The organism is Streptomyces sp. NPDC047453 (assembly GCF_040643155.1).
Classification (GTDB): Bacteria; Actinomycetota; Actinomycetes; order Streptomycetales; family Streptomycetaceae; genus Streptomyces.
Map to the genome: position 1 here is coordinate 288,358 of NZ_JBEYTS010000001.1, position 56,070 is coordinate 344,427.

The 56,070-nt window shown below is 71.4% G+C and carries 52 protein-coding genes, 1 tRNA gene, 3 pseudogenes and 2 riboswitches (2 of these 58 cut by a window edge); of the genes and pseudogenes, 30 read left to right on the forward strand and 26 right to left on the reverse strand.

From position 1 onward, the window contains the following. On the reverse strand, positions 1-2,213 hold the 5' portion of the coding sequence (gene aceE / locus ABZ818_RS01245) for a pyruvate dehydrogenase (acetyl-transferring), homodimeric type (protein WP_361408888.1). The gene continues 535 nt to the left of window position 1, outside the view; only the first 2,213 of its 2,748 coding nucleotides appear in the window; the start codon lies at positions 2,211-2,213; its stop codon lies off the left edge, out of view. Between the two features lie 414 nt (positions 2,214-2,627). Here aceE and ABZ818_RS01250 point away from each other — a divergent pair, with 414 nt between their 5' ends. The 6 genes from ABZ818_RS01250 (at position 2,628) to ABZ818_RS01275 (ending at position 7,109) form a co-directional block, all read left to right on the forward strand. Then, positions 2,628-3,065, forward strand: coding sequence for a DUF3052 domain-containing protein (locus tag ABZ818_RS01250; protein ID WP_361408890.1), 438 nt, complete (start codon positions 2,628-2,630; stop codon positions 3,063-3,065). Between the two features lie 118 nt (positions 3,066-3,183). Beyond that, on the forward strand, positions 3,184-3,642 hold the full coding sequence (locus ABZ818_RS01255; RefSeq protein WP_141361258.1) for a peroxiredoxin: 459 nt from the start codon (positions 3,184-3,186) through the stop codon (positions 3,640-3,642). A 136-nt stretch (positions 3,643-3,778) separates the two neighbouring features. Next, on the forward strand, positions 3,779-4,354 hold the full coding sequence (locus ABZ818_RS01260) for a TerD family protein (protein WP_361408894.1): 576 nt from the start codon (positions 3,779-3,781) through the stop codon (positions 4,352-4,354). 115 nt (positions 4,355-4,469) lie between these two features. Next, the gene (locus tag ABZ818_RS01265; protein WP_361408897.1) at positions 4,470-5,048 is read left to right on the forward strand and encodes a TerD family protein; all 579 of its coding nucleotides are present in this window, start codon (positions 4,470-4,472) and stop codon (positions 5,046-5,048) included. A gap of 51 nt (positions 5,049-5,099) precedes the next feature. Further along, positions 5,100-6,248, forward strand: a complete 1,149-nt coding sequence (locus ABZ818_RS01270; protein ID WP_361408900.1) for a DUF475 domain-containing protein — start codon at positions 5,100-5,102, stop codon at positions 6,246-6,248. 123 nt (positions 6,249-6,371) lie between these two features. Next, positions 6,372-7,109 (forward strand): Tellurium resistance, encoded by a 738-nt coding sequence (locus ABZ818_RS01275; protein ID WP_361408903.1) that lies wholly within the window; start codon positions 6,372-6,374, stop codon positions 7,107-7,109. Positions 7,110-7,139: 30 nt separating this feature from the next. Here the strand turns inward: ABZ818_RS01275 and ABZ818_RS01280 are convergent, their stop codons facing one another. After that, positions 7,140-7,931, reverse strand: coding sequence for a TerD family protein (locus tag ABZ818_RS01280; RefSeq protein WP_361408906.1), 792 nt, complete (start codon positions 7,929-7,931; stop codon positions 7,140-7,142). 171 nt (positions 7,932-8,102) lie between these two features. On the opposite strand from ABZ818_RS01280, the gene ABZ818_RS01285 reads away from it, so the two are divergent. From ABZ818_RS01285 to ABZ818_RS01295, 3 genes are read left to right on the forward strand one after another with little or no spacing between them, the layout of a single operon-like run. Then, positions 8,103-9,281 (forward strand): HpcH/HpaI aldolase/citrate lyase family protein, encoded by a 1,179-nt coding sequence (locus ABZ818_RS01285; RefSeq protein WP_361408909.1) that lies wholly within the window; start codon positions 8,103-8,105, stop codon positions 9,279-9,281. A 37-nt stretch (positions 9,282-9,318) separates the two neighbouring features. Then, on the forward strand, positions 9,319-11,880 hold the full coding sequence (locus ABZ818_RS01290) for a phosphoribosyltransferase (protein ID WP_361408912.1): 2,562 nt from the start codon (positions 9,319-9,321) through the stop codon (positions 11,878-11,880). Continuing rightward, on the forward strand, positions 11,880-12,692 hold the full coding sequence (locus tag ABZ818_RS01295; protein WP_361408915.1) for an HAD family hydrolase: 813 nt from the start codon (positions 11,880-11,882) through the stop codon (positions 12,690-12,692). Before ABZ818_RS01290 ends, ABZ818_RS01295 begins: the two co-directional genes overlap by 1 nt. A gap of 30 nt (positions 12,693-12,722) precedes the next feature. Here the strand turns inward: ABZ818_RS01295 and ABZ818_RS01300 are convergent, their stop codons facing one another. Beyond that, the gene (locus ABZ818_RS01300; RefSeq protein ID WP_361408918.1) at positions 12,723-12,944 is read right to left on the reverse strand and encodes a zinc ribbon domain-containing protein; all 222 of its coding nucleotides are present in this window, start codon (positions 12,942-12,944) and stop codon (positions 12,723-12,725) included. A 445-nt stretch (positions 12,945-13,389) separates the two neighbouring features. Between ABZ818_RS01300 and ABZ818_RS01305 the strand changes: the two genes are divergently transcribed. The 3 genes from ABZ818_RS01305 to ABZ818_RS01315 all read left to right on the forward strand — a co-directional run bounded on the left by ABZ818_RS01305 (position 13,390) and on the right by ABZ818_RS01315 (position 18,327). Then, positions 13,390-15,495 carry a transglycosylase domain-containing protein gene (locus ABZ818_RS01305; RefSeq protein ID WP_361409590.1) on the forward strand — a complete coding sequence of 702 codons (2,106 nt, stop codon included), beginning with the start codon at positions 13,390-13,392 and terminating at the stop codon, positions 15,493-15,495. Between the two features lie 57 nt (positions 15,496-15,552). Beyond that, positions 15,553-16,869 carry a hypothetical protein gene (locus ABZ818_RS01310; RefSeq protein ID WP_361408921.1) on the forward strand — a complete coding sequence of 439 codons (1,317 nt, stop codon included), beginning with the start codon at positions 15,553-15,555 and terminating at the stop codon, positions 16,867-16,869. Positions 16,870-17,055: 186 nt separating this feature from the next. Continuing rightward, a complete protein-coding gene (locus tag ABZ818_RS01315; protein WP_361408923.1) occupies positions 17,056-18,327 on the forward strand; it encodes an amidase domain-containing protein in 1,272 nt (423 codons plus the stop codon). Between the two features lie 31 nt (positions 18,328-18,358). On the opposite strand, the gene ABZ818_RS01320 is transcribed toward ABZ818_RS01315, so the two are convergent. The 4 genes from ABZ818_RS01320 to ABZ818_RS01335 all read right to left on the reverse strand — a co-directional run bounded on the left by ABZ818_RS01320 (position 18,359) and on the right by ABZ818_RS01335 (position 21,353). Beyond that, positions 18,359-19,777 carry a hypothetical protein gene (locus tag ABZ818_RS01320; RefSeq protein WP_361408926.1) on the reverse strand — a complete coding sequence of 473 codons (1,419 nt, stop codon included), beginning with the start codon at positions 19,775-19,777 and terminating at the stop codon, positions 18,359-18,361. Between the two features lie 69 nt (positions 19,778-19,846). Next, complete coding sequence (locus ABZ818_RS01325) at positions 19,847-20,617, reverse strand: DUF4097 family beta strand repeat-containing protein (RefSeq protein ID WP_361408929.1); 771 nt, start codon at positions 20,615-20,617, stop codon at positions 19,847-19,849. Between the two features lie 205 nt (positions 20,618-20,822). Next, a tRNA-Val gene (locus ABZ818_RS01330) sits at positions 20,823-20,894 on the reverse strand. 96 nt (positions 20,895-20,990) lie between these two features. Further along, a complete protein-coding gene (locus ABZ818_RS01335) occupies positions 20,991-21,353 on the reverse strand; it encodes a hypothetical protein (RefSeq protein ID WP_361408932.1) in 363 nt (120 codons plus the stop codon). A 158-nt stretch (positions 21,354-21,511) separates the two neighbouring features. Here ABZ818_RS01335 and ABZ818_RS01340 point away from each other — a divergent pair, with 158 nt between their 5' ends. Beyond that, positions 21,512-21,709: a hypothetical protein gene (locus ABZ818_RS01340; RefSeq protein ID WP_361408935.1), complete on the forward strand. Its 198-nt coding sequence runs from the start codon at positions 21,512-21,514 to the stop codon at positions 21,707-21,709. A 56-nt stretch (positions 21,710-21,765) separates the two neighbouring features. Continuing rightward, positions 21,766-21,996 (forward strand): DUF2277 domain-containing protein, encoded by a 231-nt coding sequence (locus tag ABZ818_RS01345; protein ID WP_361408938.1) that lies wholly within the window; start codon positions 21,766-21,768, stop codon positions 21,994-21,996. 69 nt (positions 21,997-22,065) lie between these two features. Here the strand turns inward: ABZ818_RS01345 and ABZ818_RS01350 are convergent, their stop codons facing one another. Then, the gene (locus ABZ818_RS01350) at positions 22,066-22,704 is read right to left on the reverse strand and encodes a VTT domain-containing protein (RefSeq protein ID WP_361408941.1); all 639 of its coding nucleotides are present in this window, start codon (positions 22,702-22,704) and stop codon (positions 22,066-22,068) included. Positions 22,705-22,935: 231 nt separating this feature from the next. Further along, positions 22,936-23,589, reverse strand: coding sequence for an HNH endonuclease family protein (locus ABZ818_RS01355; protein WP_361408944.1), 654 nt, complete (start codon positions 23,587-23,589; stop codon positions 22,936-22,938). Positions 23,590-24,021: 432 nt separating this feature from the next. Here ABZ818_RS01355 and ABZ818_RS01360 point away from each other — a divergent pair, with 432 nt between their 5' ends. Together ABZ818_RS01360 and ABZ818_RS01365 are read left to right on the forward strand one after the other, a co-directional pair. After that, positions 24,022-24,600 (forward strand): TMEM165/GDT1 family protein, encoded by a 579-nt coding sequence (locus tag ABZ818_RS01360; protein WP_141361291.1) that lies wholly within the window; start codon positions 24,022-24,024, stop codon positions 24,598-24,600. A 419-nt stretch (positions 24,601-25,019) separates the two neighbouring features. Continuing rightward, positions 25,020-25,679, forward strand: a complete 660-nt coding sequence (locus tag ABZ818_RS01365) for an HAD-IA family hydrolase (RefSeq protein WP_361408948.1) — start codon at positions 25,020-25,022, stop codon at positions 25,677-25,679. Between the two features lie 325 nt (positions 25,680-26,004). Here ABZ818_RS01365 and ABZ818_RS01370 read toward each other — a convergent pair whose 3' ends face one another. Further along, positions 26,005-27,000, reverse strand: coding sequence for a peptidoglycan-binding protein (locus ABZ818_RS01370; protein ID WP_361408951.1), 996 nt, complete (start codon positions 26,998-27,000; stop codon positions 26,005-26,007). 870 nt (positions 27,001-27,870) lie between these two features. Between ABZ818_RS01370 and ABZ818_RS01375 the strand changes: the two genes are divergently transcribed. Next, on the forward strand, positions 27,871-30,021 hold the full coding sequence (locus tag ABZ818_RS01375; protein ID WP_361408954.1) for an MDR family MFS transporter: 2,151 nt from the start codon (positions 27,871-27,873) through the stop codon (positions 30,019-30,021). A gap of 238 nt (positions 30,022-30,259) precedes the next feature. Here the strand turns inward: ABZ818_RS01375 and ABZ818_RS01380 are convergent, their stop codons facing one another. Both ABZ818_RS01380 and ABZ818_RS01385 read right to left on the reverse strand, forming a co-directional pair. After that, positions 30,260-30,760 (reverse strand): GNAT family N-acetyltransferase, encoded by a 501-nt coding sequence (locus tag ABZ818_RS01380; protein WP_361408957.1) that lies wholly within the window; start codon positions 30,758-30,760, stop codon positions 30,260-30,262. A 104-nt stretch (positions 30,761-30,864) separates the two neighbouring features. Beyond that, a complete protein-coding gene (locus ABZ818_RS01385) occupies positions 30,865-31,269 on the reverse strand; it encodes a DUF1992 domain-containing protein (protein WP_361408960.1) in 405 nt (134 codons plus the stop codon). A 100-nt stretch (positions 31,270-31,369) separates the two neighbouring features. On the opposite strand from ABZ818_RS01385, the gene ABZ818_RS01390 reads away from it, so the two are divergent. Beyond that, positions 31,370-31,762: a hypothetical protein gene (locus ABZ818_RS01390; protein WP_361408962.1), complete on the forward strand. Its 393-nt coding sequence runs from the start codon at positions 31,370-31,372 to the stop codon at positions 31,760-31,762. Positions 31,763-31,818: 56 nt separating this feature from the next. Here the strand turns inward: ABZ818_RS01390 and ABZ818_RS01395 are convergent, their stop codons facing one another. Beyond that, on the reverse strand, positions 31,819-32,490 hold the full coding sequence (locus ABZ818_RS01395; protein WP_361408965.1) for an O-methyltransferase: 672 nt from the start codon (positions 32,488-32,490) through the stop codon (positions 31,819-31,821). A gap of 257 nt (positions 32,491-32,747) precedes the next feature. Beyond that, entirely contained in the window at positions 32,748-34,112 is a 1,365-nt protein-coding gene (locus ABZ818_RS01400; RefSeq protein ID WP_361408968.1) for an MFS transporter, read from the reverse strand. A 408-nt stretch (positions 34,113-34,520) separates the two neighbouring features. Here ABZ818_RS01400 and ABZ818_RS01405 point away from each other — a divergent pair, with 408 nt between their 5' ends. Both ABZ818_RS01405 and ABZ818_RS01410 read left to right on the forward strand, forming a co-directional pair. Beyond that, on the forward strand, positions 34,521-36,554 hold the full coding sequence (locus tag ABZ818_RS01405) for a bifunctional glycosyltransferase 87/phosphatase PAP2 family protein (RefSeq protein WP_361408971.1): 2,034 nt from the start codon (positions 34,521-34,523) through the stop codon (positions 36,552-36,554). A gap of 442 nt (positions 36,555-36,996) precedes the next feature. Beyond that, a complete protein-coding gene (locus tag ABZ818_RS01410; RefSeq protein ID WP_361408974.1) occupies positions 36,997-37,350 on the forward strand; it encodes a helix-turn-helix transcriptional regulator in 354 nt (117 codons plus the stop codon). Positions 37,351-37,451: 101 nt separating this feature from the next. Here ABZ818_RS01410 and ABZ818_RS01415 read toward each other — a convergent pair whose 3' ends face one another. Continuing rightward, complete coding sequence (locus ABZ818_RS01415; protein WP_361408977.1) at positions 37,452-37,940, reverse strand: DUF3515 family protein; 489 nt, start codon at positions 37,938-37,940, stop codon at positions 37,452-37,454. A 200-nt stretch (positions 37,941-38,140) separates the two neighbouring features. Between ABZ818_RS01415 and ABZ818_RS01420 the strand changes: the two genes are divergently transcribed. The 4 genes from ABZ818_RS01420 (at position 38,141) to ABZ818_RS01435 (ending at position 41,131) form a co-directional block, all read left to right on the forward strand. Beyond that, positions 38,141-38,653 (forward strand): RICIN domain-containing protein, encoded by a 513-nt coding sequence (locus ABZ818_RS01420; RefSeq protein WP_361408980.1) that lies wholly within the window; start codon positions 38,141-38,143, stop codon positions 38,651-38,653. Between the two features lie 17 nt (positions 38,654-38,670). Continuing rightward, on the forward strand, positions 38,671-39,909 hold the full coding sequence (locus tag ABZ818_RS01425) for a hypothetical protein (protein ID WP_361408982.1): 1,239 nt from the start codon (positions 38,671-38,673) through the stop codon (positions 39,907-39,909). Between the two features lie 137 nt (positions 39,910-40,046). After that, positions 40,047-40,553, forward strand: a complete 507-nt coding sequence (locus ABZ818_RS01430) for a hypothetical protein (protein ID WP_361408985.1) — start codon at positions 40,047-40,049, stop codon at positions 40,551-40,553. Then, positions 40,550-41,131 (forward strand): TlpA disulfide reductase family protein, encoded by a 582-nt coding sequence (locus tag ABZ818_RS01435; RefSeq protein WP_361408988.1) that lies wholly within the window; start codon positions 40,550-40,552, stop codon positions 41,129-41,131. The genes ABZ818_RS01430 and ABZ818_RS01435 overlap by 4 nt, the downstream gene beginning before the upstream one ends. A 55-nt stretch (positions 41,132-41,186) precedes the next feature. Here ABZ818_RS01435 and ABZ818_RS01440 read toward each other — a convergent pair. Further along, positions 41,187-41,543, reverse strand: a pseudogene (locus tag ABZ818_RS01440) (ATP-binding protein); the annotation flags it as partial. Between the two features lie 116 nt (positions 41,544-41,659). Between ABZ818_RS01440 and ABZ818_RS01445 the strand changes: the two are divergent. Together ABZ818_RS01445 and ABZ818_RS01450 are read left to right on the forward strand one after the other, a co-directional pair. Beyond that, entirely contained in the window at positions 41,660-42,487 is an 828-nt protein-coding gene (locus ABZ818_RS01445) for a helix-turn-helix transcriptional regulator (RefSeq protein WP_361408991.1), read from the forward strand. After that, positions 42,468-42,653: a DUF397 domain-containing protein gene (locus ABZ818_RS01450; RefSeq protein WP_361408994.1), complete on the forward strand. Its 186-nt coding sequence runs from the start codon at positions 42,468-42,470 to the stop codon at positions 42,651-42,653. Before ABZ818_RS01445 ends, ABZ818_RS01450 begins: the two co-directional genes overlap by 20 nt. A gap of 3 nt (positions 42,654-42,656) precedes the next feature. On the opposite strand, the gene ABZ818_RS01455 is transcribed toward ABZ818_RS01450, so the two are convergent. The 8 genes from ABZ818_RS01455 to ABZ818_RS01490 form a co-directional block, all read right to left on the reverse strand. After that, the gene (locus ABZ818_RS01455; RefSeq protein WP_361408997.1) at positions 42,657-43,190 is read right to left on the reverse strand and encodes a PH domain-containing protein; all 534 of its coding nucleotides are present in this window, start codon (positions 43,188-43,190) and stop codon (positions 42,657-42,659) included. Positions 43,191-43,252: 62 nt separating this feature from the next. Next, positions 43,253-43,936 carry a YoaK family protein gene (locus tag ABZ818_RS01460; RefSeq protein WP_361408999.1) on the reverse strand — a complete coding sequence of 228 codons (684 nt, stop codon included), beginning with the start codon at positions 43,934-43,936 and terminating at the stop codon, positions 43,253-43,255. 113 nt (positions 43,937-44,049) lie between these two features. Next, on the reverse strand, positions 44,050-44,946 hold the full coding sequence (locus tag ABZ818_RS01465; RefSeq protein WP_361409002.1) for an ECF transporter S component: 897 nt from the start codon (positions 44,944-44,946) through the stop codon (positions 44,050-44,052). Then, positions 44,943-46,640: an ATP-binding cassette domain-containing protein gene (locus ABZ818_RS01470; protein WP_361409005.1), complete on the reverse strand. Its 1,698-nt coding sequence runs from the start codon at positions 46,638-46,640 to the stop codon at positions 44,943-44,945. Before ABZ818_RS01470 ends, ABZ818_RS01465 begins: the two co-directional genes overlap by 4 nt. After that, positions 46,637-47,773 carry a CbiQ family ECF transporter T component gene (locus ABZ818_RS01475; protein ID WP_361409008.1) on the reverse strand — a complete coding sequence of 379 codons (1,137 nt, stop codon included), beginning with the start codon at positions 47,771-47,773 and terminating at the stop codon, positions 46,637-46,639. The genes ABZ818_RS01470 and ABZ818_RS01475 overlap by 4 nt, the downstream gene beginning before the upstream one ends. Then, a complete protein-coding gene (locus tag ABZ818_RS01480; protein WP_361409011.1) occupies positions 47,766-48,410 on the reverse strand; it encodes an SCO2322 family protein in 645 nt (214 codons plus the stop codon). Before ABZ818_RS01480 ends, ABZ818_RS01475 begins: the two co-directional genes overlap by 8 nt. Beyond that, a complete protein-coding gene (locus ABZ818_RS01485) occupies positions 48,407-49,627 on the reverse strand; it encodes a prenyltransferase/squalene oxidase repeat-containing protein (RefSeq protein WP_361409014.1) in 1,221 nt (406 codons plus the stop codon). Before ABZ818_RS01485 ends, ABZ818_RS01480 begins: the two co-directional genes overlap by 4 nt. Positions 49,628-49,758: 131 nt before the next feature. Beyond that, positions 49,759-49,832, reverse strand: a riboswitch (cobalamin riboswitch). A gap of 159 nt (positions 49,833-49,991) precedes the next feature. Next, a riboswitch (TPP riboswitch) is annotated at positions 49,992-50,167 on the forward strand. Then, positions 50,167-50,802, reverse strand: a complete 636-nt coding sequence (locus tag ABZ818_RS01490; RefSeq protein WP_361409017.1) for a TetR family transcriptional regulator — start codon at positions 50,800-50,802, stop codon at positions 50,167-50,169. (Overlaps the previous riboswitch by 1 nt.) Before the next feature lie 218 nt (positions 50,803-51,020). On the opposite strand from ABZ818_RS01490, the gene ABZ818_RS01495 reads away from it, so the two are divergent. From ABZ818_RS01495 to ABZ818_RS01505, 3 genes and pseudogenes are all read left to right on the forward strand, one after another. Further along, positions 51,021-52,463 carry a glycosyltransferase family 4 protein gene (locus ABZ818_RS01495; RefSeq protein WP_361409020.1) on the forward strand — a complete coding sequence of 481 codons (1,443 nt, stop codon included), beginning with the start codon at positions 51,021-51,023 and terminating at the stop codon, positions 52,461-52,463. After that, positions 52,457-53,173, forward strand: a pseudogene (locus ABZ818_RS01500) (class I SAM-dependent methyltransferase); the annotation flags it as partial. The gene ABZ818_RS01495 and the pseudogene ABZ818_RS01500, both read left to right, overlap by 7 nt. 23 nt (positions 53,174-53,196) lie before the next feature. Beyond that, positions 53,197-54,270, forward strand: a pseudogene (locus ABZ818_RS01505) (prenyltransferase); the annotation flags it as partial. Between the two features lie 43 nt (positions 54,271-54,313). Here the strand turns inward: ABZ818_RS01505 and ABZ818_RS01510 are convergent. Beyond that, positions 54,314-54,607 (reverse strand): hypothetical protein, encoded by a 294-nt coding sequence (locus ABZ818_RS01510; protein ID WP_361409023.1) that lies wholly within the window; start codon positions 54,605-54,607, stop codon positions 54,314-54,316. 153 nt (positions 54,608-54,760) lie between these two features. Between ABZ818_RS01510 and ABZ818_RS01515 the strand changes: the two genes are divergently transcribed. After that, a complete protein-coding gene (locus ABZ818_RS01515; protein ID WP_361409026.1) occupies positions 54,761-55,327 on the forward strand; it encodes a hypothetical protein in 567 nt (188 codons plus the stop codon). A gap of 116 nt (positions 55,328-55,443) precedes the next feature. Here the strand turns inward: ABZ818_RS01515 and ABZ818_RS01520 are convergent, their stop codons facing one another. Continuing rightward, positions 55,444-56,070: the 3' portion of a hypothetical protein gene (locus tag ABZ818_RS01520; RefSeq protein WP_361409029.1), read on the reverse strand. 138 nt of this gene lie beyond the right edge of the window; 627 of the gene's 765 nt are visible here — the last part of the coding sequence; its start codon lies beyond the right edge, outside the window; it ends in the stop codon at positions 55,444-55,446.

Consider the following 56,070-nt stretch of genomic DNA (forward strand, 5'->3'; position numbering starts at 1 on the left):
CGGTGCAGGCCCTTGAGGATGCCCTCCACGTCCACGTCCGCCGGCTCGGCCGGCTGCTGGATCGGCTCGTTGTAGACGGTGAGGTAGTAGAAGACGTCCTCGCCGTGCGGATGCCGCTCGTCGCCGCCGTACATGCGGCGCAGGCCGTCCTGCACGATGTGCGCGATCTCGTACCCGTACGCCGGGTCGTAGGCCACGCACGCCGGGTTGGTGGAGGCCAGCAACTGGGAGTGGCCGTCGGCGTGCTGGAGACCCTCACCGGTCAGGGTCGTGCGGCCGGCGGTCGCGCCCAGGACGAAACCGCGCGCCAGCTGGTCGGCCATCTGCCAGAACTGGTCGCCGGTGCGCTGGAAACCGAACATCGAGTAGAACACATACACCGGGATCAGCGGTTCGCCGTGGGTGGCGTAGGCCGAGCCCGCCGCGATCAGCGAGGCCGTGCAGCCCGCCTCGGAGATGCCGTCGTGCAGCATCTGCCCGGTCGGCGACTCCTTGTAGGCGAGCAGCAGATCGCGGTCGACGGACTCGTACTGCTGGCCGAGCGGGTTGTAGATCTTCGCACTCGGGAAGAAGGAGTCCATGCCGAACGTGCGGTACTCGTCCGGCGCGATCAGCACGAACCGCCTGCCGATCTCCTTGTCCCGCATGAGGTCCTTCAGCAGCCGCACGAAGGCCATGGTGGTCGCGATGGACTGCTGGCCCGACCCCTTCTTCACGGACGCGTACGTCCGGTCGCCCGGCAGCCGAAGCGGCTCGGAGCGCACGATCCGGGTCGGCACATAGCCGCCGCAGCCCTTGCGGCGGTCGTGCATGTACTGGATCTCCTCGGTGTCCCGGCCCGGGTGGTAGTACGGCGGCGGGCCGGACTCCAGCTCCCTGTCGGAGATCGGCAGGTGCAACCGGTCGCGGAAGCGCTTGAGGTCGTCGACCGTCAGCTTCTTCATCTGGTGCGTGGCGTTGCGGCCCTCGAAGTTCGGGCCGAGGGTCCAGCCCTTGACCGTCTTGGCCAGGATGACCGTCGGCTGGCCCTTGTGCTCCAGCGCCGCCTTGTACGCCGCGTAGATCTTGCGGTGGTCGTGGCCGCCGCGGCCGAGCATCAGGATCTGGTGGTCGGTCATGTTCTCGACCATCTTGCGCAGCCGGTGGTCCTCACCGAAGAAGTGCTCGCGGATGTAGGCGCCGGACTCGGTGGCGTAGGTCTGGAACTGGCCGTCCGGCGTGGTGTTCATCTTGTTGACCAGCACGCCGTCGCGGTCCTGGGCCAGCAGCGGGTCCCATGAGCGGTCCCAGATCAGCTTGATCACGTTCCAGCCGGCGCCCCGGAAGACCGACTCCAGTTCCTGGATGATCTTGCCGTTGCCGCGCACCGGGCCGTCCAGGCGCTGGAGGTTGCAGTTGACCACGAAGGTCAGGTTGTCCAGGCCCTCACGGGCGGCGATGGACAACTGGCCGAGCGACTCCGGCTCGTCCATCTCGCCGTCGCCGAGGAACGCCCACACGTGCGAGTCGGAGGTGTCCGCGATCCCGCGCGCGTGCATGTACCGGTTCATCCGGGCCTGGAAGATCGCGCCGATCGGGCCGAGGCCCATGGAGACCGTCGGGAACTCCCAGAAGTCCGGCATCGAGCGCGGGTGCGGATAGCTGGACAGGCCGTACGGCGACTTGGACTTCTCCTGGCGGAAGCCGTCCAGGTGCTGTTCGGTGAGCCGGTCCAGCAGGTACGCGCGCGCGTAGATGCCCGGTGAGGCGTGCCCCTGGAAGAAGACCTGGTCGCCGCCCCGGCCGTCGTCCTTGCCGCGGAAGAAGTGGTTGAAGCCGACGTCGTAGAGGGAGGCGGAGGAGGCGAAGGTGGCGATGTGGCCGCCGACGCCGATGCCCGGCCGCTGGGCGCGGGAGACCATCACCGCGGCGTTCCAGCGCGTGGCGTTGAGGATCTTGCGCTCGATCTCCTCGTTGCCGGGGAAGAACGGCTCGCTCTTGGTGGGGATCGTGTTGACGTAGTCCGTGCTGCGCATCTCGGGCACGGCCACGCGCTTCTCGCGGGCGCGCTCGATCAGCCGGAGCATGAGGTAGCGGGCCCGCTCCCGGCCCCGCTCGTCGACCGCGGCGTCGAGCGAGTCGAGCCACTCCTGGGTCTCCTCGGGATCGAAGTCAGGAACCTGACTCGGGAGGCCGCCAATGATGATCGGGTTTCGATCGGATCCGGAAGCCACGCTGTTCCTTACCTGTCAGAGGACTGACATATCTGGGGCGTATCAGGGTTCGTTCTGCTGGTTTCCTGGGTTCCTGTAGGTTTGTCTGCCTGTGTCTGCACCGTTCCCCATCGTGTACCTCGCGCAAGCCGCACGTCATCTCTACCGCGGGGTAACCCTGGGGTCCTTTCCGGCATCCCCTGCCCGGACGCGTACTCCCGAACACGCGAACCGGACAGAACGGTGTGGTGTGTGTCACCGCTGATCGCGATACCGTGTCAGGAGTTGCGGCGACACAGCCGGGATCGTCACCGTTTCGGCGGTCTGAACCGCCGGGTACTTGCGCGATCCGGCCCGCCCGTGTGGACTACGGCCAATGCTTCGCGCACGCGCGTGGCTGAAGACCTAAATCGCAACATCATCAGGAGGCAACCCGTGAGCGCGACCGCGGACCACGCGGAGGAGCGGACTAACCCGGCCGCAAGGCTGGGATTCCAGCCCGGGCAGGTGGTCCAGGAGATCGGCTACGACGACGACGTCGACCAGGACCTCCGCGAGGCCATCGAGGAAGCGAGCGGCAACGAGCTCGTGGACGAGGACTACGACGACGTGGCCGACGCCGTGGTGCTGTGGTTCCGCGACGACGACGGCGACCTGACGGATGCGCTGGTGGACGCCACCACGTACATCGAAGAGGGTGGCGCGATCCTGCTCCTGACACCGAAGACCGGCCGTTCCGGCTACGTGGAGCCGAGCGACATCTCGGAAGCCGCGACCACGGCGGGTCTGTCGGCGAGCAAGAGTGTCAGCGTCGGCAAGGACTGGAGCGGCAGCCGTCTCGCGACACCCAAGGCAGCCAAGTCCAAGAAGTAGCTCCACCTCGTCCCCGGACCCCGGACGGGCCGACTCGCGTCGGCCCGTCCGTCGGCCTGCGGTGATCACTGCGTAGGGTGGTATCACCCGAACAGTCCCACCGAAGGGAAGCAGGACGATGGCGATCCAGGTCGGCGACAAGGCACCCGACTTCGAGCTCAAGGACAACCACGGCCGGACCGTGAAGCTGTCCGACTTCCGCGGCGAGAAGAACGTGGTGCTGCTCTTCTACCCGTTCGCCTTCACCGGTGTGTGCACCGGCGAGCTGTGCGCCCTGCGCGACAACCTGCCGAAGTTCGTCAACGACGACACCCAGCTGCTCGCCGTCTCCAACGACTCCATCCACACCCTGCGCGTCTTCGGCGAGCAGGAGGGCCTGGAGTACCCGCTGCTGAGCGATTTCTGGCCGCACGGCAACACTTCGCGCGCCTACGGCGTCTTCGACGAGGGCAAGGGCTGCGCGGTGCGCGGCACCTTCATCATCGACAAGGAGGGCGTCGTGCGCTGGACCGTGGTCAACGGTCTGCCGGACGCGCGCGACCTGAACGACTACGTGAAGGCGCTCGACACCCTGTGACCCGGTGTCCCCGACACCTGTGATTCTTCGGCTCCAGGGCCTGCGTGGCGCGGGAACCCGTCACTAGGATCGAGTCGTTGATCCCATATCCGATGCACGACGGGGCTCCCCGCCCCCGGACACCAATGGAGGACTCGTGGGAGTCAGCCTCAGCAAGGGCGGCAACGTATCGCTGACGAAGGAGGCCCCGGGCCTGACCGCGGTCCTCGTCGGTCTGGGTTGGGACGCCCGCACCACGACCGGCAGCGACTTCGACCTCGACGCCAGCGCGCTGCTGCTGAACAACTCCGGCAAGGTGGTCAGCGACCAGCACTTCGTCTTCTTCAACAACCTCAAGAGCCCCGACGGCTCGGTCGAGCACACCGGTGACAACCTCACCGGTGAGGGCGAGGGCGACGACGAGGTGATCAAGGTCAACCTCGCCGGCGTCCCGGCCGACGTCGACAAGATCGTCTTCCCGGTCTCGATCTACGACGCCGAGAACCGCCAGCAGTCCTTCGGACAGGTGCGCAACGCGTACATCCGCGTGGTGAACCAGGCCGGCGGCCAGGAGATCGCGCGGTACGACCTCAGCGAGGACGCCTCCACCGAGACGGCCATGGTCTTCGGCGAGCTGTACCGCCACGGCGCGGAGTGGAAGTTCCGCGCCATCGGCCAGGGCTACGCGTCGGGTCTGCGCGGCATCGCGCAGGACTTCGGCGTGAACGTCTGAGTCCAGGTCTGCACGGCTTCGCACCAATCCCGACCCGTCCGGCGCCGCGCGTTTCAGCGCGGCGCCGGACGCGCAGGACAACCACACAGGCACCACCTCGGGGAGGACCAGCATCATGGGCGTCACGCTCGCCAAGGGAGGCAACGTCTCCCTCTCCAAAGCCGCACCGAACCTGACCAACGTCATGGTCGGACTCGGCTGGGAGGAGCGCTCCACCACCGGAGCCCCCTTCGACCTCGACGCCAGCGCGCTGCTGTGCACCGGCGCCAACCGGGTGCTGGGCGACGAGTGGTTCGTGTTCTACAACCAGCTCACGAGCCCGGACGGCTCCGTGGAGCACACCGGCGACAACCTCACCGGTGAGGGCGAGGGCGACGACGAGACGATCCTGGTGGACCTCACCAGGGTGCCCTCGCAGTGCGAGAAGATCGTCTTCCCGGTCTCCATCCACCTGGCCGACGAGCGCGGCCAGACGTTCGGGCAGGTCTCGGACGCCTACATCCGCGTGCTCAACCAGGCCGACGGCACGGAACTCGCCCGCTACGACCTGAGCGAGGACGCCAGCACCGAAACCGCGATGATCTTCGGCGAGCTCTACCGCTACCACGGCGAATGGAAGTTCCGCGCCGTGGGGCAGGGGTACGCGTCGGGCCTGCGCGGAATCGCTCTAGACTTCGGGGTCAACGTTTCGTAAAGCCAAGTGCGGCGCGGGGGAGACCCGTACCGGATACGGATTGGGTAGCCAGTGCTTCTGAAAACCTTCGGCTGGTCGTTCGCGGTGACCGCGATCGGCCTGGCCGCGGCGGTCTTGTACGGGGGGTGGACCGCCTTCGGGATCGTGGCGATCCTGTCCATCCTCGAGATCTCGCTGTCCTTCGACAACGCGGTCGTCAACGCCGGAATCCTGAAGAAGATGAACGCCTTCTGGCAGAAGATCTTCCTCACGGTCGGCGTGCTCATCGCGGTCTTCGGCATGCGGCTGGTCTTCCCCGTCGTGATCGTCGCCGTCACCGCCAAGATGGGCCCCATCGAGGCCGTCGACCTCGCGCTCACCAACAAGGACCGCTACCAGCAGCTGGTCACGGACGCCCACCCGGCGATCGCCGCGTTCGGTGGCATGTTCCTGCTGATGATCTTCCTGGACTTCATCTTCGAGGACCGGGACATCAAGTGGCTGCACTGGATCGAGCGGCCGCTCGCCAAGCTCGGCAAGATCGACATGCTGTCGGTCTGCATCGCCCTGGTCGTGCTGCTCATCAGCTCCTTCACCTTCGCCGCCAACGCCCACCAGCACGGCGGCGCGCACGTCGACAAGGCGGAGACGGTACTGATCGCCGGTATCGCCGGTCTGATCACGTACATGGTCGTCGGTGGACTGTCCGGCTACTTCGAGGACAAGCTCGAGGAAGAGGAGGAACGCGAGCACGAGGAGGAGGAAGAGGCCGCGCGCACCGGAAAGAAGCGCTCGGCGGTCGCCCTGGCCGGCAAGGCCGCGTTCTTCATGTTCCTCTACCTCGAGGTGCTGGACGCGTCCTTCTCCTTCGACGGCGTGATCGGCGCCTTCGCCATCACCAACGACATCGTCCTGATGGCCCTCGGCCTCGGCATCGGCGCCATGTACGTCCGGTCGCTCACGGTCTACCTGGTCCGCCAGGGCACCCTCGACGACTACGTCTACCTGGAGCACGGCGCGCACTACGCGATCGGCGCGCTGGCCGTGATCCTCATGGTCACCATCCAGTACGAGATCAACGAGGTGATCACCGGCCTGGTCGGCGTGGTCCTCATCGCCTGGTCCTTCTGGTCCTCGGTGCGCCGCAACCGCGACCTGGCGGCGGCCGAGACGAGCGCCGCGGGGGCGGACGCGCAGAGCGAGGTCTCCTCAGGGGTGTGACAGCCCTCTGGGTGAGGGAACGCTCTTGTGCGGGGCGGCCGACGAAGTCCGGGTCGAACCGGTTCTTCGGGGCCGCCCCGTCGTGTGGGTCCGGTGTGCGGTGAACTGGGGGCGGAAAGGGACATGGGCTTCTTCGACGGTCTGCTGGGAGGACGCGCGGCCGACTTCGACTCGGGCAGCGCCTCGTCCAACGCGATCGAGCTGACCAAGCGGCACCACCAGGTGTCGCTGACCAAGCAGGGCGCGGCCACCGGGCATCTGCGCGTCAACCTGACCTGGCGGATGCGCACCTCGGACTTCGACGGTCCGGCCCGGCAGAGCCTGCTGCGGCACCCGTTCAAGGCGCTGAAGCCGCCGGAGGTGCAAGGGCACAGCCAGAGCATGGTCAACGTCGACCTCGACCTCGGCTGCATGTACGAGCTGTCCGACGGCACCAAGGGCGTCGTACAGCCCCTCGGCGGCTTCCTCGGCGACGTGAACGCAGCGCCGTACGTCAAGCTCAGCGGTGACGACCGGTTCGGGTCCGCGTCCGGCGAGACCATGTACATCAACCTCGACCACCGGGACGAGATCAAACGGCTGCTGGTCTTCGTCTACATCTACGACCAGACACCCGCCTTCGACCGCACCCACGCGATCGTCACGATGTACCCGAGCAACGGCCCGCGCATCGAGATCGGCCTCGACGAACGCCACCCGCAGGCACGCTCGTGCGCGGTGGTCCTGATCGAGAACGTCAAGGGCGAACTGGTCGTCCGCCGCGAGGTCAAGTTCGTCTACGGCTTCCAGTCGGAACTGGACCGCCTGTACGGCTGGGGCCTGCAGTGGGGCCGGGGCTACAAGTCCAAGGCGGACCGGTAGCGCGAGCCGGGCGTCCCTCGGCCGTACCACCTACCGCCCGATGAACTGCGGCCCCTGCGGCGGCAACCGGAATTCCGGGTCGGGCACGGCCGCCACCGGCGGGGGATACCCGTACCCGGACGGGGCCGTGGCCGCCACCGGCTGCTGCGGGTAGCCGTACGCCGGCTGCGGATACCCGTACGCCGGCTGAGCCGCCGAGGGCACCTGCACGGGCTGCTCCGGCGGCAGCGGCTGCGCGGCCGGAGCAGCGCCCGCGCCCTGCGAGTCCTGCGCCTCCTCCGACTCCTCCACCGAGATGCCGAAATCCGTGGCGAGGCCCTTCAGACCGTTCGAGTAGCCCTCGCCGAGCGCGCGGAACTTCCAGCCGTCGCCCCGCCGGTACAGCTCACCGCAGATCAGCGCGGTCTCCTGACCGGTCTCCGGTTTGATGTCGAAGTAGGCCAGCGGCTCCTCACCGGCGGCCGCCGCGTCGTACAGCAGGATGCGCAGCCCCTGTACGACGTCGAAGGTGACGCCGTCCGCCGAGGCGACCAGCAGGATCCGGACCACATCCGGGTCGAGCCCGGCGAGATCCGTCTGGACCGTGTCCGTCAGGCCGTCGGCGACCCGCTTCTTGCCCAGCCGCCAGACCTTCCCGGACGGATGCCGCGGCTGGTTGTAGAAGACGAAGTCCTCGTCGGAGCGCACACGGCCGCCGGGACCCAGGACCAGCGCGGAGGCGTCGACGTCCGGGATACCCTGCCCGGGCGTCCAACGCACCACGGCCCGTACCGTGGTGGCGTCCAGCGGGACGTTCGACCCTTTCAGCATCGCGTGCGTCATGCGGTCATCCTGCCTTCTCCGTCCTGGTCACGACAACGCGGGGCGTGGACACGGCGGGGTTACCTGAAATTCATGCCCCACGGGAACCTCGGACATGGATTCGTACGTACTATTACCGGCCACCTTTTGACAGTCTTCGCAGGCCGCTCGATGCGCCACGGGGGGAGCTTCATGCGTCATTTCGGGCACCTCGCCGCCGAGGTGCGGCAGCGCCTGTTCCACCGGGAGCCGTGCGAGTTCACCGCCGACTCCCCGGCGCGGACGCTCTCCGCGGCCCTGGGCGCCACGCTCTACAGCCCGGCCACCCGCCCGCGGCTCGCCGGCGACATCGTCAAGCAGGCGGATCGTGGCGTGGTCTCGATGGTGCTGTGCCTGGAGGACTCGATCGACGACGCCGAGGTGGAACACGGCGAGGAGAACCTGGTCCGGCAGTTCGCCGAGCTGGCGGCGCTCGAACAGGCGTCCGGCTCCGTGGAGCTCCCGCTGCTGTTCATCCGGGTCCGCGTCCCCGAGCAGATACCCGACCTGGTGCGGCGCCTCGGGCCCGCGGTGCGGCTGCTGTCCGGGTTCGTGCTGCCGAAGTTCACCGCGGAGCGGGGCATTTCGTTCCTGGAGGCGGTGCAGGCCGCCGAGGCGGAGAGCGGACGGCGGCTGTTCGCCATGCCGGTCCTCGAATCGCCCGAACTGCTCTACCGGGAGTCGCGGGTGGAGACCCTGGAGGGGATCTTCCGCGCGGTCGACAAGTACCGCGACCGGGTGCTCGCGCTGCGCCTCGGCGTGACGGACTTCTGCTCCTCGTACGGGCTGCGCAGAGCCCCCGACATGACGGCCTACGACCTCCAGGTCGTCGCCTCCGTGATCGCCGACGTGGTGAACATGCTGGGGCGGGCCGACGGCACCGGGTTCACGGTGACCGGGCCGGTGTGGGAGTACTTCCGGGTACAGGAGCGCATGTTCAAGCCACAGTTGCGGCAGAGCCCCTTCATGGAGGTGCAGGCCGTCGAGTTGCGCGAGAAGCTGATCGAGCACGCGATGGACGGGCTGCTGCGGGAGATCTCCCTGGACCACGCCAACGGGCTGCTCGGCAAGACCTGCATCCACCCCTCCCACGTCCTGCCCGTGCACGCGCTGTCGGTGGTCAGCCACGAGGAGTTCAGCGACGCGGCGGACATCCTGCGGCCCGAGCGCGGCGGCGGGGGCGTCCTGAGGTCGGCGTACACGAACAAGATGAACGAGGTGAAGCCGCACCGCGCCTGGGCCGAGCGGACCCTGCTGCGTGCCGAGGTCTTCGGCGTCGCGCGGGAGGACGTCGGCTTCGTGGAACTGCTGGCCGCCGCGGTCTCCGACTGACCGCACAGCATCACCGCCGAGGGCACACAAGGAAGGCATGAACAAGCCAGTGAACGACGGGCTCTGGTCCGGCACCTGGGTCGCCGAGCGACTCGGGGTCGAACTCGTGGGCGACGACCGCCTGACGGGCCTGCTGGGGCTCGCGCTGCGCCGCAACCCCAAGCGGGCGCACCTGCTCGTGTCCAACGTGCTCGGCAAGCACGTGCCGCAGTCGCCCTCGGTCGTGTACGGCCACGGGTTCGCCCTGGGCCGCCGGGTCCGGGACCTGCTGGGCGCCGACCACTGCGGCCGGGCGGTCGTCCTGGGCTATGCGGAGACCGCGACGGGCCTCGGCCACGCGGTCGCGGACGGCCTCGGCACCGCGCCGTACCTCCACTCCACGCGCCGCCCGGTCCCCGGCGTCGCCCCGGCCGGCGGCTTCGAGGAGTCCCACTCGCACGCCACCTCCCACCTCCTGCTGCCGGAGAACCCCGCCCTGCTGGCCTCCGACGGCCCGCTGGTCCTGGTGGACGACGAGTTCTCCACCGGCAACACGGTCCTGAACACCATCCGAGACCTGCACGCCCGCTATCCGCGCAAGTGGTACGTCGTGGTCGCGCTGGTCGACATGCGGGCCCCGTCCGACGCGGACCGCCTGCGGCAGTTCGCCGAGCAGATCGACGCCCAGGTGTCCCTGGTGACCACCGCCTCCGGCACGGTCCGCCTCCCCGCCGACGTCCTGGAGAGGGGCCAGGAACTCGTCGCACACCACGAAGCAGCCCAACAGACCCGGGCGGAGCCGCCCCGAGCCGGTGCTTCAGCGGTGGAGGGTACTGGCGAGTGTGGGGCGTCCGTCGTTCCGGGGCAGCGGGGGACCGGGCGGGTTCGGCGGGTCGAGTTGCGGTGGCCTCGGGGGGTGCCGGACGGGGGGCGGCACGGGTTCACGCCGGTGCACCGGGGCCGGCTGGAGCGGGCGCTGCCCGCCATGGCCGCCCGGATCGCCGAGGCGTTGCCGCGGGGCGCGCGACAGGTGCTGGTGCTCGGCTGCGAGGAGCTGATGTACGCGCCGCTGCGGCTGGCGCGGGAGGTGGAGCAGGTCGTGGAGGCCGAGGTGCGGTACTCCACCACCACCCGCTCGCCCGTACTGGCCGTGGACGACCCCGGTTACGCGATCCGCACCCGGCTGGTCTTCCCGGCGCACGACGACCCGGCCGACGGCCCCGGCGAGCGCTACGCCTACAACGTCGCCGGCGGCGGCTTCGACGCCGTGGTCGCCGTCGTCGACTCCACCGCCGACACCCCTGAACTGCACGCGCCCGCCGGCCTGCTGGCCCGGCTCGCCGCCCACACCCCGCACGTCCTGCTCGCGGTCGTGCCCGCGTACCTCCCCGTGCCCCCGCACGCCCCCGAAAGGTCCCCGATGCTGCCCGAGCCCCTCCGCGGCCCCGCCTTCTCCTCGAACGCGCCCGACGAGGTCGGCTGGCTGCTCCAGGACCTCTCGGACGTGACGCTGGAGGCGCCGACGGAGGAGCGCGAGGAGGCGATCCAGAGCGGCGGCGCCCACTACGCCGAGTCGCTGCCGGTGGAGTACCAGCCCAGCGAGCAGTACCAGGAGCTGTTCCACACGGCCCTGACGGCGTCCGCCGCGCGGATCGCCCAGGCCGTGGGCGTGGTCACCGAGACGATCCTCGCCGAACTCCCCCTGCGCCGAAGAAGCCCGGCCGGGACGGAGGAGACCTCGGGCCCCGGCCCCGTGCTCGTCTCGCTGGCCCGCGCCGGCACACCCGTCGGCGTACTGATGCGGCGCTGGGCCCGGTTCCGGCACGGCCGGGACCTGCCGCACTACGCCGTGTCGATCGTGCGCGGCCGCGGTATCGACACCAACGCGCTGCGCTGGCTGGCCGCCCACCACGACCCGCGCGACGTCGTCTTCGTCGACGGCTGGACCGGCAAGGGCGCCATCACCCGCGAACTGGCGCAGGCGATCAGGGAGTTCGAGGAGCGCGAAGGGATCACCGGGTTCGACCCGGAGATCGCGGTGCTGGCCGACCCTGGTTCGTGCGTGCGGACGTACGGCACCCGGGAGGACTTCCTCATACCCTCCGCCTGCCTCAACTCCACCGTGTCCGGCCTGATCTCGCGGACCGTGCTGCGCGCGGACCTGGTCGGCCCGCACGACTTCCACGGCGCGAAGTTCTACCGCGAACTGGCCGGCGCCGACGTGTCGAACGTCTTCCTCGACGCCGTCTCCCAGTGCTTCCCCGAGGTCGCCGACAGCGTGGACACCGCCGCCAAGGAACTGCTGTCCACCGACCGCACCCCCACCTGGGAGGGCTGGGCGGCGGTCGAGCGCATCAGCGAGGAGTACGGCATCGACGACGTGAACCTGGTCAAGCCCGGCGTCGGCGAGACCACCCGCGTGCTGCTGCGCCGGGTGCCGTGGAAGATCCTGGCGCGGGCCGGCGCCGGCGCCGACCTGGACCACGTACGGCTGCTGGCCGGGCAGCGCGGGGTCCCGGTCGAGGAGGTGGGCGAACTGCCGTACAGCTGCGTGGGGTTGATCCACCCCCGGTACACGCGCGGGGCGACCGGCGCCGACGGCAGGACGGTGACCCGCTGATGCCGGTCCTGGTGGCGAGCGATCTCGACCGTACGCTCATCTACTCCGCCGCCGCCCTGGCGCTGACCATGCCGGACGCGCGGGCGCCGAGGCTGCTGTGCGTGGAGGTGCACGAGAGCAGGCCGCTGTCGTACCTGACCGAGACGGCCGCCCAGCTGCTCACCGATCTCGCCGACACGGCGGTGTTCGTGCCCGCCACGACCCGCACCCGCAAGCAGTACCTGCGCATCAACCTGCCGGGCCCGGCCCCGACGTACGCCGTCTGCGCCAACGGCGGCCATCTGCTGGTGGACGGCGTGTCGGACGGCGACTGGCACCGGCGGGTGCTCGCGCGGCTGGCCGACGAGTGCGCGTCGCTCGTGGAGGTCCAGGAGCACCTGCTGCGCACCGCCGACCCGGCCTGGGTGCGCAAGCACCGCGTCGCCGAGGACCTGTTCGCCTACCTCGTGGTGGAGCGCGAGCTGCTGCCCGAGGAGTGGGTGAAGGAGCTGGCCGCGTGGGCGGCCGGTTGCGGCTGGACGGTCTCCTTGCAGGGCCGCAAGCTCTACGCCGTCCCCAAGCCGCTGACCAAGAGCGCCGCCGTCCGCGAGGTGGCCCGACGCACCGGCGCCGACCTCGTCCTCGGTGCCGGCGACTCGCTGCTGGACGCCGACCTGCTGCAGGCCGTGGACCGCGGCTGGCGGCCCGGACACGGCGAGCTGGCCGACACCGGCTGGACGGCACCCGGCATCGCCGCCCTGCCCGAGCGCGGAGTGCTCGCCGGGGAGCGGATCGTGCGGGAGTTCCTCAGGGCGGCCCGGGCGCCCCGGTAGGAGCGCAGGCCGCAGCAGCCGGCAGGAGCGTCAGCCGCAGCAGCCTCCGCCGCAGCACCCGCCGCCGCCCGAGCCGGACCGCGGCGCGGGTGCCGGGGCGGGCGCCGAGCCGCCCACCGCGACCGTGGACAGCAGCTTGACCGTGTCGTCGTGCCCGGCGGGGCAGCTCGCCGGGGCGGACGACTCCGCCATGGGACGACTCAGTTCGAAGGTGTCGCCGCAGCTCCGGCAGCGGTACTCGTAGCGAGGCATGCGCCCAGATTAACGGGCGTGACCGGACGCACAGCCCTTGGTGTTTCTTATGTCTTGGTTTCTGTCCAGATCTTGTGAGGAGGAATTGAAAAGACGGCTGATAATTTTGTAGCGCCGCGAGGGCCGCGTGGCGGCTGCGAACAAGGGGGAGGGCAGCCGCAGTTGCGGTGACTGTGTCGACCTGCGCGAGCAATACGAACGTGCGGAGGAGGACGCAGTCGTGACGGAGGCAGGACGGGGGGACGGCCTTCCGGAGGAGGACCGCCGGACCAGCGGGAGCCGCGCCGAGGCCGGATCACCGGGCCGGTCGCGGACCGACCGGTCGGTGCGTACGGAGGAAACGATCCAGCTCAAGGTCGACGCACTGCGCCGAGCGGACGAGACCGTGCAGCTGAAGGTCGACACCCTCCGCGGCGGGCACACGAGCGCGCAGCCGCACGAGACGATGCAGTTACGCGCCTTACAGACGCAGCCCGACCCGCCCTCTGCTCCGTCCGACCCGCCCGAGGGTCCGCCCCGGTGGCGCGCCGACCGCCGCAAGCCGCGCACCGGCCCCACGCTCCCCCCGGCCCTGACCCGGCGCCTCGCCCCCCTCGTCGCGGTGGCCGCGCCGTACGCGCGGAAACTGAAACCGGTCTACCCGCGCCCCGGTCGCACCGGCTGGCGGCGCTGGCTCCCCTCCTGGAAGCAGTGGCTCGGTGCCACCCTCTCGGCCCTGGGCCTGAGCGCCTTCCTCCTGGCCATCGCCTACGCCGCGACCGACATTCCGCAGAACCTGAACACCTACGCCACCCAGCAGGACAACGTCTACTTCTGGTCCGACGGCACCCCCATGGCCCGTACCGGCTGGGTGCAGCGGCAGGCGATGCCGCTGAAGGACATCCCCGAGGACGTCCGCTGGGCGGTGCTCGCGGCCGAGAACGAGAGCTTCTACAGCGACCCCGGCATCTCCTTCACGGGCATCAGCCGGGCCCTGTGGCGCACCGTCGGCAAGGGCGACACCCAGGGCGGCTCCACCATCACCCAGCAGTACGTCAAGAACGTCTACCTCTCCCAGGACCAGTCCGTCAGCCGCAAGTTCACCGAGGCGATGATCGCGCTCAAGCTGGACAACCGGATGAGCAAGGACAAGATCCTCGAGGGCTACCTCAACACCAGCTGGTTCGGCCGCGGCACCTACGGCATCCAGCGCGCCGCCCAGGCCTACTACGGCAAGGACGTCGGCGACCTCGATGCGAGCGAGGCCGCCTTCCTCGCCTCCCTGCTCAAGGGCGCCGGGCTCTACGACCCCACCCTGAGCCCGGCCAACCACAGCCGTGCCGTGGAGCGCTGGACCTGGACCCTCGACCGCATGGTCAAGATCGGCAAGCTGTCGCAGGCCGAACGCGCCAAGTACCGCACGTTCCCCGAGCCGCTCAAGCGCAACCCGCTCTACGACACCGGTCAGCAGAGCGACTACCTGGTCGAACTGGCCTCGCAGTACGCCAGGAAGACCGCGCACATCACCGACCAGGAGTTCGACCTGGGCGGCTACCAGATCTACACCACCTTCGACCGCAAGCGGGAGAGCGCACTGACCGACGCGGTCACCAAGGCCCGCAAGAAGACGCGGAAGACCGCCCCCGGCCCGGCCGGGACCGTGCACTACGGTGCCGCCTCCGTGGCCGCCGACGGCCGCATCCTCGCCGTCCACGGCGGCCCCGACCACCGCACCCAGGGCTACAACGAGTCCAACGCCTCCACCGTCCCGGCCGGTTCGGCCTTCCTGCCGTTCGTCTACGCGGCCGGACTCGAGCACGGCGTCACCAAGCGGCGTGACGTACCCCGGGAGCGGGTCACCCCCCAGACCCTCTACGACGGCGACGACGACGTGCCCGTCACCACCCCCGAGGGCCCCTACTGGGACCGCAGCGGAAAGAAGGTGTCCGCCCACAACGACGACAGGAAGTCCTGGGGGCGGATCAGCCTGCACCAGGCGCTCGCGAACTCCGTGAATACGCCGTTCATGCAACTGGGCATGGACACCGGCCTCGACCGGGTCAAGCAGACCGCCCAGGCGGCCGGACTGCTGCCCTCCAGCATGGGACCGCAGGTGCCCGCGCTGTCCCTGGGCAGCGCCACCCCGAGCGCGATCCGGATGGCCGGCGGCTACGCCACCTTCGCCGCCAAGGGCACGCACACCGAGCCGTACTCGGTGCGCCGCATCACCCGCAACGGCTCCTCCGTCCGGCTGGACACCCCGGCCACGCGGCGCGCGGTCGGCCAGGACGTGGCCGAGGCGGTCACCGAGGCGCTCGCCGACTCCTTCCGCACCGCCCACCCGGACGCGGCCTCCGGCACGGCCCCGGTCGCGGGCAAGGCCGGCACCACCGAGGACGACACCGCCGCCTGGTACGTGGGCACCGCCGGGTCGGTGTCCACGGCGGTCGTCGTCTACCGCATGGACCTGGCCAAGAGTCTCGAACCGCTGCCGCTGGAAGGAGTCGCCGGCACCCCGGCCGACAGCGTTCCCTACGGGATCTGGGCCGGTGCCATGAACCCACTCGGCTGAACCCGGCGGCCCGGCCGCACCCACCCCCCACCACCCCCCTCGCAGATTGAGCCCCCCATGAAGTCAACCGGCCGTCGGCGCAAGGCCCGTGCACCCCGCCGCGCCACCCGCCCCGAGTTCCTGACCCTGGCCGCCCTGCTGGTCGTCGCCTCCGTGGTGGCGGGGTTCCTGACGCTGACCCGCGCCGACTCGACCGCGCCGACCGCGTCCGCCGGATCCAAGAGAGAGGACGCCAAAGCCGGCTCCAAGGGCGGCCCCAAGGACGCCGGTTCCCCGTCCGGTGCGGCCGAGGAGCCCGAGTGGGACGGCAAGGTCCGGGTGCTCGGCGACGGCTCCACCTCCTACACCGGCCCGCAGCAGGCCGAGTGGAAGCCGAAGCCGCTCAAACCCGGCGAGAAGCCAACGCAGTTCGTGGTCTTCTCCTGGGACGGCGCCCTTGAGGGCGACGACCGCCTGTTCTCGCACTACCGGGAGCTGGCCAAGGAGTACGACGCCCACATGACCTTCTTCCTCACGGGCATCTACCTGCTGCCCAAGGCCAAGAAGGACCTCTACCACCCGCCGCAGCACTCGGCGGGCGCCGCCGCCATCGACTACGCCACCGTGGACCACATCGGCACCACCCTGGAGCAGCTCCGCAAGGCGTACGAGGACGGCAACGAGATCGGCACCCACTTCAACGGCCACTTCTGCGGCGCCAAGGGCGGCGGCGACTGGAGCGTCGAGGAGTGGAAGAGCGAGATCGACCAGTTCTACTCCTTCGCGGAGAAGTGGAAGACCAACAGCGGCCTCACCGACGTCCCGCCGCTGCCCTTCGACTTCAGGAAGGAGATCACCGGCGGACGCGCGCCCTGCCTGGAGGGACAGCCCAACCTGCTGAAGGCCATCAAGGACTACGGCTGGCGCTACGACGCCAGTTCGCCCGGCGACTTCCAGATCTGGCCGTCGAAGAAGGAGGGCATCTGGGACTTCCCGCTCCAGATGCTCCCCTACGAGGACGGCAAGTACCAGGGCCTGTCGATGGACTTCAACTTCCTCTACAACCAGTCCAACGGCGAGACCCAGGGCGATGCGGCCAACTTCCCGCAGTGGGAGCAGCAGACCGTCGACTCCTACATGGCGGGATTCAACCGCGTCTACTACGGCAGCCGGGCGCCCCTGTTCGTCGGCAACCACTTCGAGGACTGGAACGGCGGCATCTACATGAAGGCCATCGACCAGGTCGTCAAGAACATCTGCACCAAGAAGGACGTCAAGTGCGTCTCGTTCCGGGAGCTCGCCGACTGGCTGGACGTCCAGAAACCGGAGACGCTGCAACGGCTGCGCGCCCTGGACCCGGCCCAGTCCCCCGACTGGTCTTCGGTGGTCAACTGACGTGTAAGAGTGGGGAGTTCCGCTTGTGGACCCCACTTCACAGCAGCTCCACACCGCATGCGAAGATGCCGTCGCCCGGTAGGTCTACCGGCGTAGAGGGGAACACCATTGAAATCAAGAAAATTAAGCCGTAAACGACGTCGCGCCACCATAGTCTCGGCGGCGGTCGCCTCGGTCGTCGCCGGCGTGGCGCTGGTGCCCAACTGGAGCGCGGGCGCGGCGGTCACCGACGACCCGACGGTGGACGCGGCCACCAAGGCCACCTTCCAGAAGCTGGCCGACGCGGTCTTCACCGACCGCACCCAGGCCCTGGTGGACGACGCCCCGGGAAGCAAGGGACGTCACCACCGGCTGACGTCCGGCTTCTCCGGCAAGGTCCGCCTGTCCGGCACGCAGTCGCGCGAGGAGACCTCCGCCCTGGACCAACTGCGCGGCCGCAAGGCGCGGCTCGCGAAGCTGGGCGAGAAGTACAGCGCCGCCAAGACCAGCGTCTCGCTGGACGCCACCCAGGTGCAGGGCCGCGACGCCAAGGTCGCCGTCACCGAGACCACGACCCTGACGTACCGGAAGATCCGCGGCAACGAGCCGAAGACCACCGGCTTCCAGGCCCACCACGAGCTGACGTTCCGGGCCGACCAGCAGGGCAACTGGCAGCTGACCGGCATCCGCGACACGGACGACGGCGTCGCCGTCAACCAGATCGCCGCACCGCCCGTCGTCACGCCGCCCACCGCGAAGCCGTCGACCACGGCACCGACCGCGAAGGCCTCGACCAAGGCGCCCACCGCCGCTCCGACCACCCCGGCTCCGACCACCGCGGCTCCGACCACCCCGGCTCCGACCACCGCGGCTCCGACCACCGCGGCCCCGGCTGCCTCCACCACGGCCGCCACCGTCGCCGACGACGGCAACCCGCCCACGGCCCCCCGCGCGGCCATCACCGCGAACCCGCCCGCCGCGCCGAAGAAACTCTCCGGCGGCGCCTACGACTACAAGGCCATGGCGGCGTACGCGACGAAGTACTGGAACCACTACAACCCCGACTACCCCGACTTCAACGGGGCGGGAGCCGGCGGCGACTGCACCAACTTCGTCAGCCAGTCCCTCAAGGCGGGTGGCTGGAAGCACGAACCCGGCTACACGTACGACTTCCACAAGTGGTTCGGGAACTCCCAGATCCAGTCGGACTCGTTCGTCGGCGTCAACGAGTTCTCCTGGTTCGCCCTGTCCTCCAAGCGGGTCACCAGCCTCGCCAACGTCTACCAGATGGACATCGGCGACGTGCTCCAGGTGGACTTCAACCGGGACGGGTCCAAGGACCACTCCATGATCGTCACGTCCCGCACCGCACAGGGCGTGCCGTACCTGTCGTACCACTCCACCAACACCTACAACAGGTCGGTGGCGAGCATCATCGCCTCCTACCCGGACGCGTACTACTACGCCTACCGGACCTGAGCGATGCCCTCCGGGAGCGGGGAACGGGCCGTCAGTGGCCGGCTCCCCGCTCCTCGCGGATCCGGGACACCACCGCGGCCACCGTCTGCCGGACCGCCTCGGTCTCCGTCAGGAAGTGCCAGTAGTCGGGATGGCGGCCCTCCAACGAGGCCACCGCCCGCTCCAGCCGGCCCACCGAGTCGTCCAGCGGGCGGGCGTGCCGCGGATCCGGCGTCGTACGGCCCGACATGGCCAGCCGCTGCGCGTCCCGGATCGCGAACCGGGTCCGCTCGACCTCCGCCTGCGGGTCCTTCTGCACCGAATTCAGCCGCCGCAGCCGGTCCCCGGCGGCCGACACCGCCTCGTCGGTGGTGTTCAGCAGCGCCCGCACCGTCGACAGCAGCGCCGTCGCGTCAGGCCAGCGCTGGGCGTCCCGCGCGGCCTGCGCCTCCCGCAGCTTCGCCTCCGCCTCCCGCACGCTCCCGGCGGCCTGCTCCGGCACCTGCTGCAGGTCCTGCCAGCAGGCGACCGTGAACCGCCGCCGCAGCTCGCTGAGCACCGGCTCCACCTGCCCGGCGCGCGTACTCAGCGCCTGCGCCCGGGTGCGGAGCGACACCAGTCGGTGATCGATCTCGGCGGCCTGCTCCGGCAGCCGCACCGCGTCCGCCCGGATCGCCTCCGCCTCCCGCGCCACCCGCTCGGCGCGCTCCAGCGTCGGCTGCACACCGTGCTGCCCCGCGCCCTGGTTGAGCCTGGTCAGCTCGGGGGAGAGCGCGGCGAGCCGGGCGGCCAGGTCGTCCGCCCCGAGCCCGGAGCCGCGGACGTCGTCCAGCGCGCGGGCGGCGGCGCTCAGGGCCTGCCTGGCGCGCTCGACGGCGGGCGCCACCCGCGCCAGTTGGGTCTCCGCCTTGCCGAGCAGCGGCCCGAGGCCGTTGCCGAAACGGTCCAGGTCCCTTTTGACGCCCAGCAGTTCGTCCTTGGCGGCGGTCAGGTCGACCCGCGCCCGGGAGGCGACGGAGGCCTCCAGGTCGTCACGGTCCAGGTCCTGGGCGTCGACGGCCTGGATGTAACGCTGACTGACCTCGTCGATGCGCCGGCCCAGCGCCTCGAAGTCGGCGATCGCGCGGCGGGCGTCCGGGGAGTCGTCGACGGCCGTGATCGTCTCGATCGAGATCCGCAGGTCGCGCTGGGCGCTGTCCAGCTCGTAGAAGGCGGCCGCGGCGGCGTCCTTGGCGGCCTGCGCCTCGACCCGCTGGGTCTCGGCCCGCCCGCCGAACCAGCGCCGGGTGCCGCCGCCCGCGAAGGCGGCCGGCAGCGCGAGCAGGGCGAGCACCGGCAGGCCCATCAGTACGAGGACGTCACGGACGTCACGGGCGGCAGAGGCGCGCGCCGGGCTCGGACATGCGCTCCGAGGCCGGGGCCGTGCATACGGCGAGTGCGGCTGTACGGGGGTCGCCGGTGTCGCCGTCACATCCCTCTCCTGTCGTCCGCCATGCGTGTGGTCATTCTCCCATTCGCGGCGGACGAACACACGGGCCGGTCAGTCAGCCGTGCGAACTGTGATCCTTCCGTCGCCGGTGGTCGCGGACACCACGTGAGAGCTGGCGTCGTTCCGGGGCACGGAGACGTCCACCGAGCCGTCGCCGGTCTTCGTCGTCACCCGGTACGCGGCGTGCGGCAGCACCAGGCTGACGGAGCCGTCCCCGGAACTCGTCTCCACCCGGTCCGGCACGGCGGCCAGTTCGAGGCGGACCGAGCCGTCGCCGGTGGTGGCCCGCACCCGGCGCGAGGAGACCTCCGCCCGTACGGTCCCGTCGCCGGAGCGCAGCTCCAGGGGCCCGGTGGAGTCGGTCACGTGCACGGATCCGTCGCCGGTACGGATGCTCAGCGCGTCCTTGAAACCGCGCGCCCGCACGCTGCCGTCGCGGTCCTCGACCTTCACGGCGATCCCGCCCGGGACCTCGATCCGGTGCTTGGCCGAGCAGTCGGCGACGACCCCCGAGCACTTCATCCGCAGCACCAGCCGGTCGTCCTTCATGGACCAGGTGACCCTCGGATCGTCCCCGACCAGCACGGACCCACGGAACCAGCGGGTGACCTCCACGGTCCTCGCCTTCGCCGAACCGGCGGCGACGATCTCCAGCGCCGAGTCGTCCGAGTCGACGGTCAGGGTGTTCCCGTGCAGGGCGAAGGAGCGCCGGTCGGGGCTGGTGTCGTCCTCGGCGGAGCCCCCGCAGGCCGTGGCCGTGGCGACCAGGACCACGACGACACCGGCGACGGCGGCGACACGAGCGGGCACGGAACGGGACATGACGATCTCCCCCTGACGACGGACGACGAGCCCCCACGGCTCTGTGAAGACCGTAGAAAGAACCCCCGCCACGGAGAATCCGGCGGGCTACCGGACGGGGGGTGGGGTAAACCCCCGCAGCACCGGGTCCGTTGACACGACGAAGGCCCAGGTCCACGGGTGTCACCCGTGGACCTGGGCCTTCGTCGTACCGCACTGCAATCGGTGGGCGCGGACGGTTTCGAACCGCCGACATCCTGCTTGTAAGGCAGGCGCTCTACCCCTGAGCTACGCACCCGGACGAGTGGACAGCCTACCTTGCCGGGGGAGCCGTCCCGCAAACCCGTTGTCCGGCCCTCGGCGTCCCATGTCACTTCCAGGAGCGTGGCGTGGTTCAGGCGGTCGAGGGCGGGGTCTCGTCCTCGTTGGCCGGGGGCTCGTGGGTGTGTTTCAGGTGGCTGCGGGCGGTGACGCAGTCCGGGCCGGGTAGTTCCGACCAGTAGCGGTGGGTGCTGACGAACACCGCCAGTTCGTGCTCGCGGCGGCGGAGCTTTTCGACCGCGGCCTGCTCGTCGGGTGTCCAGCCCGGTGAGGCCGGCCGCTCCACCTTGCGCCAGCCGCCGTCGTCGCTGAACCCGTCCAGCGGCTCGACCGACCAGGGCAGCCGCTTGAGCAGGGCCGACAGCTCGGCCCGGACCTGGTGCAGCTCCTCCTGACCGGTGAGGAGGTCACTCGGGAAGTCATAGCGCGTAGCCACGCTGCAATGCTACGCCTGTTCGAATTTGATGCGCGACCGCAATGCCGGGGGTTCATGTGTTCGAGTTCGCTCCGGGTGGCGGGAGCGGCTTTTGATCAGGGTCTCTTGAGTAGCAACGCGGATGTGGGCGCCGGGGCACGGTCCGTACCGTCTCGGCCATGGAGGACGGTGCGGTCGGGCCGCTCCGGTACGGGGACGTGCAGGTGGTGGCGCAGGGCGTCGTGCCCGTGGTGGCTCTGGGGACCGTCGGCGGGATGCTGCACCCGCGCGGAGGCGCGCGGGTCGCCGCGATCGGGCCGGCGCTGCTGGGTGTGCTGCTCTGCGTCATGCCGGCCCTCGGCCAGGTCGCCGCCTGAGGATGGTGCGGCAGGGCGCTTGCGCGGTGGGCGCGGGGCGTGCTGACACTGGGGGCATGTGCCGGAGCATCAAGACCCTGCGTCCACCCGCGTTGCCCGAGGAGGCGACCGAGGAGGAGATCCGGGCGGCCGCGTTGCAGTACGTGCGGAAGGTCTCGGGGTTCCGGGCACCCGCCGCGCACAACCAGGAGGTCTTCGACCGGGCGGTCGACGTGATCGCCCAGGCCACGCAGGAACTGCTGGCGGGGCTGGAAGTGCGGGGGCAGGCGGCGTCCAGGGCCGGGTGACGGCCGGGACGGCGGCCGGGTGACGGGTGACGGTGAACGCCGGGTGCGGCGCCCGTCGCCGGCCTTCTCCTACGACGCCTCCGCCGGCTTCAACGGGCGCCGCATCAGGTACGCCGCTCCCGCGCCCGCCGCGAAGAGCGCCGCCACCGACACGCAGGTCGCCAGCCAGGCGGCGCCCAGCCAGCGGGTGCCGAAGTAGCCGAGGGCCACGCTGTAGGTGGCCCAGGACAGGCCCGCCAGCGCGGACCAGGGCAGGAACTCCCGGATCCGGCGGTGTGCCGCGCCGGCGCTGAAGGAGACCACCGAGCGGCCGGCCGGGGCGAAGCGGGCGAGGATCACCAGCGCACCGCCGCCGCCCCGGGACAAGGCCGCGCCGAGCCGTTCCTGCGCCCTGCTCAGCCGCCGGGAGCGGGAGATCGCGCGGTCCAGGCGCTCGCCGCCGTGCCGGGCCAGACGGTAGGCGACGAGGTCACCCAGTACGGACGCCGTCGCCGCGCACAGGGTCAGGGCCAGGATGTCGGGCACGTTCTGCGGGACGTGCCCGGTCGCCGCGCCGGTGCCCGCGGCCGCCGCCGTGGCGGCCGTCACTATCAGCACGCCGCTGGGCAGGACCGGCAGGAACACATCCAGTAGTACGGACGCGGCCACCACGACGTAGATCCATGGAGTGCCGGTGAGTGACCCCACCCTCGCCATACTCTCCAGCACCGAGAACTCCCCCCGTCACCCCCGTGAACCGCGGGCCGTGCCGCGGTGTCGCGCGGGAGCGGCAGGAGCGGCCTTGAACAGCCATACAGCGTACGCCGGAAGTGTGACAGAAGTTTCATTGGGGGTTGATGTGATTACCGAGGCCTCGGCGTCTGTCCGGCCGGCCTCCGTCGCCCCGTACGGTACGGCGGCGGTACGGGGCGACGGAGGCGGGTGGGGAGAGCCGGGGGATCAGCAGGCGGCGAGGTAGTTCTGGAGCGCGCTCTTCTCGGCCGAGTCGACGGAGAGGTTGTAGTAGTACTTCACCTGCACCCAGGCGCGGACGTAGGTGCAGTGGTACGACGTCTGGGTCGGCATCCACTGCGCCGGGTCCTTGTCGCCCTTCGAGCGGTTGGAGCTGGCCGACACGGCGATCAGCTGGGGGCGGGTCAGGTCGTTGGCGAACGCCTGGCGCTGGGCGGTGGTCCACTTGCTCGCGCCGGAGTCCCAGGCCTCGGAGAGCGGAACGACGTGATCGATGTCGAGGCTGGAGGAGACGGTGAAGGTGACGCCGTCGTACGCCGACTTCCAGCTGCCGCTGGTGGCCGCGCAGTTGGCGTCGGTGACGACGTTGGAGCCGTCCCGCTGGAGGACCGTCTCGCGGGTGTCGCACTTGCCGCTGATGGTGATCCAGTGCGGGAAGAGGGCGCGGTCGTAGCCGGTGTGGTTCGGCGTCGCGACGGTGAGCGAGGCGAGGTAGGTGCGGGCGGTGGCCGCGCTGACGGGGGTGGGGAGGGCCGCGGAGGCGGTCGGGCCGTTCAACAGGCCTATGGAGGCTATGAGTCCGGTGATCGCCGCGACTATGCTGAGGCGTTGACGCGCGTAGAGCTTGAACCTGCGGGACATGCGAACTCCCTTGGGCGTGAGGGTCGTTGGGTGCGAGCAGGGGGGCGAGGGAATGCTCGCCGCGCAGTGTTGCGGGCGGGTGAGTGTGCGGTGAGAAGTTAATGACGTGTGCATGACACAGCAAGGGGTGCGGCTGGACTTGCTGTTCGCTGTGATGTGGATCTCGGTGCCGGACGGGTCGCGCGGGCGGTCGCGTACGATGGGGGCGCGGAAGGGGAGTAGCTCTTCGCCGGACCGTCGACATACTGCTCAGCTCGGCTGAGCCGGCGCCCGGAGGCGGACCTCGTGAGCGAGGTCGGCCAGCGAGACCTTCGGTAAGCAGTGCACGCCCGTGCCGTACGGCAGGGTTGAACCGTGTGCTGTCCTGCCGAGGCGTCTTGTCGCACCAGTCGCAGCACTCTCGGCGGGGTGGCCCCGACCGATTGAGGAACAGTGATCACCTTCAGCGTCCTGGCGCTCGTCTTCGGCGTCGTCTTCCTCGCGGAGCTGCCGGACAAGACGGCACTCGCGGGGCTCGTCCTCGGTACGCGTTACCGGGCCTCGTACGTCTTCGCCGGCGTCGCCGCCGCGTTTCTGCTGCACGTGGTGCTGGCCGTGGCGGCCGGCAGCGTGCTGACGCTTCTGCCGCAGCGGATCGTGCACGCGCTGACGGGTGTGCTGTTCCTCGGTGGCGCGGCCATGCTGCTGCTGAAGAAGGACGACGGTGAGGAGGACGTCCGGCGGCCCGAGGACCAGTCCTTCTGGAAGGTCGCGGGGACGGGGTTCATGCTCATCCTGGTCGCGGAGTTCGGTGACCTCACGCAGATCATGACGGCGAACCTTGCCGCTCGTTACGACGATCCGCTGTCGGTGGGGCTGGGGGCGGTGCTGGCGCTGTGGGCGGTGGCGGGGCTGGGCATCGTGGGCGGCAAGGCGTTGATGCGGCGGGTGCCGCTGGCGTTGATCACGAAGGTTGCGGCGTTGCTGATGGCGGGGCTGGGGGTGTGGAGCCTGTGGGAGGCGGTGGCGTGACGGGGGCTCCGCCCCGGAGCCAGGTGGGGGTGCTGCCCTCTGCGGCCGCGCTTTGCCCACCCGCCCGCCCGTCTCGGTGGGGTGAGGGTCCCGGGCCTGGGGCTCCGCCCCAGACCCCGGCGGGGGCTCTGCCCCCTGCACCCCCCGGTTTCCCACCCGCCCACCCATCTCGGTGGGAGGGGAGGGTCCCGACCTGGGGCTCTGCCCCAGGGCCCGGCGGGGGCTTCGCCCCCTGCGTCCCCCGCTTTGCTCGGCCGCTCCGTCCCCGGATCCGGGGTGCGGTGGCCAGATGCTCGGACGTTTTGTACCGTGGAGAAACAAAGTGGCTCCCGTCCGCTTTCCCTGACCGGTGGACGGGGCCGCCTTGTTTCTTCGGGGGCGTGCTCCCACGCCCCCCTCGCTGTGTCTTGGAGTTGCCGATGACGGCCACCGCCGTGTTCACCGCCCGCGCCCTCCTGCTGGACATGGACGGCACCCTCGTCAATTCCGACGCCGTCGTCGAGCGGATCTGGCGCCGCTGGGCCGACCGCCACGGGCTGGACGGTGACGAGGTGATGAAGGTCGTCCACGGCCGCCAGGGGCACGCCTCGATGGCGCTGCTGCTGCCGGACCGGCCCAAGGAGCAGAACCTCGCCGACAACGCGCGCATGCTCGCCGAGGAGACCTCGGACATGGACGGCGTGATCCCGATCCCCGGGGCGGCGGAGTTCCTCGCGGGGCTGCGCGAGGTGCCGCACGCCCTCGTGACTTCGGCCGACGTGGCCCTGTCCACGGCCCGGATGGCCGCCGCCGGCCTGTCCCTGCCCGACGTGCGCGTCACCGCCGAGTCCGTCGGGGCGAGCAAGCCCGACCCCGAGGGCTTCCTGAAGGGCGCCGCCGAACTGGGTGTCGCGCCCGCCGACTGCGTCGTCTTCGAGGACTCCGGAGCGGGGATCGCGGCCGGCCGCGCCGCGGGCATGCGGGTGATCGGCGTCGGCCCGCGCGCCGGGTTCCACCGGCCGGACGCGGTCGTCCCGGACCTGACCCGGGTACGGGTCGAGGCCGTGGGCGACGGGAACGTCCGGCTGCACGTGGCCTAGTGCTGTGACCGGAAAGGTTTGCCGGGAAGCTCGCGGCGTCCGGTGCTGGGGGTACCTCCCACGCCGTTCAGGCAGTGGGGGAGCATCGCAAGGCGGAGCATCGCCCGCGTACTGGATGTACTCGGGTGATGCGACAACGCGGCGTGGGAGTACCCCCGGCCGAAGGCTGGGGGAGTGCCGTGCCGGGCGTCGCGAGCCGGTGAACCTTTCCGGTCACAGCACTAGCTAGCGGCGGCACCCGGACGCCCAGGGGCGCCGGTTCCCACGCGGGTCATGCGCGGGTGCCGGCGTCAGCCTGACAGCAACCCGGCCCCCCGGCCCCGGCTCAGGGCGCCGTCGTCTCCGACTCCAGGCGCGCCCTCGTCGCCGGTCCGTACACCCCGAGTTCGTCGGCGTCGATACCGCGGGACCACTGGTACGCGCGCACGGACTTCTCCAGCCGGCGGCCGAAGACGCCGTCCGCCTTCCCCGGGTAGAGGAACAACTGGGCGAGCCGCAACTGGAGTTCCGTCACCTCGGAGCCCTGGTCGCCGCGGCGCAGTACCGGGGCGGGGGCCGCCGGGGCGCTGGCGCGCATCGTCGTCGGGGTCTGCGTCGGCCCGGCCGGCTCCGACCCCGTGCCGGTGACGTCACCCTCCTGCGATCCGGACGGCGACGGCTCCGCCGTCCCCGACTCCGACTCCGAGGCCGACGCGGACGGTGAGGCGTTCGCGCCGGGCGACGGCGACTCGCTCGCCGTCGTCGGCGTCGACGACGCGTACGACGGTGCGGCGGCCGTCGGCGCGGAGCCCGTGGGTGTCTCCACCCACGCGTCCGGCACGCTCTCCCGTACCTGGCGGGAGGCATGGTCCCGCTCCGGCGACTCGTAGGAGAACAGCCCGCTCGCGAACCCGGCGCCGGCCACGATCGTGACCACGACCGCGCACGCGGCGAGTACGACGGCGGGGCGGGTCCGTCGGCCGCCGCGGTGGCTGCCCGCCCGGCTCTTGGGGCCCTCCGCGCCGGCGATCGGCTCCGGGGCGGCCGCCGGGTCCGCCTTCGTCGCCGTGTCGAACAGGCTCACGTCGGCCGCGCTCGGCTCGCCCGGTGGCGGTGCGAACAGGCCGGGTGGGGCGGTGCGGGTCGGCGGCTGCGGCGGGACGGCCCGCAGCGCCATCGTGGACTCGGCCGGGGTGCCCGGTTGTGTCGTCGACGGCTGGGTGGAGATGCCCGGGTGTGTCGTCGAGGACTCGGTGGGGATGCCCTGCTGACCTGTCGGCGCATCAGCGGGGGCGGCCTGCCGTGCCGACGCGGCCTCCGCGGGGAGGGCTCGCAGCGCCATCGTGGCCTCCGCGGGGGAGGGGGGCCGTGGCTCCTCCCCGGTGGCCCCGGTGGCCCCAGGGGCGGCCACTGCGGTCTCGGCGGCCCCAGCGGGTCCGATGACTCCGGAAGCCCCGGTGGCTCCCGCGGCCTGGGCGGCCCTGGCATCTCCGGTGGCTCCAGCGGCCTGCGGGTCTCCGGTGGTTCCAGCAACCCGGGCGTCTCCGCCGGATCCGGCGACCCCGGTGGTCCCGCCGTCTCCAGTGACGCCGGCGGCTCCGGTGGCCCCAACGACCCCGGCGGCTGCGGTCGCGTCAGCGGCCCCGCCGTTGCCTGGTCGGCCGCCGTCCCCAGCCGGGGCGCCCCCCGGCACGGTGGTGCCCCCTGCTGGGACGCTCCCTGCCGGCGCGCCGCCCCCACTCAGCGCGCCGCTCCCTGCCGGGGTGCCGCCCTCCGTCGGGGTGCCGTCACCCGTCAGAGCGCCGCTCCCGGTCAGCGCGCCGGCCTCCGCCGGTGTCTCCCCGATGTCCACGTACGGCCGAATCCGCAGTGGATTGAAGTCCTCCGCCGCCGCGGCTTCGGCCGTTCGGGCGTCGCGGAGAGCGTCGGACGCCCGGCTTCCGCAGGCGCAGGACGGGGTGTTGTCCGTGCCCCGGGGCACCCCGCATTCGGGGCAGGCATGCCCCTTCCGCTCTTCCACGCGTCGGTCCCCTCCCGTACGAACTCCAAGGATTATGCAGATCCTCCACACACCTTCTCCCTGAAGGCCCCCCGGAATGGCGGCTTCCGGGAGGACTCAACAGGCCATAACCGGACACTCCGATGACGATGGGAGATGTCACGAGAGCGTCGGGAGGACTCCATGGCCGGCGATGGGCACGGCAGGACCGGCATGACGGGGACGACGGGCGACGTCCCGGACGGCGACCGGCCGTCGTCGGTCATGCCCGCGTCGCCGCAGTCCCCGCAGCCGCCGCGGCCCCCACAAGCCCCCCAACCCCCGCCCGGCGACCCCGCGGCCCCGCCCGAGCAGGTGCCGGGCAACGTCCTCGTCTCGATCGGCGCGCTGCTCCTCGGCATGCTGCTGGCCGCGCTCGACCAGACCATCGTGTCGACCGCACTGCCCACCATCGTCAGCGACCTCGGCGGCCTGGAGCATCTGTCCTGGGTGGTCACGGCGTATCTGCTGGCGTCGACCGCCGCTACTCCGCTGTGGGGCAAGCTCGGTGACCAGTACGGGCGCAAGAAGCTCTTCCAGGCCGCGATCGTGATCTTCCTGATCGGTTCCGCGCTGTGCGGCATGGCGCGGAACATGCCCGAGCTGATCGGGTTCCGGGCCTTGCAGGGCCTGGGCGGCGGCGGGCTGATGGTGCTGTCGATGGCGATCGTCGGCGATGTCGTCTCGCCCCGCGAACGCGGCCGCTACCAGGGCCTGTTCGGTGCCGTGTTCGGCACGACCAGTGTGCTCGGGCCGCTGCTCGGCGGGCTGTTCACCCAGCACCTGAGCTGGCGCTGGGTGTTCTACGTCAACCTGCCCGTCGGCATGGTCGCCCTCGCCGTGATCGCGGCCGCCCTGCGCATCCCGCACCGGTCGCAGCGGCACGTCATCGACTACCTCGGCACCCTCCTCATCGCCTCGGTCGCCACCTGCCTGGTGCTGGTCGCCTCACTCGGCGGCACCACCTGGGGCTGGGGTTCGCCGCAGATCATCGGCCTGGCGGTGGTCGGCGTCGTGCTCGTCCTCGCCTTCCTGGCCGTGGAGGGGAGGGCGGCCGAGCCGGTGCTGCCGCTCAAGCTGTTCCGCATCCGCACGTTCTCCCTGTCCGCGGTCATCAGCTTCATCGTCGGCTTCGCCATGTTCGGCGCGATGACCTACCTGCCGACGTTCCTCCAGGTCGTCCGGGGCATCTCGCCGACGCTGTCCGGGGTGCACATGCTCCCGATGGTGGTCGGCATGCTGTCGGCCTCCACCGGTTCCGGGCAGATTGTCAGCCGTACCGGCCGCTGGAAGGTGTTCCCCGTCGTGGGCACCGCCGTCACCGCGATCGGCCTGCTCCTGCTGCACCAACTCGACGAGCACAGTTCGACGGCCGTGATGAGCGCCTGCTTCTTCGTCTTCGGCGTGGGCCTCGGCCTGGTCATGCAGGTGCTCGTCCTCATCGTGCAGAACGCCGTCAGCTACGAGGACCTGGGCGTCGCCACTTCCGGTGCCACCTTCTTCCGTTCCATCGGCGCCTCCTTCGGCGTGGCCATCTTCGGCACGGTCTTCGCCGGCCGCCTCGGCGAGAAACTGACCGCCGCCTTCACCGGAGTGCCGCTGCCGCCGGGGGTGTCGGCGAACACGCTGAAGTCCGATCCGCGCGGCATCGCCGCCCTGCCGGCCACGCTGCGCCCGGCGGCCCTGCACGCGTACGCGTCCGCGATCACCGACGTCTTCCTCTACGCCGCCCCGGTCGCCCTCCTCGGCTTCGTGCTCGCCTGGTTCCTGAAGGAGGACCGGCTGCGCGGCTCGGTCACGGCCCCCGACGTGACGGAGACGTACGCGACCAACCCGGTCGAGCGGTCCTCGTACGACGAGGTGTGCCGGGCGCTGTCCGTGCTGGGCACCCGCGAGGGGCGGCGCGAGATCTACCGGGAGATCACCGAGCGCGCGGGCTACGACCTCGACCCCGCGGCTAGCTGGCTCGTGCTGCGGATCAAGAAGTACGGCTGGGTGGAGCCCGCCCTGCTGGCCGAGCGCACCACCATCCCGCTGAGCGTGATCATCGGAGCCACCCGTCAGGTCGAGGAACGGCACCTGGGCGAGCGTCACGGCGTGGACCTCGTACTGACCGAGGAAGGCCTGGAGGCCGGCGAGCGTCTGGCGCACGCCCGGGAGGAGTCGCTCGCCGGGCTGCTCGGCGACTGGTGGGGGCCGGCCCGGCCGACCGACCTGGTGCAGCTGGTGAAGGAGCTGACGGGGGAGCTGTGCGGGTCCGACCGGGAGCGGCCGGACCGGGAGCGGCCGCACGACGACCGGCGGCCGGCTCCCCGCCCGACGTGAGACGTCGGCCGGTGACCGCCGACCCCGGCCGGTGACCGCCGACCCCGGCCGGTGGCCGCCGACCCCGGCAGGGGCCGGCAGCCACCGGCCTGGGCCATCGATCACCGGCCTGGGCGCTCGGTCCCTCGGCCTGGGCGCTCGGTCACCGGCCGGGGTTCTCGGCCACGGGGCTGGGCGCTCGGTCACCGGCCGGGGTTCGCGGCCACGGGGCTGGGCGCTCGGTCACCGGCAGGGGTTCTCAGCGCAGGGCTTTGCCGAACCAGTGCTCGGCGTACGGGTCGTCGTTGTGTCGTCCGTTCTCCGTGTAGCCGAGCCGGGCGTACAGGGCGCGGGCCTCCGCGAGGTCGCTGCGGGTGTCCAGGATCATCCGCCGGGCGCCGAGCGCGCGGGCGGCGTCCTCGGCCGCGGTGACCAGGAGGGCGGCGCCGCCCTTGCCCCGCATCTCCTCCCGCAGGAACACCCGGGTGAGTTCGGCCCGCTCCGCGTCCAGCAGCCGTACGCCGGCGGTGCCGGCCGGGGTGCCGTCGTACCGTGCGAGGAGCAACTGCCCGGCGGGCGGGGCGAGTTCGGCGCCCGTGGTGGCGGCGATCTCCCGCTCCAACTCGTCGGGGTCGGTGCGGCGCCCCTCGTGCAGCAGGTACCAGCGGTCGCTGACCTCCGTGTAGTACGCGCGCCACAGCGCCGCTGCCGCGGGGGAGTTGAAGGGCTCGGGTGCGATGGTCCAGGTCACGAAGGACATTGTGGGGACGCGGAGGGCGGCGGGCGCAACCGGTTAAAGCGCGCGCCGAACGCCCCGCGTGCCCACGTGCCCACGGGGCCGGGAGGCCGGTCGGGCGTCAGGGCCTACTCGGCCATCCCCCGTCGCCTTCGCCACTCCTGGACGATCTCCTCGACGTCGTACCGCTTCAGGCCCAGGGGTGGGCCCGGTGGGGGTTTCAGCATCATGTCGAGGATCTTGGTGTTGATGTCCGCGATGACGGCGCGGACGATCCGTTCCGAGGGGGCCGCGAGGGCCGCCGCGAGCGCGTCCTCGGCCTGCTTGCGCAGTGCGAGCGACGGCGGCAGGTAGGACAGGCCCTCGCGGGCCATCTTCCGTTTGACCCACCACAGCTCGTCGTACGTCATGTCGTCCGGCAGCGGCTTTCCCGCGCCCGGCAGGCGGTCGAACTCTCCGCGTCCCTGCGCGTCGCGGATCTGCTTGTCGACCCAGGAGCCGAACGCGACACCAGGTGGCTTTCGCTCGGTCATGGGTCCATTGTGCCGGACGCGGCAGGGCCGGGCGTTTTATCATGCGGCGGCGGTACGGCAATCCGGCCACCGCGCGAAGGACGTCTCAAGGGGAACCCACGTGCTCGAACTGACCATGGCCTCCGTCTCCGGGACGGACGCGGGCGCCACGGCCGGGATGCTCATGGCCGACGCTCCCAGCGAGCCGGGTGCCGCGCTGCGGGTGGGCCGGGACCCGGCCGTGTGCCGCCTGGTGACGCCCGACGACTGGCTGTTCGTCTCCCGGGTCCACCTGGACTTCCAGTGCGCGGCCGACGGCACCTGGCAGGTCACCTGGCTGCGCGGCTCCCAGCCGGAGCCGTCGTCCGAGGTCCGGCTGACCATCGGTGAGCACACCCAGCCGCTCGCCTACGGCGGGACCGTCGCGCTGCCCCGGGGCGGATCCGGCGAGATCGTGGTGCAGGACCGTACGAGTCCGCGCAGCGTCAACGTCGGGTTCTTCCACGAGGTGTGAGCACCGCGCGGGTGGCGGAAGGGCGGCCGGTCACTCCGGCCGGTCACTTCGGCCGCTCACTCCAGCACTCGCGCCAGCGCGAAGCCGTCGTGGCCCTTGGTGCCGACCGTCTGGATCGCCGTGCCGTCCAGCCTGGGGTGCTCGGCGATGAGTTCGAGGGCGGCCCGGGTGCCGAGCACGCTCGGATCGGTGCTGGTGGGGTCGGTGACGTGGCCGCCGCGCACGACGTTGTCCAGGACGATCAGGCTGCCGGTGCGGGTCAGGCGCAGGGCCCACTCCACGTAGTGGTGGTTGTTGGCCTTGTCGGCGTCGATGAAGACCAGGTCGAACGGCGGCGGGTTCTCGTCGGCGAGCTGGGGCAGCGACTCCAGGGCCGGACCCACCCGCACCTCGGCGATCCGGTCCAGACCGGCGCGCGCGATGTTGCGGCGGGCCACGTCGGCGTGGCGCGGGTCGTACTCGAGGGAGATCAGCAGTCCGTCGGCGGGCAGCGCGCGGCCCAGCCAGATGGTGCTGTAGCCGCCGAGCGTGCCGATCTCCAGGATGGCGTGGGCGCCCTGGACCTGGGCGAGGAGGTGCAGCAGCTTGCCCTGGTTCGGGGTGACGTTGATGCGCGGCAGCCCCTCCGCGTCGCTGTCGCGCAGCGCGGCCTGAAGGGATTCGTCCTCCGGGGAGAGCAGAGTGGTGAAGTATGCGTCCACGTCGTCCCACAGCTGCGAGTCGCTCATGCACCAAGCCTTTCGTATGTCTAGTTAGATTCTCTAACTAGCCGGGCTAACGAATATAGCCGGGTGCGGTGGTGGTGTCAGGCAATGTCAGTCGTTCGGGGGCGGCCCGTGGGTCCGGGCTGCTGTCTGAGGGCCGTGACGGCAGCCGTCTTCGGGTCGCGACGGCAGCCGCAGGGCCGCAACGGCACCGCCGCCCCCGGCAGGAGCCGGAGGCGGCGGTGGGAAGTCGAGTGGGCCAGGCGGCCGGAAGGAGGGGCTTACGCCTCCACCGACGGCGCCGACCCCGGCAGCGGCCGGCCCGCGGACTCCGCCATGAACCAGACCGCCGCGCCGCCGATCAGCGAGGCCGCCATCATGTAGTAGGCGGGCATCATCAGGTTTCCGGTCGCGCCGATCAGGGCGGTGACCACCAGCGGGGTCGTCCCGCCGAACAGCGAGACGGAGACGTTGAAGCCGATCGACAGCGAGCCGTAGCGGACCCGGGTCGGGAACAGCGCCGGCAGGGCGGACGGCATCGCGGCCGTGAAGGTGACCAGGAGCAGGCCCAGGGCGGCCATGCCCAGCCCGACCGCCGCCAGGCTGCCCTGGCGGATCAGCAGCAGCGCGGGGATCGACAGGAACAGGAAGCCCGCGCAGCCGGCGGCGATCACCGGACGGCGTCCGACGCGGTCGGTCAGCGCGCCGGCGAACGGCTGGACGATCATCATCAGGGCCATCACGCCGAGCACGACGACCAGACCGTGCGTCTCGTCGTACTTGAGCACGCTGGTCAGATAGCTCGGCATGTACGACAGCAGCATGTAGTCGGTGACGTTGAAGACCAGCACCAGGCCCACGCACAGCAGCATCGCCTTCCACTGGCCGACGATCATCTCGCGCAGCGGCACCTTCGGGCGGTTCGACTCGCACTTCTCCGCCTCGGCCGCGAAGGCCGGGGTCTCCTCCAGGCGCATCCGCAGGTAGAGGCCGATGATGCCCATGGGGCCCGCGATCAGGAACGGGATCCGCCAGCCCCAGGAGGTCATCTGGTCCGAGGAAAGCAGGGCTGTCATCAGGGTGACCAGGCCCGCGCCGCCGATGTAACCGGCCAGGGTGCCGAACTCCAGCCAGCTGCCGAGGAAGCCGCGACGCTTGTCCGGGGCGAACTCGGCGATGAAGGTGGACGCCCCCGCGTACTCGCCGCCGGTGGAGAAGCCCTGCACCAGCCGGGCCACGAGCAGCAGCAGCGGCGCTCCGACGCCGATCGTCGCGTAGGACGGGATCAGGCCGATCGCGAAGGTGCCCACGGCCATCATGATCATGGTGAAGGCCAGCACCTTCTGGCGGCCGATGCGGTCGCCCAGCGGGCCGAAGACCATGCCGCCGAACGGGCGGACCAGGAAGGCCGCGGCGAAGGCGCCGAACGTGGAGAGCAGCTGCGCCGTCGGGTTGCCGGAGGGGAAGAAGACCTTGCCCAGCGTCACCGCGATGTAGCTGTAGACGCCGAAGTCGAACCACTCCATGGCGTTGCCCAGCGCGGCGGCCTTCACGGCGCGCCGGACGAGCGCTGGGTCGGTGACGGTGGTGTGGCGGCTCTTGGTGAGGGAGACGGACCGTGGCGCGGTGACGGTGACAGCTGACAAGGCTTCGCTCGCCTGCCTTTCGACGGGGACAGAGACCAGACCCCCGGCGCTGACGCGGGGGCCGAAAGTAGCCCACCGGGGCAGGCCGAAAATCGACCATACGACTGTCCGTGTCCGTTACGCACCGTACGCACGTCGATGCATGCTGCACCTAAATGTTCGTTGTGCAGGTACTTAGTCCCCGCACGGACCGTGATTCCCCGCTCCGCACTGTGATCCTTCTCGCGCCCCGGCCGGGGAACCGGACCCTCCGCGCACTATCGTCATCCGGACAAAAGGCGAGCGGACGCCAGGTGAATCAGGGGTAGCCGCGTCCTTCTCCGGGGGAGGTGCGAGCCTCTCGGGAATGGCGAATGGGTTCCCGGCGCGGGAGCGCGCGGGACATACGGGGCGGGAGGCCGAGAGGGCGTGGCGAATGCGGAGCGCAGCGGGGGGCCGGCGGCGGCGTTCGGATCGGCGGCGGATCCGGCCACCGCGCGCCTGCACGCGACCCGCCTGGGTCTGTGGCTGATCGCCGGGATCCTCGCGATACGGCAGGTGGCCGTCGTCCTCGGCACCCCACGCGGCAGCCGGCTCACCGACCTGGAGACCTGGGTCGGACCGAACGGCGTCCTGCACGTCAAGGGGTCGCTGTACGACTCGACGGAGTTCACCGGCACCCCGCTCGGCGGCCTCGTGCTCAAGCCGCTGACCAGGGCCGCCGAGCAGGCGCTCGGCTGGGGATGGACCTTCGGCACGCTGCTGCTGGTGGTCGCCCTGGGCCTGGTCGCCGCCCGCGCCCTGCCCGATCCGGTCGGCCGCCGCACCTCCCTGCTGGCCGCGCCCGTCGCGATCAGCCTGCTCATGCTGTCGCTGCCGGTGCGCAGCACGCTCTGGCTCGGCCAGACCAGCATCATCCCGGTCCTGCTCGTGCTGCTCGGCTGCTTCGTCGTACGCGGACAGCGGGCCGGCGGCGCGCTGATCGGCCTCGCGGCCGCGCTGCAGCCCACGGTGCTCCTCTTCGCTCCCCTGCTGTGGTTCACCCGGCGCCGGCAGGCCGCCGTCTCCAGCGCCGTCACGTTCGCCGCGTGCACCGCGCTCGCCTGGGCCGCGATGCCGCACGACTCCTACACCTACTGGGTCCACCACATGGCGGGCGTGGGCCTCGGCGGCCGCGCCGACGCCCTCGCCAACCAGTCCCTGCACGGCGCCCTGCTGCGGCTCGGCCTGACCGGCCCGCTGGAGACAGGCCTGTTCCTGCCGCTGGGCGCGGCGGTCGCGGTGCTCGGCCTGCGCCGGGCCGTGCGCTACGCCCGCGACGGCCAGCTCCTGCTCGCCGTCGCGATCACCGGCTGCGCGGCGATAGCCGTGTCGCCCACCACCTGGCAGCACCAGTTGCTGTGGGTGCTCCTCGCGGTCGTCGGCCGGGTCGGCCGCCGCGCCTCCGACCGGTACGTCTGGCCGGTCGCCGTCATCCTCGTCATGACGCTGCCGGCGACGATGATGCTGCCGCACATCGCGGCCCTGAACCCGCTGCGGGACAACATCGTCCTGCTGGCCGCCCTCGCCGCCGCGACGGTCGTGCCGTTCCTGTCCCGCACCTCGGAGCACTACGCCTCACCCGTCCCGACGGAGTACGCGCCCCCGGTCCCGGCGCGCTTCCGACGGGTCCCCCTGCTCCCCTTCCTGCGCCGGGTCCTCACCCGCCCGAACCTGTTCCTCGAACTACTCCTCATACGCGTCACCTACGCCGCCTACCAGCAGGTACGCCTCGCGGCGACGGGCGGCACCATCTCCGGCGGCCGGGCCCGTGCCGAGCAGCACGGTCAAGAGATCCTCTCCCTCGAGCGCTTCCTGCGCATCGACATCGAGCACGCGGTCAACCACGCCGTGGTGAAGGTCGACTGGCTGCGGAACTTCTTCGACTTCTACTACGAGTCCTTCCACTTCGCCGTCCCGCTGACCGTCCTCGGCGTCCTGTGCTGGCGCCGCCCGGTCGACTACCGCTGGGCCCGAGCGGCCCTCGGCTTCGCCACCGTCCTGGCCCTGGTCGGCTTCTGGCTGTACCCCCTGGCCCCGCCCCGCCTGATGCCGACCCTCGGCATCATCGACACGGTCCACGGCGTCCAGGACTTCTCCCAGCCGGACTACGGCACCCTGACGTCCCTGACCAACCAGTACGCCGCGATGCCGTCCCTGCACTTCGGCTGGTCGCTGTGGTGCGGCGTGGTCGTCGCGGTCGTCGCCCCCAAGTGGTGGATGAAGGCCCTGGGCCTCCTCCACCCCCTCTTCACCGTCTCGGCCATCGTCGCCACCGGCAACCACTGGGTGCTGGACGCGGTGGGCGGCGCGATCGTCGTCGGCGCGGGCTTCGCGCTGACGTACCTGCTGTCCGGCCCGCGCGCTGTCGCCGCACCCGCCACACCGGAGAGGCAACCGACAGCCGAACTCGTCACCCGCTGACGAGCCGGAACAACAAAGGGCCCCGTTGGGGCACGGAAGGTGTCCCGTGTGGTCGGCAGAGGCGTGCCCCGGTACCGGGCACCCGGGCCGCGGTCCAGGTGCTCCCACTCCCGGGCGGACTCCGTCAGCCTGCGGTGCAGGCGCAGGTGTCCCAGGCCGGCGTCCACCCGGTGAGGCGACGGCGTGTGATCTGCGGCACGTCTGCCCCGGCGGGCGCGGTCGGCCGGTCGGGCGGTGACACAGGACATTCCACCTGTCGATGCCGCTGTTCAGGCGCCGTGACAAGAGCCTCTTCCAGGACCGAAGGCCTATGGCGCAAAGGGAGGTTGGGGCCTCCGTAAAGGCGTGCTCACGAGGTGACCGATGGGTAAGTTTGGGATCGGTCCGGCCGCAACCAGGCCACGGGGGTCTGCTGGGAGAAGCCGGGTCAGGAAGGGCCGACATGACCAAACGGTCCGATGTGGTGGATCCGGCCTGCTCGTACCGGCGCACGGGACACAATCCGGAGTGCGGGGTGTGGAGGCTGGAGAGCCTGACCGGGCGGGAGCGGGAAGTGCTTCTGCTGCTCGGGACGGGCTTGGGCAACCGGGAGTTGGCCCGGGAGCTGGGGATCGCGGAGCGCACGGTGAAGGCGCACATCGCGAACATCGTGGACAAGACCGGTCAGCAGACGCGGACGCAGGCTGCGATCGTCGCCGCTCTGGCCCACGACGCGTTGTGCCCGGATCCGGCGTGCGCGCGGCACCTGGCGAGGGTTCCGGTTCCGGGGCAGAGACGTCAGTCCTCCGCCGCATAGCCGCATGGCGGCACAACTGCACAGCCGTACAAGCCGTACAGCAGTACGGCCGTGCAGAGGAGGCTCTGTGCCCGTCCGTCACCGGGCGGGCACGGGGCCGGTCACTCCGCCGCGAGGCAGTGGGACGTCGGCGGGATGGGGACGACGAGCCTGGAGAGGTTCACCAAGGCGGCGTCGGTCTGCGTCGCGCCGTCGAAGACCACCTGGGTGGCGGGGGTGCGGCCGTAGGTGACGACGACTTTCCTGCTGCCGGCGGACTGGGCCAGGTCGATGACCCAGTCCACGCCGTCGACCGCGAAACACGGGTCGCCGGTCGGCCCGGGAGGGGTGACTCCGCAGCGCAGCACGATGTCGCGGTCCCCCCAGACGGCGATGCCGGGAAGGTCGCTGTCGCGGCGGGGAAGGCCGCCGAGGGACGCGGGCGCGGCGTCGGTGATGCGGTGGCAGTGCGGGGCGCCGGAGGCCTTCGCGGGGCGTATCCCGGCGTCGGCACCGGTGTCGGCGAAGGCGTAGACGGTGAGGGCGGCGCCGGCGGCGACGACGCACACTCCCGCGATCAGTGCGGGCCGCGATCGGCGGGTGGAGGGCATGCTCGGGGTCGTCTTCCCGGGGCGGGGGCGGCTGGGTCGGGCGCAACGTTAGGGCATCGGTACGGACGCGGTTGACGCGGCCCGGGTTCATGTCCTTTCGGGCATTGCCTCTTTGGACACCTCCCCAACGGACATGGTGGCGACGGTCGTTCGTGCCTAGGTTCGGTCGCGCAAGCAGATCGACTGTTCAGGGGGAAACGATGCGCAAGGCAGTCAGTTCGTTCGCGCTCGCCGCGGTGGTGACCGGGACGGTGGCCGTGGTGTCGGCTCCGGCCCAGGCCGCGCCGCAGGCGAAGGACCCGTACGCGCACACCCGGCTCGAACGGGTGTGGGCGCCCAACACGTGCCTGTCGATGGGCGGCAGCACGAAGAACAACGCGCGGCTGATCGTGGCCAAGTGCGCCAAGACCGACAAGACGCAGCGGTGGACGCTGAAGCGCCTGTACAGCAACCAGTCGGTGTTCACCATCAAGAACGACAAGTCCGGCAAGTGCCTGGCGGTGGACTCCAAGAGCCGCATCGTCCAGTACACCTGCAAGTCCTCGTCGAAGAACCACCAGTGGGTGCTGTCCGGTTCACGCATCATCAGCCGGTCGAAGAACAAGGCGATCGCCTCGAACTCCACCAAGTCGGGCTCGAAGCCGTATCTGGAGGCGTGGCACTCCAGCCCGTCGAACAAGGAGCGAGGCCGGCAGGAGTGGGGCCTGTCTTGATCGGGAGCGGGGTTTTCATGCAGGGGAAGCGCTCCGTGCCGCGCGTGCTGGCGGTGACGGCGATTCCCGCCGTGCTGCTGGCGTCGTCACTGACGTCCGCTTCCGCGCAGGAGGCGGACGGGTCGTCCACGGCGGCGCCCAAGGGGGCGGCGTCCACGGGCAAGGCCGCCGTGTTCGTACTCGACGCGGACAGCGGCCGGTTCGGCGGGGCGAAGTCGGGCCTGGCCGCGTCGGTGGCCCGGGTGGCGCCGGTCCGGACGTACATCGGCAAGGCCACCGACACGCAGATCCTCGCGGCCGGCGGCCAGAAGGTGGTCGCCGACATCACGCTCGCCTCCTCTCCGGTGAAGGCGGAGCGGGCGGCGTGGGCGGCCTCGTCGCGGTTCGTCGACCTGTCCTGGCCCGACCTGGGCGCGGCCCGGTACACGGTGTACCGCAACGGCGTGAGGATCGCCGACACACCTGGTCACAGCCTGCGCGACACGGGAGTGGCGGCGGGCAGCCGGGTCGACTACAGGATCACCGGTGAGGCCGGTGGACTCGGGCACACCTGGGGCCTGACGGCGACGGTGCCGCGGTCCGACGACACCGCGACGCTCGCCAGGACGGCGCAGCAGATCGAGGCCAAGGCGAAGAGCTACGTCAAGACGACGGTGGTGTGGCGGTCCTTCATCCGGCAGCAGTGGGCGACCGTGCCCAGCAAGCTGGGCTCGGTGTCGGGCTGCAAGTACACCAAGGGCTACAAGTACGCCGGCGACAACCACGGCTTCTCCAGCAAGGTGACCGGCCCGTCGTTCCGGGCCGGCCTGCGCGGGATCGTGTACTGGAAGAAGTCGCCGTACGAGCTGTTCCCGGAGACCGGCTGGACGAAGGTGTACAACGCCAAGACCGGCAAGCTGGTGGACAAACGGAAGGCGTCCACGAAGGGCATCGACTTCCGGACGAAGACGCGCTACGACGGCAAGACCCGTGCCGTGCACGCGCAGATCGAAGCCACGGACCCGTTCTGCCCGACGTCCGGGCCGAAGCGGGCGGGCATCGGCGCGTTCTACGACGCGAGGCTGGCCCGCAACGGCGACTTCTACGTGTCGGGCAAGTACCGCAAGGCCCCGGACCACGAGATGTACCTGTACGGGTACACCAGCGGCGACAAGCACTCCACGAAGGCCGTGCACCAGTCGAGGATGAGCAGTCTGCTGTGCCTGTCCCAGCCGATGTGCGAGCTCGGCACGATCGGCAACAACGGCGGCTACTGACCCCCCTCCGACCCCGGGGCCCGCGCCCCGGGGTCCGCGCCCCGGCCCCGGTCACGGTCGTCGGGGCACGGGGAGGACAATGATCGGTGAAGCGGGCCGCCACTGCGCGGGCGGCCCGTGACCAAAGGGGGAATGACGTGACTGTCACCTGGCGCAGCGCCGTGTCCTACGCGCTCACCGTCGTAGTCCTGTCCTGGCTGACCGGGGCGGCCGTGGACCTGGCGTGGACGACCGCTTCCGGCGGCGGCCTCGGGGGGTGGGTCTCCCTCTGGGTGAAGGACCCGTGGAACGCGGTCTTCGTCGTGGCTGCCACCGCGTCCCTGACGCTGGCCAGGGGTCTGCTGGCCGCGCTGCCGCGCTGGCGCGTGGTCCTGGTCGACGGGTTCGTCTACCTGGTGATGCTGCTGGCGTGCTCGGGGCTGTCGGCGTGGGCCGGTGGCGACGACGCCCCGGCGGACACGGCGTCCATGATGGCGGTCTACGCGCTGTTCACGCTGCAACTCCCCGCGGCATGGCTGCTGTGCGTGTGGCGGACGGGGCACCTGGAGGTCGTGCTCAGCCGGGCCGGATGGAACGGGACGCACAGCGAGCGCAAGAACCACAGCGACCACGGGGACGACCAGCGGGACGCGACCGGGCGATGACGACGACCCGACGCCCGTACGCGGCCGTGGCGGTGACCGTCGCCGGTGCGGTCCTCGCCGGCTGCTCGACCCCGGACCCGATCGGCGACACCACTCCCGGGGAGCAGCTCACCAGGATCCTGAAGGAGGGCGAGCGCCCCGTCGCTCCCGACTTCTCCGGCACCTCGCTGGAGGGCGACGAGATCCACCTGTCCGGCTACCGGGGCAAGGTCGTGCTGGTCAACGCCTGGGCCTCCTGGTGCGGTCCCTGCCGGGCGGAGGCGCCCGAGTTGAAGAGGATCCAGGAGAAGTGGGGCGGTCGCGGCGTCCAGGTACTGGGGCTCGACAACGACGGCAACCGAGCCGACGGGCTCGCCTTCCAGAAGGAGTTCCGTCCGGGCTACCCGTCCCTGCACGATCCGGCGGGCAAGCAGGCCCTGAGGCTGCCACACGGCTTGGTGAACACGCAGACGCTCCCGTTCACGATCGTCATCGACCCGGCCGGAAAGGTGGCGGCGACTCGCATGGGAGCGGTGACGGAGCCGCAGATCGCGAAGGTCATCGCCCCGCTGCTGGCCGCCGCGGGGCACCCTTCGTGAGGTCTGGACCGACGCTCACTGTCCAAGCGATGGCCTTCTGCGCCGCCCCAGCGCCTGCGCACTCGAACCACACCGTCTTGCCGGTCGCTCCGCGTGGTTCCACGCCCCACTTGTCGGTCACCGCGTCGACCAGCAGCAGTCCCCGTCCGCCCTCCGCCTCCGGCGACAAGTCCGAGGGCATGGCCGGCAGTTGCGGCGACTCGTCCGTCACCTCCACCCGGACTCCGTCCGTCTGCCGCAGCACCAGCAGCGTGCACCGCCGGTCCGGGACATGCCGTACGACGTTGGCGACCAGCTCGGTCACGGCCAGCTCCACCGCGTCGGTGAGCCCGGCCAGGCCCCAATCACCCAGGCAGGAACGGACGATACGGCGAATGTGCCGAGCGGAGTGCTCACCGAGGGCGAGGCACATGCGGTACTGGGGGAAATAGTCGTTCACGAGGCGAGACTGACCTGCCGTCACTACGCTGGGCCACCGTCTGAACGCAACGGGTCTACCCGTGGGGCGTCGCGTGAAAGGGGCCATGCGTGACCAACATCAATATCCTCGACCCGGGGGCCTCGCCACTCGACTACTACGGCTTCGAGTTGCGTCGGCTCCGGGAAGCCGCCGGCCTGACGCAACGGCAGTTGGGTGACGTCATCAACTACACCGGTTCGCTGGTTGGACAGATCGAGACAGCGCGGAAGCTACCGACGCCGGAGTTCAGCGAGCGGGTGGACGCGGCGCTGGGGACGGACGGACAGCTGTCCCGGCTGGTCGCGTTGGTGATGCGCAGCCAGCTTCCGGCGTGGTTTCAGCAGGTGGCGAAGTTGGAGGCACGGGCGACAGAGATCTGCACGTTCCAAATGGGCATGATCCATGGGTTGTTGCAGACCGATGCGTACGCGCGCGCCACGCTCGGTGCGCTCGACCGAACCGACCTTGACGACCGCACGGCCGTACGCCTCGCTCGTCAGAGCATCTTCGAGAAAGAGGAACCGCCGGTCTTCTGGATGGTGCTCAGCGAGGCGGCGTTGCATCAGGAGATCGGCGGCCCCGAGAGCATGCGCGGGCAACTGAGCCACCTGCTGTCCTTCGGGGACGCCCCTCGAATCAACATCCAGGTGCTGCCGTATTCGTCCGGCGCGCATGCAGGCCTGACTGGCTCATTCACCCTCTTCCGCTTCGAGGATGACCCGACCATTGTCTACACCGAGGGATACGGGGCCGCGTATCCGAGCGCCCATCGCGACACCGTCAAGGACTGCTCGCTCCGTTACGATCATCTGCAAGCTGCCGCACTCTCGCTCAGAGATTCGGCAGCGCTGATCCGGCGCGTGATGGAGGACTGCTATGGAGTTCAACTGGCGTAAGTCCAGCTACAGCAGCGACCAGGGCGGCGAGTGCATTGAGATCGCCGAGATGCCGGAGGCCACCGTGGCCGTACGGGACTCCAAGACCCCCGCCGGCCCGGTGCTCACCCTCGCGCCCGCCGCCTTCACCGAGTTCCTGTCGTGGGCGGCTGCGGACGCCGACTGATCGTCAGCCGGCGGTCGGAGGTACCTGCCCGCCCCACTGGTGGCTGCGCTGCTCGTTCTCCACGGCCTCGTAGATCAGGCCCTGGAGGCCCTCCGGGTCCGCGACGTGCTTCAGTTCGAGCATTCCGTGTTCCGAGGCCGACTGGACGGTCAGCGTCCCCTCGTGCAGGATGCGCTCCCACAGCGTGGCCCGGAACTCGACGTCGTTGACGCGGGTCAGCGGGATGCTGTGCCCCGTCTTCGTCAGGAAGCCGGTGCGCACGGAGACCCGCTTCGTCGTGACGATGTAGACGGTGCTGCGCCAGATCAGCAGCGGCCGCAGCCAGAACCAGACGGAGATGATCACCGCCACGCCCAGGACCACGTACCGGGCCACGGTGCCCCAGTCCTTGCCGGACGGAATCACCCACGCCAGCGCGCCCGCCACGGCCCAGACGAGGACGAGCACGACGAACTCGCCCACCATCTGGGTCCAGTGCTGGCGGGTTGCATGTATCAGTTCCTCGTCATCGGCGAGATGACGGTCCACGTTCACCATGGGCGGCATCCTGGCACATCAAGTGCCGTACGAGTACGGCCCCTCCCAACCGGGGTACGCCGTCATTCGCGTCCCGAGGTCACGACGGCCAGGACGCCCGACAGCACCGCCGCGATCAGCAGTGGGATGCCCAGGCCCTGATGGATCACCAGCCCGGCGCCGAGGACGGCGCCGGCCAGCATCGCGATCACGGAGGCCGTGCGGCGCGGCGAGCGGCGGCCGGTGCCGCCGCCGGCCCTGGAGTCGGCGGCGAGACTCGTCAGGGTCCTGGTCAGGACGGTGGTCGTCAGGTCGGCCACGTTCAGCTTGATGACCGTGGCGTTGCGCAGGCCCATCGCGAAGGCGGTCAGGGCGATGACGGAGTACACCATGGCCTCCGTGTCCGGCGCGGCGAAGGCCACCACCGCGGACGCCGCGACCAGTAGGGCCTCGGCGGTGAGGGTCACCCTGGCCCAGGTGCGGCGCGAGCCGGTGCCGTAGCGCAGCGAGACCCGGCCGCCGACCATCGCGCCCAGCAGGAAGCACACGAGGGAGGTGGCGGTGTGCGGCACGGAGAAGCCCGGTGCCCCGGCGGCTGCGAAGCCGAGCACGACCACGTTGCCGGTCATGTTGGCGGTGAAGACGTGTCCGAGGCCGAGGTAGCTGACCGCGTCGATCAGTCCGCTGACCACGGTCAGCCCCAAGAGCACCGCCACCAGGCGCAGTCCGCGTGTTTCGGGGTCGTCCGGTGGCGGGTCCGTCTTCATGGGGTCAGGAAAGCAGAACCGCGGGGCCGTGGCAGCCGGACACGGCGAAGGCGGCGGCCCAGGGGATCGAGGGCCGCCGCCTCCACGGGTGCCGTGAGGGTCTCACCGACCGGTCACGGCGGCGGTGCGTCGAAGGTGACCGGGGCCTCGAAGGCGGCCCGGCGGGTCGCGCGGCGCAGCGCCCGCAGGACGGCGTGGCCGAGGACGAGGGTCAGGACCACGGTGACCAGGGCCCGGCCCAGGTCCCAGCCGAGCGAGGTGGCCAGGCAGTACGCCACGAACCGGGCCAGGTTGGCGGGGACGCCCGCGTGCGGGTCGAAGGCGATGGAGGAGGCGAGGGTGCCCATGAAGGGCCAGCCCGCGAGGTTCATCACGGTGCCGTAGGCGAAGGCGGCCAGGAAGCCGTAGAGCGCGAGCAGCAGCAGTTCCGTGCGTCCGCGCAGCCGGTCGGGGCCCGGCAGCAGACCCGCGCCCATGGTGAACCAGCCCATGGCCAGCATCTGGAACGGCATCCACGGTCCCACCCCGCCGGTGAGCAGCGCGGAGGCGAACATCGTCACGGAGCCCAGGACGAACCCGAAGCCCGGCCCGAGCACCCGCCCGCTCAGCACCATCAGGAAGAACATGGGCTCGATGCCGGCCGTCCCGGCCCCGATCGGGCGCAGCGCGGCCCCCGTCGCGGCCAGCACACCGAGCATGGCGACGGCCTTCGGGCCGAGGCCGGACTCGGAGATCGTCGCGGTGACGACGGCGACGAGCAGGACGAGCAGGCCCGCGAACAGCCAGGGCGCGTCCTGCGCGTGCGCGCTGAGCGACGAGGCGGGCGGGGCGAGGAACGGCCAGCCGAACGCCGCCATACCGACCGCGCTGACCAGGGCGAGCGCGGCGAGGGACCGGGGGCCGAGGCGGACGGCCCGCACTCGCGCGCCGGCACGGCGTACCTTCTCGTCGGCAGGACGGGTCTTCGGGCCCGCGGAAAGGGCCTTCGCGTCGGCGGGGCGGGCCGTCATGCCAGGGCCTCGCGGACCTGGGTGGCGGTGAGCCACCGCTGCGGGGCCAGGATCTTGGTGACCTGCGGGGCGAACGAGGGGGAGGACACCACCACTTCGGCCGTCGGACCGTCGGCGATGACCTCGCCCTCGGCGAGCAGCACGACCCGGTGGGCCAGTTCGGCGGCCAGTTCGACGTCGTGCGTGGCGAGCACGATGGCGTGTCCCTCGGTGGCGAGCGCGCGCAGCATGCCGACCAGGCGGGTCTTCGCGCCGTAGTCGAGACCGCGGGTCGGCTCGTCGAGCAGCAGCAGGGGCGGGCGGGCGGCGAGTACGACGGCGAGCGCGAGCGCCAGCCGCTGGCCCTCCGACAGGTCGCGGGGGTGGGTGTCGTCGCCGACGCCGGGCAGCAGCTCGCGGACCAGTGCCCGGCAGGTGCCGGGCGTGGCCTGCGCGTCCTGGTCGGCGGCCGCGCACTCGGCGGCGACCGTGTCGGCGTACAGCAGGTCGCGTGGCTCCTGCGGGACGAGCCCGACCCGGCGCACCAGTTCGCGGGGCGTCGTGCGGTGCGGGACCGCGCCGCCCACCCGGACCCGCCCGGCGGACGGCTGGACCAGCCCGACGAGCGAGCCGAGCAGCGTGGACTTCCCGGCGCCGTTGCGGCCCATGAGGGCGACGGTCTCGCCGGGGGCGACGGACAGGTCGACGTTCCGCAGGGCCTGGACGCCGGCGCGGCGGACACCGAGGGAGTGGACCTCGGCCACGGGCGCGCCCGCCGGGACGGGCTCGGGGGCGGGGCCGCGGCGCAGCCGCCACCGGGGCGCGGGACGAGGGGCCGGACGGGGCGCGGGGACCGGGAGTGCCGTGGCCGGTGCGGTCCCGGAGCGCACGGGCTCCCGTCCGTCCAGCCGCTGCCGCAGACCGGCGGCCCGGCGGCGGGCGTCCCGTACGGTCAGCGGCAGCGGGGACCAGCCCGCCAGCCGGCCCAGGTCCACCACCGGCGGGTACACCGGGGAGACGGCCATGACGTCCGCCGGGGGCCCAAGGAGCGGGGCGGCGCCCGGGGCGGGCAGCAGGACGACCTGGTCGGCGTACTGGACGACCCGTTCCAGGCGGTGCTCGGCCATGAGGACCGTCGTGCCGAGGTCGTGCACGAGCCGCTGGAGGACGGCGAGGACCTCCTCGGCCGCGGCCGGGTCGAGCGCCGAGGTCGGTTCGTCGAGGACGAGGACCTTGGGGTGCGGGGTGAGGACCGAGCCGATCGCGACCCGCTGCTGCTGGCCGCCCGACAGGGTGGCGATGGGGCGGTCGCGCAGGTCGGCCAGGCCCAGCAGGTCGAGGGTCTCCTCCACGCGCCGCCGCATCACGTCCGGGGCCAGGCCCAGCGACTCCATGCCGTAGGCGAGTTCGTCCTCCACGGTGTCCGTGACGAAGTGCGACAGCGGATCCTGGCCGACGGTGCCGACGACGTCGGCCAGTTCACGCGGCTTGTGGGTGCGGGTGTCCCGGCCGGCCACGGTGACCCGGCCGCGCAGGGTGCCGCCGGTGAAGTGCGGCACGAGTCCGCTGACCGCGCCCAGCACGGTGGACTTGCCGACGCCGGACGGCCCGACGATCAGGACGAGTTCACCCTCGGGCACCTCGAAGTCGACGCCGCGGACGGTGGGTTCCACCGCTCCGTCGTAGGTGACGGAGACATCCTCGAAGCGGATCACGACGGCTCCTTGGGGGCGGGACTGGCGGGTGCGGCGAACGCGGGGGCCAGACCGAGGAGTACGGCGGCGGCGGGCCACAGGGGAAGAGTGGGCGGGACGAGCGGGACCACGCCCGGGTGCAGGGCCTGGGGATCGCGGGCTGCGGCGAGCGCCAGCAGGGCCGGGACCAGCATGCCCGACCCGGCGACCAGGCAGGAGCGGAGGTTCCAGGAGTCCGGGCGGTAGCGGGTGCGCGGGGAGCGGCGCCCGCCGAGCCACAGTCCGGCCAGGGCGGCGGCGACCCCGGCGAGCAGCACCGGCAGGCCGTAGGTGCCGCCCTCGGCGGTGAGCAGTCCGTACGTCCCGGCGCAGACGCCGAGCAGACCGCCGAGCGTGAGCGCGGCGGTGGTCCGGCGGACGGCGGGCGCGACCTCGGCGGTACGGCCGTAGCCGCGGGCGTCCATCGCGGCGGCGAGGGCGACGGAACGCTCCAACGCGCCCTCCAGGACCGGCAGCCCGACCTGCACCAGGCCGCGGACACCCCGGTCGGGGCGGCCCCGCAGCCGGCGGGCGGCTCGCAGACGCCGGCCGTCGGCGACCAGGTGCGGCGCGAAGGTGAGCGCGACGACGACGGCGACCCCGGTCTCGTACAGGGCGCCGGGCAGGGACTTCAGCAGCCGGGCGGGCGCGGCGAGGGCGTTCGCGGCGCCGACGCAGACCAGCAGCGTGGCCAGCTTCAGCCCGTCGTACAGGGCGAAGACGACCGCCTCGGCCGTGACCCGGCCGCCCAGGCGGATGCCCTGCGCCCAGTGCGGCAGGGGGACTTCGGGCAGGGAGACGAGCACGTGCGAGCCGGGAATGGGCGAGCCGAGCACGACGGCGAAGACCAGGCGGATGACGAGGACGGCGAGGGCGAGCCGGACGAAGGCGGTGTAGGACCGGGCGGACGGCGTGTTGGGGCGGCAGCTCACCACGACGTAGCCGGAGACCGCCAGCAGCAGGCCGAGCAGCAGGGGATTGGTGGTGCGGGTGGCCGCGGTGCCGAGGGCCAGCGCCCACAGCCACCAGGCGCCCGCGTGGACACCGGCGGAGCCGCGGGCGGGTGCGCCGCCGGCGCGGCCCGTCCGCCCGCGGTCCCGCACGGCGTCACGCATCCCTGCGCCGCCGCGCCTGCCAGACGGCCGCCGCGGCCAGCACGACCACCACGGCACCACCGGCGAGGAGACCCACCGAGGGGCCCTCCTCGCGCGGCTCGTCCGCGGCCGGCCGCTCGCCCTTGCCCGCCGCCACCTGCTCGCCGCAGCCCTTCTGCGGATAGCCGGCGATGGCGCACAGCAGGGCGTTGGCGTCGTACCGCAGTGGTTTCGCCACGGCCGCCAGGGCCTCGGCCGTGGTCGCGTCGGACGGCACCCGGGCGCACTCCGTGCGCGGCGCCGGCGGGGTCTCGCCGACCGGGGCGTCCGCCTGGACGCCGAAGTCGAGGACGAGCGCCACCCGCTTGCTGCCCTTCGCGGCGGGCGTCTTGGCGCAGATGGCCTCGAAGTCGGCCGTCCCGCGTGGCTTGCTCGCGTCCTGGGAGTCCTCGCTCACCGCGAAGCGGAGGCCCTGGACGTCGCCGTCGGAGGGACGTGCGGTCGAGGGGCCCTCGGTGGCGTACGTCCACTTCTCGCCGTCGCGGTCCCAGAAGGACCAGTACCGGTAGCCGGTGGCCTGCGCCTGACCGGCACCGGCCACCAGCAGGAGCGCGGCGGCGAGCAGCGGTGCGCACAGCGCCCGGAGCCGGCGGGTCACGACCGGCCCTGCTTCTTCCGGCCGCTCAGCAGGAAGCCGATGCCGACGCCCGCGACGAGGAAGACGCCGACGGTCCACCAGACGCCGAAGGGGGAGTCGCTCTTCGCGGAGTCCTCGGTGTCCTTCTTGGCGGCGGCCTGGGGAGCCGGTCCGGTCGCGTTGAGCCGCTCGACCAGGTCGACACCGCCGAAGTCACGCGGGTCGGCGCCGGCCGCGCGGGCCGCGAAGACGAGCTGGGCGTAGGCGGCGGGACCGCTCTGCTTGGCCCACGCCTCGGAGTTCTTCTCCAGCCACTTCAGCGGCTTCTGTGCTTGTGCCGGTCCGCTCTGCACGGCCAGGGCGACGACCGTGTCGGCGGTGTTGCCGAAGTCGGGCTGGTCGGTGGCACCGGGGAGGGAGGAGGTGAGGTGACCGTCCTTGGCGACGGCCTGTGCGAGGTAGGAGGCGCCGTTGGCCGCGGCCCGGTCGGGGCTGGGCTTGCCGGAGTCCTCGCAACGGGCCTCGGAGCCCTTGCCGTTGCCCTCGGGGGCCATGCCCTGCCCGAGGGCGGCGACGACGGCGGCCGCCGTGGCGTCCGCGTTGGCGGCGAGCTTGCCCTTCTTGTCCGGCTGGTAGGCGAAGGCGCCGGCCCCGTCGCCGGAGCACGGCAGGGCGAAGGTGAGCAGGGCGTCGTAGGGGGACTTGCCGTCCTTGACGACGCTCTCCGGCTTCTGGCCGGCGGCGGCGAGCGCGCCGATCACGACCGAGGTCGAGTTGGTGTCGCTGGGCCCGCCGGGCGTGTATCCCCAGCCGCCGTCCTTGTTCTGCACGGACTTCAGCCAGGACACCGCCTTGCCGGTGGCCGTGTCGTGGCCGCCGAGCGCGGCGAGGGCCTGCACGGCGGCGGCGGTGCTGTTGGTGTCGACCATCAGCTTGGCGTCGCAGGCCTTGCCGGGCTCGGCGCGGAAGGCCGCGAAGGAGCCTTCGGCGCACTGCTGTCCGGTCAGCCAGTCCACGGCCTTGGCGGCGGGCCGCACCTCCATGGTGTGCTGCGCGAGCAGCGCCAGGGACTGGCGCCAGACGCCGTCGTACTGGGGGTCGGTGGTGCCGTAGAGCCCCGCCGGAAGAGCCGGAGACGACGGGGACGGGCCGGCGGACGTGTCTGCGACGGCGGGGGCCGCGCTGCCGATCACGGCGACGGCGGCGGCCAGGGCCGCGGCGCTGCGGCGGAAGTTCATGATCGGCGGGTGCCTCTCCCTGCGGGGAGCCGGACAGCACGGGACACCCCGGCGGCTCGGCTCCGTATACCTCGACGGTGCGATGCGCCGGCGGATCTGCCGATGCGCATGAGCCGGTCACGTCCCGCCCCGGGCATTCCGGCTCGCCGCCCTCGCGGGACGGCTCACGGCTGCGGGTCAGCGCCGGATTTCCACCGGCTTCCCCCCGAACGGGTGTGATGACGACCCGGTCACTCTACCGGCCTACCGGAAAGGCCCCGAGGGGTGCCCGATGCCCGTCTCGCCCGGCGCGGGAGAATCCGAAAAAATCTTCGGATTGGGGGGTTCCATCCGGGTCGGACGGATTTATTCTGTAAGTGGCCTACGAGGCGAGTGAGGGAGTTCAACCGGAGTAGCCGACTTTGGCGAGACGCTACGGCATCCGCTGAGGCCGACGTCGACGGTCGGGCTGAGAGGCCGGAAGGTAGTAGTCGGACCCGAAGGCGACCCCCATTACCTGATCCGGGTAATACCGGCGAAGGGAACCCGTCTCGTAGGTCCTATTCGTGCGCCTCGAGGGGCGCCTCGGGGGGCAGGGTCAGGTCGATCAGCCGGCACGCCGTCCCTATGTCGGCCTTCGCCTGGGCGAGGGAGGCGCGGCCCGAGAGCCAGGTGATCAGGGCCGAGAGCCAGGTGTGCTCGATCACGCGGACCGCGGAGAGCTGCTCGGCGGTGGGCTCCTCCAGGCCCATGGCGTCCAGGATGATCGCGGTGGTCTGGCGGGAGACCTGGTCGACCTCCGGGCTCACGCTGCGGTCCGCGAAGGTCAGCGCGCGGACCATCGCGTCCGCGAGGTGGGGGTCGCGCTGGAGGGCGCCGAAGGCGCGCATCAGGGTCTCCGCCACCCGCTCGGCGGCGCTCTCGCCGGCCGGCGGGTTCTTGCGCAGCGTGCCGTGCAGGCGCTCCAGCTGGTCCTGCATCGTGGCGACGAGCAGGTGGACCTTGGACGGGAAGTACCGGTAGAGCGTGCCCAGCGCCACCTGCGAGGACTCCGCGACCTCCCGCATCTGCACGGCGTCGAAGCCGCCCCGGGCGGCCAGTTGCGCGCTCGCGCGCAGGATGCGGCGGCGGCGGGCCTCCTGCCGCTCGGTGAGGGGCGGTGAGGCCGGCCGGGAGGTACTGGCTCGCGCAGGCATGGATCCCGTTCCGTGACAGTCGGTGAGGCAGGGGCCGGTAGGGGGACCGGACCGCGGGCGGTGGCGCGGGCCGTGGTGCGAATCACCCGATCCACTGCTCACAGCGTGGCTACCTCCCGGTAGATTCGGAGCCTCCTGAACGATCAAGTCTGAAACTTGTTCTAGATTAGCGTCCCGACGTAATCTCGCGGGACAGTGCAGTCAGAAGGGGGGCCGGAGTGACCGCTGAGCCCAGTCAGGCGGGGTCCCCGGCGGACCTGGCCGAGGACGGCGAGCGACCGCTCTGCATAGCGCTCCTCACCTACAAAGGGAACCCGTTCTGCGGCGGCCAGGGCGTCTACGTACGCCATCTCTCGCGCGAACTGGCCCGCCTCGGCCACCGGGTCGAGGTGATCGCCGCCCAGCCGTACCCCGTCCTCGACACCCCCGACACCCTCGGTGACATCGCCGGCCACGGCCACGGCCACGACGGCCGGCTGCGCCTGACCGAGCTGCCGAGCCTGGACCTCTACCGGCAGCCGGACCCCTTCCGCACCCCGAAGCGCGACGAGTACCGCGACTGGATCGACGCGCTGGAGGTCGCCACCATGTGGGTCGGCGGCTTCCCCGAACCGCTGACCTTCTCGCTGCGCGCCCGCCGCCATCTGCGCGCCCGGCGCGGGGAGTTCGACATCGTCCACGACAACCAGACCCTGGGATACGGGCTGCTGGGGGACGTCGGCGCGCCCTTGGTCACCACCATCCACCACCCCATCACCGTGGACCGGAAGTTGGAGCTGGACGCCGCCGAGGGATGGCAGCGGCGCTGGTCCGTACGGCGCTGGTACGCCTTCACCCGCATGCAGAAGCGCGTCGCGCGCAGGCTGCCCTCCGTGCTCACCGTCTCCGGCACTTCCCGCCAGGAGATCGTCGACCACCTCGGCGTGCGCGAGGACCGCGTCCACGTCGTGCACATCGGCGCCGACACCGACCTGTTCTCACCCGACCCGGCCGTGCGGCAGGTGCCCGGCCGGATCGTGACCACCTCCAGCGCGGACGTGCCGCTCAAGGGGCTGGTGTTCCTCGTCGAGGCGCTGGCGAAGGTGCGCGCCGAGCACCCCGCCGCGCACCTCGTCGTCGTCGGCAAGCGGCCCGAGCAGGGTCCGGTCGCGCAGGCGGTCGAACGCTACGGCCTCGAAGGCGCCGTCGAGTTCGTGAAGGGGATCTCGGACGCCGAACTGGTCGGCCTGGTCCGCTCGGCCGAGGTCGCGTGCGTTCCGTCGCTGTACGAGGGCTTCTCCCTCCCGGCGGCCGAGGCCATGGCCACGGGCACTCCGCTGGTCGCCACGACCGGGGGCGCCGTCCCCGAGGTCGCCGGACGCGACGGCGAGACGTGCCTGGCCGTGCCGCCGGGCGACGCCGGGGCGCTGGCCGTGGCGCTCGGCCGGCTGCTGGGAGACCCGGAGCTGCGCCTCCGGCTGGGCCGGGCCGGGCGTGAGCGGGTCCTGCGGCACTTCACCTGGGCCCGTGCCGCCGAGGGGACCGTGGCCAGGTACCGCGAGACCCTCGCCCGTTCCCGCGCGGGCACCCCCGTCGCGGCCGCCCCGGTGGCCGGCCCCGCGCGGACCGGCACCACCACGACCGACGCCGACCTCAACCGAGAAAGCAGGGCCACGTGCTGACCGTCGACTTCTCCCGGTTCCCGCTCGCCCCGGGCGACCGCGTGCTGGACCTCGGATGCGGTGCCGGCCGGCACGCGTTCGAGTGCTACCGGCGCGGGGCCCGGGTCGTGGCGCTGGACCGCAACGGCGAGGAGATCCGCGAGGTCGCCAAGTGGTTCGCGGCGATGAAGGAGGCCGGGGAGGCACCGGAAGGGGCGACCGCGACCGCCATGGAGGGCGACGCGCTGGCGCTGCCCTTCCCCGACGATTCCTTCGACGTCGTCATCATCTCCGAGGTGATGGAGCACATCCCCGACGACAAGGGCGTCCTCGCCGAGATGGTCCGGGTGCTCCGGCCGGGCGGGCGGATCGCCGTCACCGTGCCGCGCTACGGCCCCGAGAAGGTCTGCTGGGCCCTGTCCGACGCCTACCACGAGGTGGAAGGCGGCCACATCCGCATCTACAAGGCCGACGAACTCCTCGGCAGAATGCGCGAGGCGGGCCTGAAGCCCTACGGCACCCACCACGCGCACGCGCTGCACTCGCCGTACTGGTGGCTGAAGTGCGCGTTCGGCGTCGACAACGACCAGGTGCTGCCGGTGCGGGCGTACCACAAGCTGCTGGTCTGGGACATCATGAAGAAGCCGCTGGCCACCCGGGTGGCCGAGCAGGCGCTGAACCCGCTGATCGGCAAGAGCTTCGTGGCGTACGCGACGAAGCCGCGGCTGCCCGACACGGCCGGGGGCGCCGAGGCGTGACGACTCCCCGGACAGAACACCTCGTCCTGCCCGGAGTCCTCACCGCCGGGCAGGCCGCCGCGACCGTACGCGGCATACTCGCCGGCCAGCGGGAGGACGGGGCGATCCCGTGGTTCCGCGGGCACCACCTCGACCCGTGGGACCACGTCGAGGCGGCGATGGCGCTGGACGCGGCCGGCGAGCACGAGGCCGCCGAGCGTGCCTACGCGTGGCTGGCCCGCCACCAGCTCCAGGACGGCTCCTGGTACGCGGCCTACGCCGACGGGGCGCACGACGACGTCACCGACCGCCGCCGGGAGACCAACTTCGTCGCCTACACGGCCGTTGGGGTCTGGCACCACTACCTCTCGACGGGCGACGACACCTTCCTGGACCGCATGTGGCCCGTCGTGTACGCGGCGATCGAGTTCGTGCTGCGGCTCCAGCAGCCCGGCGGGCAGATCGGCTGGAAGCGGGAGGACGACGGCACGGACACCGCGGACGCGCTGCTGACCGGGTGCTCCTCGGTCCACCACGCGCTGTGCTGTGCGCTGGCCATCGCGGAGCAGCGTGAAGAGCCGCAGCCGGACTGGGAGTTGGCGGTCGGTGCGCTCCGGCACGCGATCCGCGCGCACCCGGAGCGGTTCCTGGACAAGGACCGCTACTCCATGGACTGGTACTACCCGGTGCTGGGCGGCGCGCTGACCGGCGCGGAGGCGAAGGCGCGCATAGCGGAGGGCTGGGACCGCTTCGTGGTGCCCGGACTCGGGGTGCGCTGCGTCGTCCCCAACCCGTGGGTGACGGGCGGGGAGTCGGCCGAACTCGCCCTGACCCTGTGGGCGGTGGGCGAGTCCGACCACGCTCTGGCCGTGCTCCAGTCCATCCAGCACCTGCGCGACCCGGACACCGGCCTGTACTGGACGGGCTACGTCTTCGAGGACGACGCCGTGTGGCCCCGCGAACTGACCATGTGGACCGCCGGTTCCCTGCTGCTCGCGGTGGCCGCGCTCGGCGGCCACGAGGCCACCTGCACGGTCTTCGCGGCGGGCGACCGCCTGCCGCGGGGCCTCGACACGGACTGCTGCGGCTGACGCCGTTCGTCAGTCCGGACCTGCCCGCACCGGCCCGCCGCCGTCAGTGCCGGTGCATCCGGTTGGCGACGGCGTGGCCGACGAAGAGGTACACCACGGCGGCCAGACCGTAGCCGGCGATCACGCGGGCCCAGGGCCTGTCGAAGGTGAAGAGGTCCCGGGACCAGCCGGCCAGCCAGTCGGCCGCGCCGTGGACGAACCGGACCAGCTCGTTGGCCCGGTTGGCGTCCAGCAGGTACATCAGAATCCACAGTCCGAGGATGACGGCCATGACGTCCGCGACCACCGCGATGACCGTACCGGCGGAGTTGGAACCTGTGCGATATCGAGGGGACATGCCCTTGCGTCTGCCCCGGAATCCCGCCGGAAACCCGGCCTACGCACGGGGAGTGACCCGGAGGATACCTCCAGTGCACTGTTTCGGCACGGCCACCCGGGATCACACGGACCTCCTGAACAACACCCGGAGCAACATGTTCGGGAGGACATCGTGCCCGTACCGATACGGCGCCTCGCCCTGGCGCTGACGCTCTGCTGCGCCCTGCTCGCCGGTTCCACCGGGTGGGCCGTGGGCGCCCAGAGCACTCCGCAACGCAGTCCGACGGTCGCCGTGGCGGCGGCCAAGCCCAGCCCCACCACGCCCGCGGAGAGGCAGCACTTCGCCAAGACCCGGTTCGTGGCGAACGCGGCGCTCGCGGCCGGGGCCACCTACGAGTGGATCGTGAAACCGTACAAGCAGGGCAAGTTCAAGAAGGGCGCTCCCCACCGCAAGCGCACCCTCATCAAGGCCGCCCTGGCTGGTGCCTTCACGTACAACCGGCTCAAGGCCGCCGTGCGCAACGCCCATGGCGACCCCCTGCTGTCGAAGGCACTCGCCCCGCTCAACAAGGCCATCAACGACCTGAAGGCCCTGCCCGCCAAGCTGCGCCACGGCGACACCTCGGCCGTCGGTGACTACAACAAAGTCATCAACAAGGTGAAGGGCGCCGGGAGCAGCGCGGGCGCCCCGGTCCACAACAAGGTGCCGACCCATTCGCAGCTCATCCACGGCTCCTAGGAGCCGTTCCGGGCTGTTCACCGACGGCCTGCCGGGTCCAGGCCTCGCGTGCGGCACGGCAACGGCCCCCCGCCCGGTGAGGGCGAGGGGCCGCGGCGCGGGTCCGGCGGGCCGGATCAGCCGCGCTGGATGTTGGACGCGTCCTGGAGGACACCCCGGCGGCCGTCCTGCATCTCGGTCAGCAGGCCCTGACCGCGCTGCTCCACGGCCAGGTACCACACGCCCGGCGCCAGTTCGGCGATCGGCGCGGGGGAGCCGTCCTCCGCGAACAGCGGACGCGGCGCCGGCACGGCGAACCAGAACGGCGAGAAGCCGGCCACGGGCTGCTGCCCCTGCGGGACCTGCTGCGGCTGGCCACCGCCGAACGACGGCTGGTTCTGCTGCGGCTGCCCGCCGAAGGGCTGCTGAGTGCCCGGGCAGCCGTACCCGCCCTGCGGCTGTCCGCCGTAGGGCTGCGGCGCGGCCGGCCTGGGCGCGGGCATCAGGGCGGCCTGAAGGGCCGGGACCAGCGGAGTGGCGACGGCGCCTGCGGCCAGGACGAGGGCCGCGATGAAGCCCAGGATCAGGCCGGAGCCCGCGCCGACCTGGGGAGCGTCCACCAGGTTCCAGAACATGATCCACGCGACCAGGACCGTGAACGCCACTCCCACCGCGCCCAGGTCCAGGCCCGCCACCTTGCGGGGCTGCGGCAGACACCGGTTGACGACGATCAACGCGGCGCCGATCACTCCGCCCATGTAGAC

Bases quoted from the DNA above. Each gene is read 5' to 3' on its own strand.
- ABZ818_RS01265 (WP_361408897.1), top strand. From the start codon at position 4,470: ATGGGCGTCACGCTCGCCAAGGGAGGCAACGTCTCCCTCTCCAAAGCC.
- ABZ818_RS01420 (WP_361408980.1), top strand. From the start codon at position 38,141: ATGCGCAAGGCAGTCAGTTCGTTCGCGCTCGCCGCGGTGGTGACCGGG.
- ABZ818_RS01490 (WP_361409017.1), bottom strand. From the start codon at position 50,802: ATGCCTGCGCGAGCCAGTACCTCCCGGCCGGCCTCACCGCCCCTCACC.
- ABZ818_RS01300 (WP_361408918.1), bottom strand. From the start codon at position 12,944: ATGCCTCGCTACGAGTACCGCTGCCGGAGCTGCGGCGACACCTTCGAA.
- ABZ818_RS01425 (WP_361408982.1), top strand. From the start codon at position 38,671: ATGCAGGGGAAGCGCTCCGTGCCGCGCGTGCTGGCGGTGACGGCGATT.
- ABZ818_RS01365 (WP_361408948.1), top strand. From the start codon at position 25,020: ATGACGGCCACCGCCGTGTTCACCGCCCGCGCCCTCCTGCTGGACATG.
- ABZ818_RS01415 (WP_361408977.1), bottom strand. From the start codon at position 37,940: ATGCCCTCCACCCGCCGATCGCGGCCCGCACTGATCGCGGGAGTGTGC.
- ABZ818_RS01475 (WP_361409008.1), bottom strand. From the start codon at position 47,773: ATGCGTGACGCCGTGCGGGACCGCGGGCGGACGGGCCGCGCCGGCGGC.
- ABZ818_RS01465 (WP_361409002.1), bottom strand. From the start codon at position 44,946: ATGACGGCCCGCCCCGCCGACGCGAAGGCCCTTTCCGCGGGCCCGAAG.
- ABZ818_RS01410 (WP_361408974.1), top strand. From the start codon at position 36,997: ATGACCAAACGGTCCGATGTGGTGGATCCGGCCTGCTCGTACCGGCGC.
- ABZ818_RS01380 (WP_361408957.1), bottom strand. From the start codon at position 30,760: ATGTCCTTCGTGACCTGGACCATCGCACCCGAGCCCTTCAACTCCCCC.
- ABZ818_RS01510 (WP_361409023.1), bottom strand. From the start codon at position 54,607: ATGTCCCCTCGATATCGCACAGGTTCCAACTCCGCCGGTACGGTCATC.
- ABZ818_RS01450 (WP_361408994.1), top strand. From the start codon at position 42,468: ATGGAGTTCAACTGGCGTAAGTCCAGCTACAGCAGCGACCAGGGCGGC.
- ABZ818_RS01375 (WP_361408954.1), top strand. From the start codon at position 27,871: ATGACGGGGACGACGGGCGACGTCCCGGACGGCGACCGGCCGTCGTCG.
- ABZ818_RS01455 (WP_361408997.1), bottom strand. From the start codon at position 43,190: ATGGTGAACGTGGACCGTCATCTCGCCGATGACGAGGAACTGATACAT.
- ABZ818_RS01310 (WP_361408921.1), top strand. From the start codon at position 15,553: ATGAAGTCAACCGGCCGTCGGCGCAAGGCCCGTGCACCCCGCCGCGCC.
- ABZ818_RS01325 (WP_361408929.1), bottom strand. From the start codon at position 20,617: ATGTCCCGTTCCGTGCCCGCTCGTGTCGCCGCCGTCGCCGGTGTCGTC.
- ABZ818_RS01290 (WP_361408912.1), top strand. From the start codon at position 9,319: ATGAACAAGCCAGTGAACGACGGGCTCTGGTCCGGCACCTGGGTCGCC.
- ABZ818_RS01280 (WP_361408906.1), bottom strand. From the start codon at position 7,931: ATGACGCACGCGATGCTGAAAGGGTCGAACGTCCCGCTGGACGCCACC.
- ABZ818_RS01485 (WP_361409014.1), bottom strand. From the start codon at position 49,627: ATGAACTTCCGCCGCAGCGCCGCGGCCCTGGCCGCCGCCGTCGCCGTG.
- ABZ818_RS01385 (WP_361408960.1), bottom strand. From the start codon at position 31,269: ATGACCGAGCGAAAGCCACCTGGTGTCGCGTTCGGCTCCTGGGTCGAC.
- ABZ818_RS01295 (WP_361408915.1), top strand. From the start codon at position 11,880: ATGCCGGTCCTGGTGGCGAGCGATCTCGACCGTACGCTCATCTACTCC.
- ABZ818_RS01340 (WP_361408935.1), top strand. From the start codon at position 21,512: ATGGAGGACGGTGCGGTCGGGCCGCTCCGGTACGGGGACGTGCAGGTG.
- ABZ818_RS01305 (WP_361409590.1), top strand. From the start codon at position 13,390: ATGCAGTTACGCGCCTTACAGACGCAGCCCGACCCGCCCTCTGCTCCG.
- ABZ818_RS01435 (WP_361408988.1), top strand. From the start codon at position 40,550: ATGACGACGACCCGACGCCCGTACGCGGCCGTGGCGGTGACCGTCGCC.
- ABZ818_RS01255 (WP_141361258.1), top strand. From the start codon at position 3,184: ATGGCGATCCAGGTCGGCGACAAGGCACCCGACTTCGAGCTCAAGGAC.
- ABZ818_RS01275 (WP_361408903.1), top strand. From the start codon at position 6,372: ATGGGCTTCTTCGACGGTCTGCTGGGAGGACGCGCGGCCGACTTCGAC.
- ABZ818_RS01370 (WP_361408951.1), bottom strand. From the start codon at position 27,000: ATGGCGCTGCGAGCCCTCCCCGCGGAGGCCGCGTCGGCACGGCAGGCC.
- ABZ818_RS01355 (WP_361408944.1), bottom strand. From the start codon at position 23,589: ATGTCCCGCAGGTTCAAGCTCTACGCGCGTCAACGCCTCAGCATAGTC.
- ABZ818_RS01395 (WP_361408965.1), bottom strand. From the start codon at position 32,490: ATGAGCGACTCGCAGCTGTGGGACGACGTGGACGCATACTTCACCACT.
- ABZ818_RS01345 (WP_361408938.1), top strand. From the start codon at position 21,766: ATGTGCCGGAGCATCAAGACCCTGCGTCCACCCGCGTTGCCCGAGGAG.
- ABZ818_RS01460 (WP_361408999.1), bottom strand. From the start codon at position 43,936: ATGAAGACGGACCCGCCACCGGACGACCCCGAAACACGCGGACTGCGC.
- ABZ818_RS01285 (WP_361408909.1), top strand. From the start codon at position 8,103: ATGCGTCATTTCGGGCACCTCGCCGCCGAGGTGCGGCAGCGCCTGTTC.